The sequence below is a fragment of the Streptomyces sp. NPDC059989 genome, assembly GCF_042736975.1.
In the GTDB taxonomy this organism is placed as follows: domain Bacteria; phylum Actinomycetota; class Actinomycetes; order Streptomycetales; family Streptomycetaceae; genus Streptomyces.
Genome location: NZ_JBHWUO010000006.1, coordinates 1 through 57,671, shown reverse-complemented (window position 1 = coordinate 57,671; position 57,671 = coordinate 1). Strand labels below are relative to the sequence as shown.

46 protein-coding genes, 1 tRNA gene and 3 pseudogenes (1 of these 50 running past the window's edge) are annotated in these 57,671 nt (G+C 70.8%); 24 read left to right on the top strand and 26 right to left on the bottom strand.

Features of this window, described 5'->3' with window-relative positions:
- Positions 1-322, bottom strand: the 5' portion of a protein-coding gene (locus ACFWBN_RS07450; RefSeq protein WP_385172024.1) for a toxin-antitoxin system, toxin component. The gene continues 266 nt to the left of window position 1, outside the view; 322 of the gene's 588 nt are visible here — the first part of the coding sequence; the start codon lies at positions 320-322; its stop codon lies off the left edge, out of view.
- Positions 319-1,317 carry a hypothetical protein gene (locus ACFWBN_RS07445; protein WP_385172022.1) on the bottom strand — a complete coding sequence of 333 codons (999 nt, stop codon included), beginning with the start codon at positions 1,315-1,317 and terminating at the stop codon, positions 319-321. The genes ACFWBN_RS07450 and ACFWBN_RS07445 overlap by 4 nt, the downstream gene beginning before the upstream one ends.
- Before the next feature lie 294 nt (positions 1,318-1,611).
- On the opposite strand from ACFWBN_RS07445, the gene ACFWBN_RS07440 reads away from it, so the two are divergent.
- Positions 1,612-2,028: a hypothetical protein gene (locus ACFWBN_RS07440; RefSeq protein ID WP_385172019.1), complete on the top strand. Its 417-nt coding sequence runs from the start codon at positions 1,612-1,614 to the stop codon at positions 2,026-2,028.
- Here ACFWBN_RS07440 and ACFWBN_RS07435 read toward each other — a convergent pair.
- Together ACFWBN_RS07435 and ACFWBN_RS07430 are read right to left on the bottom strand one after the other, a co-directional pair.
- Positions 2,014-2,808, bottom strand: coding sequence for a helix-turn-helix domain-containing protein (locus ACFWBN_RS07435; RefSeq protein ID WP_385172016.1), 795 nt, complete (start codon positions 2,806-2,808; stop codon positions 2,014-2,016). The two genes, ACFWBN_RS07440 and ACFWBN_RS07435, sit on opposite strands and share 15 nt — an antisense overlap.
- 24 nt (positions 2,809-2,832) lie before the next feature.
- Positions 2,833-4,656 carry an FAD-dependent oxidoreductase gene (locus tag ACFWBN_RS07430; RefSeq protein WP_385172014.1) on the bottom strand — a complete coding sequence of 608 codons (1,824 nt, stop codon included), beginning with the start codon at positions 4,654-4,656 and terminating at the stop codon, positions 2,833-2,835.
- A gap of 180 nt (positions 4,657-4,836) precedes the next feature.
- Between ACFWBN_RS07430 and ACFWBN_RS07425 the strand changes: the two genes are divergently transcribed.
- The gene (locus ACFWBN_RS07425) at positions 4,837-5,142 is read left to right on the top strand and encodes a 4a-hydroxytetrahydrobiopterin dehydratase (RefSeq protein WP_385172011.1); all 306 of its coding nucleotides are present in this window, start codon (positions 4,837-4,839) and stop codon (positions 5,140-5,142) included.
- Positions 5,143-5,171: 29 nt separating this feature from the next.
- Positions 5,172-5,963 carry a class I SAM-dependent methyltransferase gene (locus ACFWBN_RS07420; protein ID WP_385172395.1) on the top strand — a complete coding sequence of 264 codons (792 nt, stop codon included), beginning with the start codon at positions 5,172-5,174 and terminating at the stop codon, positions 5,961-5,963.
- On the opposite strand, the gene ACFWBN_RS07415 is transcribed toward ACFWBN_RS07420, so the two are convergent.
- From ACFWBN_RS07415 to ACFWBN_RS07385, 7 genes are all read right to left on the bottom strand, one after another.
- Positions 5,960-6,385, bottom strand: a complete 426-nt coding sequence (locus ACFWBN_RS07415; protein ID WP_385172008.1) for an RICIN domain-containing protein — start codon at positions 6,383-6,385, stop codon at positions 5,960-5,962. The two genes, ACFWBN_RS07420 and ACFWBN_RS07415, sit on opposite strands and share 4 nt — an antisense overlap.
- Before the next feature lie 31 nt (positions 6,386-6,416).
- Complete coding sequence (locus tag ACFWBN_RS07410) at positions 6,417-7,265, bottom strand: aldo/keto reductase (RefSeq protein ID WP_385172006.1); 849 nt, start codon at positions 7,263-7,265, stop codon at positions 6,417-6,419.
- Positions 7,266-7,447: 182 nt separating this feature from the next.
- The gene (locus ACFWBN_RS07405) at positions 7,448-8,224 is read right to left on the bottom strand and encodes an ABC transporter ATP-binding protein (protein WP_385172003.1); all 777 of its coding nucleotides are present in this window, start codon (positions 8,222-8,224) and stop codon (positions 7,448-7,450) included.
- Positions 8,221-10,983: an ATP-binding cassette domain-containing protein gene (locus ACFWBN_RS07400; protein ID WP_385172000.1), complete on the bottom strand. Its 2,763-nt coding sequence runs from the start codon at positions 10,981-10,983 to the stop codon at positions 8,221-8,223. Before ACFWBN_RS07400 ends, ACFWBN_RS07405 begins: the two co-directional genes overlap by 4 nt.
- Positions 10,984-10,998: 15 nt before the next feature.
- Entirely contained in the window at positions 10,999-12,261 is a 1,263-nt protein-coding gene (locus ACFWBN_RS07395) for an ABC transporter substrate-binding protein (protein ID WP_385171998.1), read from the bottom strand.
- Positions 12,262-12,376: 115 nt separating this feature from the next.
- A complete protein-coding gene (locus ACFWBN_RS07390; RefSeq protein WP_385171995.1) occupies positions 12,377-14,200 on the bottom strand; it encodes an AMP-dependent synthetase/ligase in 1,824 nt (607 codons plus the stop codon).
- Between the two features lie 336 nt (positions 14,201-14,536).
- Positions 14,537-15,388, bottom strand: coding sequence for a LysR substrate-binding domain-containing protein (locus ACFWBN_RS07385; protein WP_385171993.1), 852 nt, complete (start codon positions 15,386-15,388; stop codon positions 14,537-14,539).
- Between the two features lie 150 nt (positions 15,389-15,538).
- On the opposite strand from ACFWBN_RS07385, the gene ACFWBN_RS07380 reads away from it, so the two are divergent.
- Both ACFWBN_RS07380 and ACFWBN_RS07375 read left to right on the top strand, forming a co-directional pair.
- Positions 15,539-16,591, top strand: a complete 1,053-nt coding sequence (locus tag ACFWBN_RS07380; protein WP_385171990.1) for a bile acid:sodium symporter family protein — start codon at positions 15,539-15,541, stop codon at positions 16,589-16,591.
- Positions 16,592-16,600: 9 nt separating this feature from the next.
- Positions 16,601-17,035 (top strand): (2Fe-2S) ferredoxin domain-containing protein, encoded by a 435-nt coding sequence (locus ACFWBN_RS07375; RefSeq protein ID WP_385171987.1) that lies wholly within the window; start codon positions 16,601-16,603, stop codon positions 17,033-17,035.
- A gap of 14 nt (positions 17,036-17,049) precedes the next feature.
- Here the strand turns inward: ACFWBN_RS07375 and fdhD are convergent, their stop codons facing one another.
- The gene (fdhD, locus tag ACFWBN_RS07370; protein ID WP_385171984.1) at positions 17,050-17,877 is read right to left on the bottom strand and encodes a formate dehydrogenase accessory sulfurtransferase FdhD; all 828 of its coding nucleotides are present in this window, start codon (positions 17,875-17,877) and stop codon (positions 17,050-17,052) included.
- A gap of 200 nt (positions 17,878-18,077) precedes the next feature.
- On the opposite strand from fdhD, the gene ACFWBN_RS07365 reads away from it, so the two are divergent.
- Both ACFWBN_RS07365 and ACFWBN_RS07360 read left to right on the top strand, forming a co-directional pair.
- Positions 18,078-19,019 carry a beta-ketoacyl-ACP synthase III gene (locus tag ACFWBN_RS07365; protein WP_385171982.1) on the top strand — a complete coding sequence of 314 codons (942 nt, stop codon included), beginning with the start codon at positions 18,078-18,080 and terminating at the stop codon, positions 19,017-19,019.
- A gap of 203 nt (positions 19,020-19,222) precedes the next feature.
- Positions 19,223-19,307 (top strand) — tRNA-Leu (locus ACFWBN_RS07360).
- A 422-nt stretch (positions 19,308-19,729) separates the two neighbouring features.
- Here ACFWBN_RS07360 and ACFWBN_RS07355 read toward each other — a convergent pair.
- Positions 19,730-20,449 (bottom strand): annotated as a pseudogene (locus tag ACFWBN_RS07355) (IclR family transcriptional regulator C-terminal domain-containing protein); the annotation flags it as partial.
- Between the two features lie 833 nt (positions 20,450-21,282).
- Entirely contained in the window at positions 21,283-21,921 is a 639-nt protein-coding gene (locus tag ACFWBN_RS07350; protein WP_385171979.1) for a sigma-70 family RNA polymerase sigma factor, read from the bottom strand.
- Between the two features lie 366 nt (positions 21,922-22,287).
- Between ACFWBN_RS07350 and metG the strand changes: the two genes are divergently transcribed.
- The 3 genes from metG (at position 22,288) to ACFWBN_RS07335 (ending at position 25,693) form a co-directional block, all read left to right on the top strand.
- Entirely contained in the window at positions 22,288-24,003 is a 1,716-nt protein-coding gene (gene metG / locus ACFWBN_RS07345) for a methionine--tRNA ligase (RefSeq protein WP_385171976.1), read from the top strand.
- Between the two features lie 171 nt (positions 24,004-24,174).
- The gene (locus ACFWBN_RS07340; protein ID WP_385171974.1) at positions 24,175-25,410 is read left to right on the top strand and encodes a glycosyltransferase 87 family protein; all 1,236 of its coding nucleotides are present in this window, start codon (positions 24,175-24,177) and stop codon (positions 25,408-25,410) included.
- Positions 25,411-25,600: 190 nt separating this feature from the next.
- A complete protein-coding gene (locus tag ACFWBN_RS07335; RefSeq protein WP_385171971.1) occupies positions 25,601-25,693 on the top strand; it encodes a cold-shock protein in 93 nt (30 codons plus the stop codon).
- Positions 25,694-25,754: 61 nt separating this feature from the next.
- Here ACFWBN_RS07335 and ACFWBN_RS07330 read toward each other — a convergent pair whose 3' ends face one another.
- The 3 genes and pseudogenes from ACFWBN_RS07330 to ACFWBN_RS07320 all read right to left on the bottom strand — a co-directional run.
- A complete protein-coding gene (locus tag ACFWBN_RS07330; protein WP_385171969.1) occupies positions 25,755-26,480 on the bottom strand; it encodes a peptidylprolyl isomerase in 726 nt (241 codons plus the stop codon).
- A 220-nt stretch (positions 26,481-26,700) separates the two neighbouring features.
- Positions 26,701-26,901 carry a heavy metal-binding domain-containing protein gene (locus ACFWBN_RS07325; protein WP_385171966.1) on the bottom strand — a complete coding sequence of 67 codons (201 nt, stop codon included), beginning with the start codon at positions 26,899-26,901 and terminating at the stop codon, positions 26,701-26,703.
- 971 nt (positions 26,902-27,872) lie between these two features.
- A pseudogene (locus ACFWBN_RS07320) lies at positions 27,873-27,983 on the bottom strand (2-phospho-L-lactate transferase); the annotation flags it as partial.
- Between the two features lie 353 nt (positions 27,984-28,336).
- Here ACFWBN_RS07320 and ACFWBN_RS07315 point away from each other — a divergent pair.
- The 5 genes and pseudogenes from ACFWBN_RS07315 (at position 28,337) to ACFWBN_RS07295 (ending at position 31,911) form a co-directional block, all read left to right on the top strand.
- Complete coding sequence (locus ACFWBN_RS07315; RefSeq protein ID WP_385171964.1) at positions 28,337-28,780, top strand: hypothetical protein; 444 nt, start codon at positions 28,337-28,339, stop codon at positions 28,778-28,780.
- Positions 28,780-30,141, top strand: coding sequence for a hypothetical protein (locus ACFWBN_RS07310; RefSeq protein ID WP_385171961.1), 1,362 nt, complete (start codon positions 28,780-28,782; stop codon positions 30,139-30,141). Before ACFWBN_RS07315 ends, ACFWBN_RS07310 begins: the two co-directional genes overlap by 1 nt.
- Before the next feature lie 105 nt (positions 30,142-30,246).
- Complete coding sequence (locus ACFWBN_RS07305; RefSeq protein WP_385171958.1) at positions 30,247-30,612, top strand: hypothetical protein; 366 nt, start codon at positions 30,247-30,249, stop codon at positions 30,610-30,612.
- Positions 30,613-30,881: 269 nt separating this feature from the next.
- Positions 30,882-31,247: a hypothetical protein gene (locus ACFWBN_RS07300; protein WP_385171955.1), complete on the top strand. Its 366-nt coding sequence runs from the start codon at positions 30,882-30,884 to the stop codon at positions 31,245-31,247.
- A pseudogene (locus tag ACFWBN_RS07295) lies at positions 31,244-31,911 on the top strand (nucleotidyl transferase AbiEii/AbiGii toxin family protein). The gene ACFWBN_RS07300 and the pseudogene ACFWBN_RS07295 overlap by 4 nt, the downstream one beginning before the upstream one ends.
- A 356-nt stretch (positions 31,912-32,267) precedes the next feature.
- On the opposite strand, the gene ACFWBN_RS07290 reads toward ACFWBN_RS07295, so the two are convergent.
- Positions 32,268-32,858 carry a hypothetical protein gene (locus ACFWBN_RS07290; RefSeq protein WP_385171953.1) on the bottom strand — a complete coding sequence of 197 codons (591 nt, stop codon included), beginning with the start codon at positions 32,856-32,858 and terminating at the stop codon, positions 32,268-32,270.
- 227 nt (positions 32,859-33,085) lie between these two features.
- A complete protein-coding gene (locus ACFWBN_RS07285; RefSeq protein WP_385171951.1) occupies positions 33,086-39,214 on the bottom strand; it encodes an RHS repeat-associated core domain-containing protein in 6,129 nt (2,042 codons plus the stop codon).
- A gap of 590 nt (positions 39,215-39,804) precedes the next feature.
- Between ACFWBN_RS07285 and ACFWBN_RS07280 the strand changes: the two genes are divergently transcribed.
- The gene (locus ACFWBN_RS07280; protein WP_385171948.1) at positions 39,805-43,893 is read left to right on the top strand and encodes a ricin-type beta-trefoil lectin domain protein; all 4,089 of its coding nucleotides are present in this window, start codon (positions 39,805-39,807) and stop codon (positions 43,891-43,893) included.
- 528 nt (positions 43,894-44,421) lie between these two features.
- On the opposite strand, the gene ACFWBN_RS07275 is transcribed toward ACFWBN_RS07280, so the two are convergent.
- On the bottom strand, positions 44,422-44,802 hold the full coding sequence (locus ACFWBN_RS07275; protein WP_385171945.1) for a hypothetical protein: 381 nt from the start codon (positions 44,800-44,802) through the stop codon (positions 44,422-44,424).
- Positions 44,803-45,108: 306 nt separating this feature from the next.
- Between ACFWBN_RS07275 and ACFWBN_RS07270 the strand changes: the two genes are divergently transcribed.
- Positions 45,109-46,230: a hypothetical protein gene (locus ACFWBN_RS07270; protein WP_385171943.1), complete on the top strand. Its 1,122-nt coding sequence runs from the start codon at positions 45,109-45,111 to the stop codon at positions 46,228-46,230.
- A 49-nt stretch (positions 46,231-46,279) separates the two neighbouring features.
- Here the strand turns inward: ACFWBN_RS07270 and ACFWBN_RS07265 are convergent, their stop codons facing one another.
- Complete coding sequence (locus ACFWBN_RS07265) at positions 46,280-46,474, bottom strand: hypothetical protein (protein WP_385171940.1); 195 nt, start codon at positions 46,472-46,474, stop codon at positions 46,280-46,282.
- Positions 46,475-47,197: 723 nt separating this feature from the next.
- Between ACFWBN_RS07265 and ACFWBN_RS07260 the strand changes: the two genes are divergently transcribed.
- From ACFWBN_RS07260 to ACFWBN_RS07240, 5 genes are all read left to right on the top strand, one after another.
- On the top strand, positions 47,198-47,812 hold the full coding sequence (locus ACFWBN_RS07260; protein ID WP_385171937.1) for a TetR/AcrR family transcriptional regulator: 615 nt from the start codon (positions 47,198-47,200) through the stop codon (positions 47,810-47,812).
- The gene (locus ACFWBN_RS07255; RefSeq protein ID WP_385171934.1) at positions 47,809-48,720 is read left to right on the top strand and encodes an SDR family oxidoreductase; all 912 of its coding nucleotides are present in this window, start codon (positions 47,809-47,811) and stop codon (positions 48,718-48,720) included. The genes ACFWBN_RS07260 and ACFWBN_RS07255 overlap by 4 nt, the downstream gene beginning before the upstream one ends.
- 821 nt (positions 48,721-49,541) lie before the next feature.
- Positions 49,542-50,690 (top strand): DUF475 domain-containing protein, encoded by a 1,149-nt coding sequence (locus tag ACFWBN_RS07250; RefSeq protein WP_385171931.1) that lies wholly within the window; start codon positions 49,542-49,544, stop codon positions 50,688-50,690.
- A gap of 346 nt (positions 50,691-51,036) precedes the next feature.
- On the top strand, positions 51,037-51,639 hold the full coding sequence (locus tag ACFWBN_RS07245) for a hypothetical protein (protein WP_385171929.1): 603 nt from the start codon (positions 51,037-51,039) through the stop codon (positions 51,637-51,639).
- 114 nt (positions 51,640-51,753) lie between these two features.
- On the top strand, positions 51,754-52,092 hold the full coding sequence (locus ACFWBN_RS07240; protein ID WP_385171926.1) for a hypothetical protein: 339 nt from the start codon (positions 51,754-51,756) through the stop codon (positions 52,090-52,092).
- A 101-nt stretch (positions 52,093-52,193) separates the two neighbouring features.
- On the opposite strand, the gene ACFWBN_RS07235 is transcribed toward ACFWBN_RS07240, so the two are convergent.
- Positions 52,194-52,745, bottom strand: a complete 552-nt coding sequence (locus ACFWBN_RS07235; RefSeq protein WP_385171923.1) for a hypothetical protein — start codon at positions 52,743-52,745, stop codon at positions 52,194-52,196.
- A gap of 233 nt (positions 52,746-52,978) precedes the next feature.
- Between ACFWBN_RS07235 and ACFWBN_RS07230 the strand changes: the two genes are divergently transcribed.
- Entirely contained in the window at positions 52,979-53,515 is a 537-nt protein-coding gene (locus ACFWBN_RS07230; protein WP_385171920.1) for a hypothetical protein, read from the top strand.
- A 25-nt stretch (positions 53,516-53,540) separates the two neighbouring features.
- Here ACFWBN_RS07230 and ACFWBN_RS07225 read toward each other — a convergent pair whose 3' ends face one another.
- The gene (locus tag ACFWBN_RS07225; protein ID WP_385172393.1) at positions 53,541-54,689 is read right to left on the bottom strand and encodes an RNA polymerase sigma factor; all 1,149 of its coding nucleotides are present in this window, start codon (positions 54,687-54,689) and stop codon (positions 53,541-53,543) included.
- A gap of 8 nt (positions 54,690-54,697) precedes the next feature.
- A complete protein-coding gene (locus ACFWBN_RS07220; protein WP_385171917.1) occupies positions 54,698-55,105 on the bottom strand; it encodes a YciI family protein in 408 nt (135 codons plus the stop codon).
- 115 nt (positions 55,106-55,220) lie between these two features.
- Here ACFWBN_RS07220 and ACFWBN_RS07215 point away from each other — a divergent pair, with 115 nt between their 5' ends.
- The gene (locus ACFWBN_RS07215; RefSeq protein WP_385171914.1) at positions 55,221-55,592 is read left to right on the top strand and encodes a hypothetical protein; all 372 of its coding nucleotides are present in this window, start codon (positions 55,221-55,223) and stop codon (positions 55,590-55,592) included.
- Here ACFWBN_RS07215 and ACFWBN_RS07210 read toward each other — a convergent pair.
- Positions 55,589-56,245: a response regulator gene (locus ACFWBN_RS07210; protein WP_385171910.1), complete on the bottom strand. Its 657-nt coding sequence runs from the start codon at positions 56,243-56,245 to the stop codon at positions 55,589-55,591. The two genes, ACFWBN_RS07215 and ACFWBN_RS07210, sit on opposite strands and share 4 nt — an antisense overlap.
- Positions 56,233-57,564, bottom strand: coding sequence for a sensor histidine kinase (locus ACFWBN_RS07205; RefSeq protein ID WP_385171907.1), 1,332 nt, complete (start codon positions 57,562-57,564; stop codon positions 56,233-56,235). The genes ACFWBN_RS07210 and ACFWBN_RS07205 overlap by 13 nt, the downstream gene beginning before the upstream one ends.
- Between the last annotated feature and the right edge of the window lie 107 nt (positions 57,565-57,671).

Sequence of the window (57,671 nt, the reverse complement as noted above, 5' to 3'; positions counted from 1 at the left end):
TGCCGTACCCGTGGTCGAGGCTGATGCAGGTGCCCTCGTCCACGTGCCACAACTCGTGGCAGGCGATGACGAGCTGGTGCTCGGGGCGGGTGCGCTCCTCGATGACGAGCAGATCGTGCTCGTCCAGCTCCAGCCACAGCCCGCTGGCCGTGTCGGCAGGGAAGGAGGCGAAGTGGAAATCGACCTTCCGGTCGCCGCCGCGCCGGCGGCCGTACGCCGCGCAGAGACTGCCGATGATCGAGGCGACTTCGGCGGGCGGCGTCAGGCGCGCGTCCGCCAGCAGGTCGTCGGCGAGCCTGCGCATCGCCCGTGTGGTCCTCATGGTGCTTCTCCCTCGCGGCCGAGCTGGCCTTCCCGTGCCAGCAGGTCGTCCAGGTGGTCGGCGAGCGACTTCCATCCCCGCGGGGAGAGCCTGCCGGCCCGCGTGACGATGCTGCGGACGTCGTGCGCCCGCAGGACGGCCAGCATCGGATTCTCCTCCTCCCGCTCGGCGGACTCCAGTTCGTACTCGATCCCGGTGAGCGCGGTGGCGAGCGCCTCGGTGTCGTCGGCCAGCAGGAAGCCGCCCTCGACCCCGTAGAAGCGCTGGATCCCGGCGGCCGCCGCGAGGTTGGGCAGTCCTTCGCCCTGGGCGAGCCGGGTCAGCGACTGCCCGGACGCGTCGAAGGACTTGGCGATGGCCGCCAGGGAGTGGGGCTGCCCGTCCTCCCGCAGCCGGGTGCGGCGCAGGTGCTCGAACCGCTGGTGCACCTGTTCCTTCAGGGGCAGTCGGGGCGGTCTGCCGTCGAGGGTGAGCCGGATGGCCTTCGGGGTCATGCCGGTGCGGTACGAGAGGTGCTCCAGGCCGTCCGGCCCGTCCGGGGCGGTGGCGCCGGTGCCGGTCGCCGCCGACAGGGCGAGGGCCCGTTCCACCGCGCTCTTGGAGTCGGCCAGCAGGAAGCCGGCGTGGACCCCGAAGAAGCGCTGCACGCCCGCCGCGTGGCCGAGCCGGGGCAGCCCGGTGCCCGCGTTGAGGGGGCCGAGGGAGGCGCCGGGCGCGTCGAAGTCGTCGGCGATGGCGGCGAGGGGCCACTCCCGGCCGTGCTTGTCGCGGCGGGTGGCGCGCAGCCGCAGGAAGCGCTGGTGCACGCGCCGTTCCAGCGGAACCTCGGCGGCCGTGCCCGCGACCACCCGGTGGACGCGGTCGGGTTCGACCCCGGACAGGTGGCTCAGCCGGTCCACGGACAGCACCTCGGCCGGATCCCGGCCGCACCGCTCCGACAGCTCCCCGACGCGACGCCAGAGCGCGGCGAGGTCGGGTCGGGCGTCGGCTCGCACCGGCTGATTCTCCGTAAGTCGACAGGGCGTTCGAGTGATTCGGGCTGCGTGAAGCCTAGCTCCCCGCCCCTCGCCGGAACAGGGGAACCCCCACCTTTCCTGCCGTCCAGCTCAAAAAAGGTTGGCATGGCGCCGACCGCACCGGGCGGGCGCGCCGGCCGGCATGACCTGGGAGGTAATCGACCGGGCCGAGGGCGGACGGCACAGTGGAGCCATCGGGCCCCGAGACCGCGCACTCGGCCTCGGGACCCGTACCCCACCAGTGCGTTCGAACTCGACGGAGGCTGATCACCCATGTCCGCAACCCTGCTCGGCACCCTCGCCCGCACCACGGAGCCGCAGACCGTGCTGCGCCGCTTCCTCGCCCTCGACGCCGTCGTGACCGGCTCCAACGGCCTCGCCTACGTGGCCTTCTCCGCCCCGCTCGGCCGCTTGCTGGGGGTCGGGGAGGGGCTGCTGGCGGCGCTCGGCGTCCTGCTCGCCGTGTACGGGGCGGGAGTCGGCCTGCTCGCCTCCCGGCGCCGGCCGCCCGCCTTCGCGGTGAAGGCGGTCGTCGAGACCAACTACGCCTGGGCCGCGCTGAGCCTGGTCTCCCTCTTCGCCTGGTTCTCGCCGACCGTCGCCGGGACCGTGTGGATCCCGGCGCAGGCCCTCACCGTCGCCGGCTTCGCCGTGGCGCAGCAGCTCGCGCTGCGCTCAGCCGTCCAGTGAGCGGAGGTACTTCACCGTCGCCGGGTCGGCCGGGAGCAGCGTTTCGATGGCCAGCTCGGCGACGGTCACGTCCATCGGCGTGTTGAAGGTGGAGATGGACGACACGAAGGACAGCGCGTGCCCGTCGTGTTCGATCACCAGCGGCAGCGCGAAGTACGGAACGGGCTCGCCCGGTTCGCCGTCTCCCGGGCGCTCGGGAACCGGATACGCGGACACCTCCTCGTACAGCGCGCGCAGCGGCTCGGACCGGGCCAGCGCGATCTGCCGCTGCATCTGCGAGAGCAAGTGCCCCCGCCACTCGGCGATGTTGAGGATCCTGGGGGCCAGGCCCTCCGGGTGCAGGGTGATCCGCATCGCGTTGAGCGGCGGGACCAGCAGGTGCCCGGGCAGACCGTCCAGCAGCATCAGGATGCCCCGGTTCGCGGCGATCACGTTGTAGGTCGCGTCCACGACGAGTGCCGGGTACGGCTCGTAGCCCGACAGCAGCCGCTCCAGGCCTTCGCGCAGCGTTCCCATCGACGGGTCGTCGAGGGGGGTGTGCGCGAACCGGGGAGCGTAACCGGCCGACAGCAGCAGCGAGTTCCGCTCCCGCACCGGCACGTCGAGGTGTTCGGCGAGCTTCAGCACCATCTCCTCGCTCGGCCGGGACCGGCCCGTCTCGATGAAGCTGATGTGCCGGGAAGAGGAATCGGCGCGGCCCGCCAGCTCCAGCTGGCTGATGCCGCGCCGCTCCCGCCAGGTGCGGAGCAGGGAGCCCACGGTCGGGCCGGCGGTCGTCATGCGCACGACGTTAGTCGAAACGGGTCATCCCAGGTCGAACACGTTCCGCAGGCCGAGACGGTAGCGCCACAGGTCGTGCCGCTTCGCGGACTCGACCTCCGGCGCCCGGTAGAGCGGCCGGATCGTGCACCGGGCGGCCGGCGAACCGTCCCGGTCGAGCAGGGAGTTGACGGCCGCCCGGGCGGAGGCGTTGGCCCCCTCCATCGTCGCCAGGTCGATGTCGACCGCCACGTAGTCCCCGCTGAGGAAGAAGTTGGGGATGCGGGTGCCCGCGCTCGGCCGGTTGTGGAAGGTGCCGGTCGGGTGGATCAGCAGCTCGTCCTGGTTGGTGGGGTTGGGGGTGCCGAGCCCGTCCACGCCGGGGTCCAGGAACCAGGAATGCAGGGCCGAGTCGCTCAGCAGGGTCTTCCCCGTGTCGTTGAGGGAGGCCTTCAGCTGCGCCCACACCTCCCGCGCCACCTCCTCGCGGGTGCACTGCTTGGCCGTCTTCCCGTACAGGATCCCGGGCTTGTCCCACTCCGAGATGTCCACCGACAGGCAGTCGACGGCCGAGCCGTCCCCGTAGTCGGCGGGGAAGTTCCGCGACGGCCAGTGCTCGGCCTGCTGGATCGCCGTCAACGACCAGGGCGAGTCGATGCAGTTGAGGTGACCGTGGACCAGCGGGGCCCGCTCGGTGAGGTAGAACTGGATCCCGGTCATCCAGTCGGTCTCCAGCTTGTCGCAGCGCCCCAGCATCGGGTCGGCGGCCCGCAGCCCCGCGCTCCAGGTGCGGCGGGCGTGCTCCACCGGCAGCGCCGAGACGTAGTGGTCGGCGGTGACCGTCTGCCGGGCGCCGGCCGGGTCCAGGACGACGACCCCGCTCACCCGGCCGTTGCCGTACTGCACCTCCCGTACCGTCCAGCCGATCCTGAACTCCACGCCGAGCGAGCGCAGATGGGCCTCCCACGGGTCGATCCACGCCTCGTTGGTCGGCAGGTTGAGGATCCGGTCCGGCGGGCCGTCCGCGCCGCGGCCCAGCAGGTTGAAGACGAAGGCCTCGCCGAGGGTGCCGACCGTACGGGTGGAGGCCTCCTCGGCCTTGGTCGCCACGATGTTGCGGGTGACGCCGATGGCCAGGATCCGCTGGTACTCGCTCGACATCTGCGCCGCCCGGGTGAACTCCCACCACGGGGTCCGCTCCCAGACCTCGTTGCGCCGCTCGTCGCAGCTGGTCAGGAAGACGAGCGCCCGGTCGACGAAGTACGCCGTCTCGTGGAGCGGGAGCCGGACCAGCGACTGGAGGATCCCGGTGAGGGCGCGGCGCAGCTCGTCCGGCGTCAGCTCGGCGGGGGAGTGGTCGGGCCAGGGGATGGGCGCGCGCAGGTCCTCGCGGCCGGCCGCCCGGGCGAACATCATCTCGCGCGGGGCGACGAGGTTGTCCCACACGCCGTTCGTGTTCCCGGGGAACGGGATGCGCCGCATGGTGTCGGGGAGGTTGTGGTAGATGCCGGGGATGAAGCGGAACCCGTGCTCGGCGGGCAGCGGACGGCGGCCGCCGCGCGCGCTGCCGGGTACGTCCATGCTGCGGGCCTTGCCGCCGAGCGCCCGGCGCTCGTACACGGTGACGGCGTAGCCGCGCTCGGCGAGTTCGTGGGCCGCGGTCAGGCCGGCCACCCCGCCGCCGAGGACCGCGACACGGCGGCCGCCCGCCGGGGCCGCGCCGGCCGGGGTGCCCGCGGCGGTCGCCGCGGCGGCCGCGGGGGCGACCGCTCCGGTGGCCGTCAGCGCCCCCGCGGTGGCCGCCGCGCCCGCGCCCGCGATGAACGTACGCCGGGAACTGCCGGTGCCCGCCGCTCCGGTGCGTGTCATTCCGTACCCCCTGGTTCCTGGTTACCGCTGGTAACAGTCACGTCCGGCGCAGGAGCATAAGGGGGGTGGGGCGGGCACGGAAGGCTGGACAAGCACCCGGGCGCACTATGGCGCGAAAGGCTCGCTCCGGCGCGCACTGTGCGAACCTTGACTCCACGTCACGGGAAAAGGAGCCGGTCCATGCCGAGTGAGCCGTTGTCGCAGAAGGAGATCGAGGACCGGTTGCGGGAACTCCCCGGCTGGGCCTTCGAGAACGACCGGATCTTCCGTACCTACCGGCTGGGCACGCACTTCGCGGCGAGCGCCCTGGTCGCCCACATCGCCTCCGTCCAGCAGGAGTTGAACCACCACTCCGACCTGACGCTCGGCTACAACACGGTCCTGCTGTCGGTGAACAGCCACGACGCCGGAGGCGTGGTCACCGAGAAGGACTTCGCCCTCGCCGAACGGGTCGAATCGCTCGCCCCTGCCCACGGCGCGAGCTGATGACCACCCACATACCGCATCAAAAACCCCTGCTCGACTACGACGCGGAGGCCGAGTCCTACGACGCCGGCCGCGGCGGCACCCCGCGCGCCGAGGCCGCCGCCGCGGCGGTCCTCGGCCTGCTCCCGCCCCACACGGGCACCCTGCTCGACCTCGGCTGCGGCACGGGCATCGTCACCACCCGGCTGGCCCGCCCCGGACTGCGCGTCCTGGGCGCGGACGCCTCGCGCGGCATGGCCTCCATGGCCCTGCGGCGCGGCGTCCCCGTGGCCCTCGCGGACGCGGCCCGGCTGCCGGTGCGGTCGGGCTCGCTCGACGCGGTCAGCGCGGTGTGGCTGCTGCACCTGCTGCGCGAACCGGGCCTGGTGCCCGCGGTGATCGCCGAGGCCGGGCGGGTGCTGCGGCCCGGCGGGGTCTTCGTCACCACCGTGGACAAGGACTCCGCCCACGACGTCGGCAGCGACATCGACGCCCTATTCGCCGCGCACCTGACCCCGACCCCCTCGGACGCCTCCGGGGAGGTCGAGGCCCACGCGGCCCGGGCCGGCCTGCGCCCGGCCGGCGAGGCCCGCTTCACGGGCCACGGCCAGGGCCGCAGCCCGCACGGCGCCGCCCGGGCCCTGCTCGCGGGGCAGTACGCCTCGCGGATCATCCCGCGCGGCATCACCGCGGCGGAGCTGGCGGCCCGGCTGGAGCTGCTGCCCGACCAGGACGTCCCGCGCGCGGAGCCGACGTACCGACTGCGCGCCTTCGTACGGATCCAGGGCCCGGCCCCAGCCGGTGCGCCGACGGGCAAGGCTCACCGGGTCGCGGCGCGTTAGACCGGTTCCAGCCGCCACCACTGGGAGGGCGAGTCGGTGTCCTCGCCCTGCCGGGCCCGGCCCTGCGCGTCGGTCTCCAGCAGCAGGTCGCTGATGCACGCGACCAGCGAGACCACCCCCGGATCCTCCATGTGCTCCGCCACGAGCCACTCCTGCGCGCCGAAGGCGTTGGCCCGCCACACCTGCACCCGGGCGCCGCTGTCCAGCGAGGCGTTCGCGACGTCCAGGCGCCGGCCGTTGTCCTCGCTCACCACATGGAAGATCCCGCCGCCGCTGTGCACCGGCGAGATCCGCCAGCGGCGGGCCGCCACCGGCGCGGGCGGCCCGTCGGGGCCCACCCGCACCCGGGAGGCGCCCTCCAGCTGGAGCACCAGCCCGCTGTCCACGTTGCGGATCCGGTAGATGCCGTCGGGAAGGTTCACGCGCTCCTCGGATTCATGTGATTCATGGGGTTCAGATGTCGAAGACGGCCGGGTCCGGCCCGATCCGGCGGGCCGCCCCGCCCGCGCCCAGGGCGTCCAGGACGGCCATGTCGGCGGCGTCCAGCTCGAAGCCGAACACGTCGAGATTCTCCCTGATGCGTGCCGGGGTCACGGACTTGGGGATCGCGATGTTCCCCAGCTGCAGGTGCCAGCGCAGCACCACCTGCGCGGCGCTGCGGCCGTGCCGGGCGGCGATCGCGGCCACCTCCGGGAGCGCCAGCAGCCCCTTGCCCTGGCCCAGCGGGGACCAGGCCTCGGTGGCGATCCCGCGCTCGGCGTGCAGGGCGCGCAGCTCGGCCTGCGGGAACAGCGGGTGCAGCTCGATCTGGTTGACGGCCGGGACCAGCGGGCTCTCGGCGGCGAGCCGGTCCAGGTCCGCCGGACGGAAGTTCGACACGCCGACCGCCTTGGCGCGGCCGCTCGCGGCGATCTCCTCGAAGGTCTTCCAGATGGAGAGGAAGTCGTCGCGCATCGGGCGCGGCCAGTGGATCAGGTACAGGTCGAGGTGGTCGAGGCCCAGCCTCGCGAGCGAGTCGTCGAAGGCGCGCAGCACCGCGTCCCGGCTCCACTTCCGCGCAGGCCCGTTCCACAGCTTGGTGGTGACGAACAGCTCCTCGCGCGCGATCCCGGAGGCGGCGATGCCCTTGCCGGTGCCGTCCTCGTTGCCGTACACGGACGCGGTGTCGATGCTGCGGTAGCCCGCCTCCAGCGCGGTCTCCACGGCCCGCTCGGCCTCCGCGTCCGGAACCTGCCAGACGCCGTAGCCGAGCCGGGGCATGTGCGTGCCGTTGTTGAGCGTGACGGTGGGGACCTGGTTCACGTCTGGTCGTTCCCTCGGATCGTGGTGGGGCACGTACGAGGGGGCACAACCGGCCCCCCGTACGAGGTATTCCCCGCATCCTCCCGCGATCGCCGGCCGATTCGTACGCGACCCGACGCGACCCGTACGCGCCCCGTCCGCGCCCCGTCCGCGCCCCCCCGCACGCCGTCCGTCCACGTCCCTCAGGTGGTCCCGAGATACGCCTCCCGCACCAGCGGGTTCGCCCGCACCTCCGCGGCGGTGCCCTCGGCGAGCACCGTTCCGAGGTCCAGGACGACCACCCGCGTGCAGAGGTCCATCACGAAGGCCACGTTGTGCTCCACCAGCAGCACCGCGCAGCCCTCCTCCTCTGCCAGCCTCCGGACCACCGCGGCGAGCTGCCCGCGCTCCGGCGCCGACATGCCGGACGCCGGTTCGTCCAGCAGCAGCACCCGCGGCGGATCGGCCACCGCGCGGGCCAGTTCCACCATCCGGCCCTGACCGACCGGCAGCCCGCCCGCGTACGCAGGCCCCAGCGCGCCGATCCCGCAGTCGGCCAGCACCTGCTCACCGCGCTCCCGGCGCGCCCGCTCCCGGGCCCGGCGCGCCGGGAAGGCCAGCAGATCGGCGGCGAGCCCGCCTCCGCCGCCCCGCCACTCCTGCGCCACCAGCACGTTGTCGGCCACGCTCAGCTGGCCGAACAGCTGCTGGCGCTGAAAGGTCCGGCGCATCCCGTGCCGGGCCCGCCAGACGGGGGAGCGGCGGGTGATGTCCGCGCCGTCCAGCAGCATCCGCCCCCGGTCGGGACGCCGGATCCCGGACAGGACGTCGAACAGCGTGGTCTTCCCGGCCCCGTTCGGCCCGATCAGCCCGCACACCTCACCCGCCCGGATCCCGAGGTCCACCCCGGCCAGCGCCCGCACACCGCCGAACCGGACGCTGACGCCGCTCGCCTCCAGTACGTACCCGCTGCCGCTCATGTCGCCATCCCCAGATAGGCCTCGGTGAGCCGGTCCGCCTCCACCTCGGCCCGCGGGCCACACCAGGAGACCCGGCCCTGGGAGAGGTACGCGACGGTGTCGGCGATGCCGAGGATCTCCGCCGCCTTCTCCTCCACCAGCAGCAGCGCGGTCCCGGCGTCGCGGAGTTCGGTGAGCAGCGCGTACACCTCCTCCACCACGCGCGGGGCGAGCCCGAGCGAGGGCTCGTCGGCGATCAGCACCTCCGGTGGCCGCTGGAGCAGCGGGGCCAGCGCCAGCATCTGCTGCTCCCCGCCGGACAGCGCCCCGGCGGCCACCCCGCGCCGCTCCCCGAGTCGGGGGAACCGGTCGTAGACGGCGGCCCGGGCGTCGGGCTCCCGGAGGTAGAGCGCCAGGTTCTCCTCGATGGTGAGCGCCGGGAAGATGCCGCGCCCTTCGGGGGCGAGCAGCACCCCGGCCCGGGACCGGCGCACGGGCCCGTCCCGGGTGGCGTCGCGCCCGCGTATCCGTACCTCCCCGCCGGTGACGGGCAGCAGCCCGGCGGCGACCCGGCACGCGGTGCTCTTGCCGGCGCCGTTGGGTCCGAGCACGGCGAGGATCTCCCCCCGCCGGACGGCGAGATCGACCCCGTGGAGCACGAGCCCCCCGTCGTACCCGGCCGTTATGCCGCGCAGCTCCAGGGCCGGCCGTGCGGGATCGGGCCCGAACGCCTGCGAGGCTGAGGAATGCCGCTGCACGGCAATTTCAGCCCGCCCGGCGTTTGAGGGCACGGGCGCGGAGCGCACGTACGGGGTCTGGGGCGGAGCCCCAGTTTCGGGAAGGGGCGGGGTGGGGGAAAGCCCCGCAGGGCCCGCCGCCCGCCGCTTCGCCCACCGCACCGGGATCGCGGCGCAATACCCGTCCGGATCATTGGCCAAGGCCAACCCCGCCAAGCCGAACAGGATCACCGGCAGGTGCGCAGACGATGTCACATAGTCCGCCAGCACCCGAGGGGCAACGGCAAACACCAGCCCCGCCACCACCGCATACTGCGGCCTGCGAACCCCCGCCGCCACCACGACCGCCAGCCACACCAACCCCGTCATCGCCGTGAAGTCCGTCGCCGTGATCCGGGTGTTGTACGAGGCGTACATCACGCCCCCGAACCCGGCCAGCCCGGCCGACAGCGTGAACAGCAGCAGCTTCGTCCGCAGGACCGACACCCCCGACGCCATCGCCGCCGCCGGCGCCGACCGCACGGCCAGCATCGCCCGCCCCGACGGGGAGTTCCGCAGCGCGCTCAGCCCGGCGGCGCACACCGCGGCCAGGACGACCAGCGCCACCCCCAGCGCCCGGTCGTCGGACAGGTCCACCGGCCCGAACACCGGCCGCGGGATCGACCATCCGGCGTCCCCGTTCCGCAGCCGGCGCAGCTGGAACAGCACCTGGTCGGCCAGGAACGCCAGCGCCAGCGTGGCCAGCGCCAGGGACCGGCCGCCCAGCCGCAGCGCCGGCAGCGCGACCAGCGCCCCCAGCAGGGCGGCCACGCACGTCCCGACCGCCAGCGCCGCCACGAACGGCCAGCCCCGGCTCATCAGCAGCCCGGCCACCAGCGCGGCCCCCGTCACGAAGGTGCCCTGGGCCAGCGACACCATCGCCCCCAGCCCCGTCACCACCGTGAAGGACATGAACACCAGCGAGATGGCCAGGCCCTGCGCCAGCAGCCCGCTCCAGAAGGGGGTCGTCACGGTGTAGAAGGCGACGCACAGCACCACCCCGCCCGCCGCCCACACCCCCCACCGCCGCGCCCACGGTGCCCCGGCCAGATGGTCCACCGGCGGGATGTCCACGGCCGCGACCCCCGCCGTCCGGACCCGGCGCGTCAGCACGAGCAGGCCCCCGAACAGGATCAGGAACGGCACCGCCGTACGGAAGCCCGTGATGCCTTCGGCGAAGGACGCGTAGCCGGCGACCAGGTTCTGCAGCACCCCGAGCCCCAGTCCGCCCGCGAAGGCGAGCGGCACGGACGCGAACCGTCCGATGACCGCCGCCGTCGCCGAGACGAACAGGAAGAGGGTGAAGTCGTGCGCCGACAGGCCCAGCAGCGGGGTCGCGAGCACACCCGCCAGCCCGGCCAGCCCCGAAGCGATCATCCACGCCACCGAGGACAGCCGGTCCGCGCTGATCCCGCGCAGCTCGGTGAGCGAGCGGTTGTCGACGGCGGCCCGCAGCTGCAGCCCGAGCCGCGTGTGCCGCATCAGCACCCATAGGGCCACCGCCACCACCGCCGTCACCACCCACGTGATCAGCTGGTCGGAGTCGATGCCGACGCCCTCGGCGAGCTGCCAGGACCGGGCCGGGCTCGGCCCCACCCCCGGCAGCCCGAACTGGTTCTCCGCGGGCTTGAGCGGTGCGCCCGCGTCCACCAGCAGCTCCACCGCCCACAGCCCGGCGGCGGGCAGCGCCACCAGCAGCCCGATGGTCGCCACGATCTGCGCGGTCTCGCCGACCTTGGCGAGCCGCCGGAACATCAGCCGGTCCAGCCCCCAGCCGAGTCCGGGGGCCAGTACGAGCACCACCAGCAGGGCCGCCGGGACGGCCGGCCAGCCCAGGCCCGAGTGCAGTTCGTAGAAGGTGAGCGCGCACAGGTAGGCGGTGGCCCCGTGCGCGAAGTTGAACAGCCCGGACGCCGAGTACGACAGCACCAGCCCGGTGGCGAGCAGTGCGTACAGTGCGCCGGAGACCAGACCGCTCAGTACGAAGACGAGCAGATCCCCCATCCCGTCACCCCACCCCTACTTGAAGGGGATGGGCTCGTAGCACTTGAACGGGACGGAGACCTCGTACGCGCCGTTCTTCAGCTGTACGAGCGCCCCGCAGCCGAAGCTGTCCTTCTGCCCCTTGGGCTCCGCCCGGTCACCGACGAGCGTGCCGGTGTCGGAGAAGCTCTGCGCGGCTGCCTGGAAGGACTCGACGGTCAGGTCCTTGCCCGCCTTCTGCGCGATGGACACGAACAGGTCGGCGGACATGTACCCGGTCAACATGTGCATGTTCAGCGGGACGTCCTGGCCGCCCGCGGCCGCCTTGATGTCGGCCTTGAACTGCGCCATCTTCGGATCCGCCGACTCGAAGGGCTGGAACTGCAGCAGTACGTGCACCCCGTCGAGCGCCTGCTTGGTGGCGTCCTTGGCGAGCAGTCCGGGGTCGTAGTCGGTCGGGTCGGAGAGCAGTCCCTTGTATCCGCTGCGCTTGAGAGCGGTGAACAGCCCGATGTTGTTGGGGGTCTGCATGACGGAGACGACGGCGTCCGGCGCCTTGCCGCCGTTGCTCTCCAGGATGTCCTTCACGTACGCGGACCAGTCGCTCGGCACGGCGGTGCCGGGCACGGAGGCCTTGGCGTAGGAGACCGTGAACCCGGCGCTGGCGAAGCCCTGCTGGAAGGTGCGGATGCCGAACTTCCCGGCGTCGCTGTCGTTCGCGATGATCGCGACGGACTTGCCCTGGGCCCCGCCGAGGACCTTGCCGATGCCCTCGGGCCAGGTCTGGTTGAGGGTGCCGCCGGGGGTGGGGACCAGACAGCCGTTGAAGCCGTAGATGTACTTGGGCCCGCAGAAGGAGGGCAGGGTGCCCCAGCCGAAGGTGGGGACCTTCTCCTGCTCCAGGAAGTCGGCGCCCGAGAAGGTCACCGAGCTCATGGGGGAGACCGCGAAGACCTTGTCCTGCTGGACGAGTTTGCGGGCGGCCGCCATGTTCTTCCCGGGGTCCTGGCCGTCGTCCTCCGCGCCGAGGTAGTCGATCTTGCGACCGTGGATGCCCCCCTCGGCGTTGGCTCTGAGGTACCGGGCCTTGGCGCCGAGATCGGTGTCCTTCTTGCTGTAGCCGCTGGCGCTCGTCATGGAGACGATCCCGCCGACCTTGATGGAGTCGGCGGTCACCCCACGGGAGTCGCCGGCCGGGCCGGGCTTTCCGGGGTCGCTCTGGTTGGAGGCGGAGTTGCAGGCGGAGACGAGCGCGAGGGCCGCCGCCGCGGCGGCCAGGGTGCGGATCGGTCGCAACATGTCGGGGATCCCCTCCGGTCGGAATCCCCGCATTCTGTGCGTGACCTGACGGATCGTCAATATCAACGGCGCAGTGAAGTGACGATCCGTCAGGTACCTGCTGCCGGGACCGCTCTCACGACTCGTAGAGGGCCGCGACCTCCCTCGCGTACACCTTCTCGATCGCCCGGCGCTTGAGCTTCAGGGAGGGCGTCAGCAGCCCCCGCTCCTCCGTGAACTGCTCGCCGAGCACCCGGAAGGTACGGATCGCCTCCGCCTGCGAGACCAGGGTGTTGGCGGCCACCACCGCCCGCCGGACCTCCGCCGTCAGGTCCGGGTCGTGCACCAGATCGGCCGCCTTGAGCTGCGGGCGGCCGCGCATCGACAGCCAATGCGCGACCCCGTCCATGTCCAGGGTGAGCAGGGCCGCTATGTACGGCCGGTCGTTGCCCACCAGTACGCACTGCGACACCAGCGGATGCGAGCGCACCCGCTCCTCCAGCGCGGTCGGCGCGACGCTCTTGCCGTTGGAGGTCACCAGGATCTCCTTCTTGCGCCCGGTGATGGTGAGGTAGCCGTCCTCGTCCAGCCGCCCCAGGTCCCCGGTCGCCAGCCAGCCGCCGCGCAGCACCGCCTCCGTGCCGCGCGGGTCGTTGAGGTATCCCGAGAAGATGTGGCCGCCGTGCAGCCAGACCTCCCCGTCCTCCGCGATGTGCACCGTGCCGCCCGGGATCGGCCGGCCGACCGTGCCGTACTTCGTCGCCCCCGGCGGGTTCGCGGTGGCCGCCGCGCACGACTCCGTCAGGCCGTACCCCTCGAAGATGGTGATCCCGGCGCCGTCGAAGAACAGCCCGAGGCGGCGCGACATCGCGGACCCGCCCGACATGGCGTGCCGCACCCTGCCGCCCATGGCCTCGCGGACCTTCCCGTAGACGAGCTTCTCGAAGATCTGGTGCTCCATCCGCAGCCCGGCCGAGGGGCCCGGCCCGATGCCGAAGGCCTTCTGCTCGCGCGCCTCCGCGTACCGGACGGCCGCCTCCACCGCCCGGTCGAAGGGTCCCGTACGCCCCTCGGCCTCGGCCTTGCGGCGGGCGGCGGCGAAGACCTTCTCGAAGACGTACGGGACCCCGAGCACGAAGGTCGGCCGGAACGCGGCGAGGTCCGGCAGCAACTCGGCCGCCGCCAGTACGGGTTGGTGCCCGAGCTTGACCCGCGCCCGGACGGCGGCCACCTCCACCATCCGCCCGAACACGTGGGCCAGCGGCAGGAAGAGCAGGGTCGAGGGCTGCTCGCCGGGGCCGGCCTGGAAGACCGACTCCCAGCGGCTCACCATGGTGTCGGCCTCGAACATGAAATTGGCGTGGGTGAGCACGCAGCCCTTGGGGCGGCCGGTGGTCCCGGAGGTGTAGATGACGGTGGCGGTCGCATCGGGGGTCACGGCGCCGCGGTGCCGGTGCACGACGTCCTCGGCGACGCCCTGCCCGTCGGTGACGAGCCCCTCCACGGCGCCGGCGTCGAGCTGCCACAGCAGGCGCAGGTGGGGGAGCCGGTCGATGACCGAGCCCACCGTCATGGCCTGGTCCTCGTTCTCGACGACGCAGGCCGTGCACTCGGAGTCGTACAGGATCCAGTGCACCTGGTCGGCGGAGGAGGTCGGATAGACGGGGACGGGCTGGGCGCCGATCGCCCACAGGGCGAAGTCGAAGAGGGTCCATTCGTACCGGGTACGGGACATGACGGCGACCCGGTCCCCGAACCGGACCCCCTGGGCGAGCAGCCCCTTGGCGAGCGCGAGCACCTCGGCGGCCAGCTGCCCGGAGGTCACGTCCCGCCAGACCCCGCCGGTCTTCCGGCCGAGCACCACCCGGCCGGGATCCTCCTGGGCGTGCCGGAATACGACATCGGCCAGCCCGCCGACGGGCAGGCCCGTGACGACGGGTGGGACGGTGATCTCGCGCAAGGCCCCGCTCCTCTCCGCGCGCCGCGGCGAACGTACCGCCCAGTCTGGCGGAGGTTGATCACTCTGCGGATACCTCCACAAGACCTCCCCAGCGACGCGGTTGTGCCGCTGCGCGGGGCCCTCCCCACCCCGCCCCTTCCCGAAACTGGGGGCGCCGCCCCCGTACCCCCGCGCCTCAAACGCCGGCGGGGCTGGAAATCCAGCCCGCCCGGCGTTTGAGGGCACGGGCGCGAAGCGCACGTATGGGGGTCTGGGGGCGGAGCCCCAGTTTCGGGAAGGGGCGGGGTGGGGGAGAAGGCCCCGCGCAGCGGTGGCCCCCATCCGCGGCCCGGCCGGTCAGGCCGGCCGGCTGAGGCGGTCGCCCCCGGCGAGAACGGCGGCGGCCAAAGCCTCGGCGGCAGCCGTCGGCCGGCGGCCCTGGAGGAGGGCGAACTCCACAGGGCCCAGCTCCGGGAGCCCTCCCACCCGCACCAAGCCCGGCGGGATCAGGCCGCGCGTGTGTGCCATGACGCCCAGGCCGGCCCGCGCCGCCGCGATCAGCCCGCTCAGGCTCCCGCTCGTGCACGCGATCCGCCACGCACGCCCCTCCCGCTCCAGCACCTCCAGCGCCCGCGCCCGCGTGATCCCCGGCGGCGGGAAGACGATCAGCGGAACCGGCCGATCCGGGTCCACCCGCAGCCCCTCCGCCCCGATCCACACCATCCGGTCCCGCCAGACCAGCCGCCCCCGCTCGTCCTCCGGACCCCTCCGCTTCGCCAGCACCAGGTCGAGCCGCCCCGCGTCCAGCCGCTCGTGCAGCGTCCCCGACAGCTCCACCGACAGCTCCAGGTCCACCTCGGGATGCTCGTGCCGGAAGCCCTCCAGGATCTCCGGCAGCCGCGTCAGCACGAAGTCCTCCGAGGCCCCGAACCGCAGTCGCCCCCGCAGCCGCGTCCCCGCGAAGAAGGCCGCCGCCCGCTCGTGCGCCTCCAGGATCGTCCGCGCGAAGCCCAGCAGCGCCTCGCCGTCCTCCGTCAGCTCCACGCTGTGCGTGTCGCGGACGAACAGCGGCCGCCCCGTCGCCTCCTCCAGCCGCCGCACGTGCTGGCTGACCGTGGACTGCCGGACGCCGAGCCGTCCCGCGGCCTGGGTGAAGCTCAGCGTCTGGGCCACCGTGAGGAACGTACGCAGCTGGACAGGTTCGTACATACCGCCCATGCTAGCCGCGCTCATCGCGATCCGTGATGACAGTGAGTGCGGTGTACAGGTTTCCCGATCACCACCCCACCCCCGACGATGAAGACGAAGGGGATACCCGCCCCGACCGCACACCCCCGACAGCAAGTGAGCCCCCCGCACATGCGCCGCCCGCACCTCCCCGCCTGGCTGCCCCTGGACCCGTACATCCTGGCCCTGCTCGGCACCGTCGGCCTCGCCGCCCTGCTCCCTGCCCGGGGCCCGGCCGCCACCGTCGCCGACGGCGCGTCCACCGCGGCCGTGGCCCTGCTCTTCTTCCTCTACGGCGCCCGGCTCTCCACCCGCGAGGCCCTCGACGGCCTGCGCCACTGGCGGCTGCACCTCACCGTGCTCGCCTGCACCTTCCTGCTCTTCCCCCTCCTCGGCCTCGCCGCCCGCGGCCTCGTCCCCAGCCTCCTGACACAGCCCCTCTACAGCGGCCTGCTCTTCCTCTGCCTGGTCCCCTCGACCGTCCAGTCCTCCATCGCCTTCACCTCGATCGCCCGCGGCAACGTCCCCGCCGCGATCTGCGCCGGCTCCTTCTCCAGCCTGGCCGGCATCGTCCTCACCCCGCTCCTCGCCGCGGGCCTGATCGGCGGCAGCGCGGGCGGCTTCTCCCTGGACTCCCTCGTCAAGATCGTCCTCCAGCTGCTCCTGCCCTTCCTCCTCGGACAGGCCCTGCGCCGCTGGGTCGGCGGCTTCCTCGTCCGTCACAAGAAGGTCCTCGGCTACGTCGACCGCGGCTCGATCCTGCTCGTCGTCTACGCCGCCTTCAGCGCGGGCATGGCCGCCGGCATCTGGCACCAGGTCAGCGTCCCGCGCCTCGGCGCGCTGATGCTGGTGGAGGGCGTACTCCTCGCCGTGATGCTCCTGGTCACCTGGTACGGGGCCGGGCGGCTCGGCTTCGACCGCGCCGACCGCATCGCCATCCAGTTCGCCGGGTCGAAGAAGAGCCTCGCCGCCGGACTCCCCATGGCCAGCGTCCTGTTCGGCGCCCAGGCGAGCCTCGCCGTGCTGCCGCTGATGCTCTTCCACCAGATGCAGCTGATGGTCTGTGCGGTCCTCGCCCGCCGCCGCGCCGCCCAGGGCGAGCCGATCGAGTCCGGCGAACCCGCCGCCGACCGTGTGGCGGAGGTCTCCCGCCCGGTCCAACACCCCACTCCCCAGGCCCGGTAACGTGCGGCGGTGACCTGGATACGCCCGCTCGCCGCCCACGCCGAACGCCCCTGCACCCTGGTGGTCTGCCGCGGCTGCTGCTGCGGCGACCCCCGCAAGAACCCCGGCTCCGACCACGCCGGGCAACTCGCCCGCCTCCGCGAGGCCGCCGCGGCCTCCGGCGGCCGCCTGGCCGTCCGTACGAGCGACTGCCTCGGGCCCTGCGCCCAGGCCAACGTCATCGTGGTCCAGCCCACCAGCGAGGCCCGCCGCCGCGGCGCCCGCGCGGCCTGGTTCGGCTGGGCCCTGGACGACACGGCGACCGACGAGATCATCGCCTGGGCGGAGGCCGGAGGCCCCGGCTCCACCCCGATCCCGCCCACCCTCGACCTCCACCGCATCGACCCGCCGGCCCCCAAGGAGCCCCCGGCCTCCACCCGCCGAGGCCGCCGGTCCAAGCGCTAGAAGGCGCGCCGGGGTCAGTAGCCGATCCGTTCCTCGCCCGCGTAGATGTTCATGTTCGGACCGCGGAGGAAGCCGACCAGGGTCAGGCCCGACTCCAGCGCCAGGTCCACCGCGAGCGAGGACGGTGCCGAGACGGCCGCCAGGATCGGGATGCCCGCCATCACGGCCTTCTGGGCGAGTTCGAAGGAGGCCCGGCCGGATACCAGCAGGACCGAGCCGGTCAGCGGGAGGCGGCCGGCCTGGAGGGCGCGGCCGACGATCTTGTCCACCGCGTTGTGCCGGCCCACGTCCTCGCGCAGGTCGACCAGCTCGCCCTCCGCCGTGAACAGCCCGGCCGCGTGCAGCCCGCCCGTACGGTCGAAGACCTTCTGGGCCGCGCGCAGCCGGTCCGGGAGCTCGCCGAGGAGATCCGCGGGGACGCGTACGAGATCGGCGGCGATCCCCGGGAAACGGGTCGCCGTACGGACCGCGTCCAGGCTGGCCTTGCCGCACAGGCCGCAGGAGGAGGTGGTGTAGACGTTCCGCTCCAGCGTGATGTCCGGAACGGGCACTCCGGCGGCCAGCTGTACGTTGACCACGTTGTAGGTATTGGAGCCGTCCTGCGTCGCGCCCTCGCAGTAGGTCACGGCCTGGACGTCCTCGGTACGCCCCAGCACGCCCTCGCTCACCAGGAAGCCCACCGCCAGGGCGAAATCGTCCCCCGGCGTGCGCATCGTGATGGCCAGCGGCTTGCCGTTCAGCCGGATCTCCAGCGGCTCCTCGGCCACCAGCGTGTCCGGACGGACCCCGGCCGTGCCGTTCCGGATCCGGACGACGCGACGGCGTTCGGTGACCCGTCCCATGGTGATCAGCCCACCCCTTCGGTGCTCGTTCCTGTGACAAGCCCATTGTCCCGGTTCCGCTTCGTGGCCCGCCCCGACAGGTGGATCCTCGGGAATCTCCAAATTCCGGGGCCCGAATCCTGTCGGATCACGCGCACCCGTACCCACCGGTAGCAGGCAAAGCTGGGTGATCCTGACTTCTTACGAGGGGAATCCCGCCCATGACCGGTTCACGCGTGGTGGCGCTAGGGCACTACCAGCCCGCGAAAGTGCTCACCAACGAGGACCTCGCGGCCATGGTCGACACCACCGACGAGTGGATCCGCTCCCGGGTCGGCATCAAGACCCGCCACATGGCCGGTCCGGACGAACCGGTCGACGAGCTGGCCTTCCAGGCGGCGGGCAAGGCCCTGGCCGGCGCCGGCCTGACCCCGGACGACATCGACCTCGTCCTGGTCGCCACCTCCACCGCGATCGACCGCTCGCCCAACATGGCGGCCCGCGTCGCCGCCAAGCTGGGCATGGGCGGCGGGCCCGCCGTGATGGACATCAACGTCGTCTGCTCCGGCTTCACGCACGCCCTCGCGACCGCCGACCACGCCATCCGGGCCGGCTCCGCCACCCGCGCCCTGGTCATCGGCGCCGACAAGATGACCGAGATCACCGACTGGACCGACCGCACCACCTGCGTCCTCACCGGAGACGGCGCGGGCGCCGCGGTCGTCGAGGCCTGCGAGGAGCCGGGCATCGGCCCGGTGCTGTGGGGTTCGGTCCCGTCCATGGGCAACGCCGTCCGGATCGAGGGCTCGCCGCCGGTCTTCGCGCAGGAGGGCCAGTCCGTCTACCGCTGGACCACCAGCCAGCTCCCGCCGCTCGCCCGCAAGGTCTGCGAGAAGGCCGGCGTGCGCCCGGAGGAGCTGGCCGCGGTCGTCCTCCACCAGGCGAACCTGCGGATCATCGAGCCGCTCGCCGCCAAGATCGGCGCCGTCAACGCCGTCGTCGCCCGCGACGTCGTCGACTCCGGCAACACCTCGGCCGCCAGCATCCCGATGGCCCTCTCCAAGCTGGTGCAGCGCGGCGAGATCCCCTCCGGCGCCCCCGTCCTGCTCTTCGGCTTCGGCGGCAACCTCTCCTACGCGGGCCAGGTCATCCGCTGCCCGTGATCCGGGCCGGGGCCCCGGTTCCGGGGTCTGCCCCGACCTCGGCGAGACGCCCCGTCTCGATGCGGCCCGATACGGCCGTCGGTGCATGCGTGCAGGTCAGCACGGCGTGGCGGACGGCTGCCGCTCGGATATGTGGTCGGAGCCCCGCCGATCCTTTGCTATTGTTGTCCATGTCGCCGCGGGAAACCGGGGCCGACCACCTAGTCCGGGTGGCGGAATGGCAGACGCGCTAGCTTGAGGTGCTAGTGCCCTTTATCGGGCGTGGGGGTTCAAGTCCCCCCTCGGACACAAGCAAGAACCCCACACATCGTGTGGGGTTCTTCTGTTTTTCCGGTCCGCTCTTCCGGTCCGCTCCCTCACGTGTGCAGGACGACCAGGCCGCCCGGGGTGGTCAGGGTGCCCGGGGTGACCTCGGTGAAGGTGTGGGGGAGGGAGAGGCGCGGGGGGCCGGTGTCCGGGGCGGCGTCGAAGAGGTAGGCCGCCGCCGCGGTGGTGTCGCTGACCAGGTGGGGGCCGCCGGGGGAGGGCGTGGTGCCCGTCAGCGGGGTGCGGAAGAGGCGCCGGAGGTGGCGGAGGGTCTCCGGGGTGACCGGGCCCCGGGTCTGCCGGGACTGCGGGGACGGGGGTTCGGAGGACTGCGGGTCCGGGGACGGGGAGGCGGCGGAGTCCGGGTCCGGGGCGGGCGGGGCGTCCGGGGGGATCGCGCCCGTCAGGAGCAGCGCGAGGAGCACCGGGACGGCCTTGCGGCGCAGGGCCTCGGTGGCCGAGCGCAGGCGGTGGGCATGGGTGGCGGGCAGGGACAGCGCGAGGCTGCCGGCGGCGTCACCGGTCGCGATGGGGACCGCCGAGCAGACGACCCCGGGGGAGTACTCCAGCAGGTCGAAGACGGGCGCGCCGGGGGCGACCGCGTCCAGGGCGGTGAACAGGGCCCGGCTGTCGGTGATGGTCTGCGGCGTGAGCCGGGCCGGCCGGTACCGGGCCACGTGGTCGGCGCGGCGGTCGTGGTCCAGCTGGGTCAGCAGGCACTTGCCGACCGCGCTGGCGTGCGCGGCCGCCCGGAAGTCCACCCACTCCTGCACCGGCGGGGCCGCGGGCCCGTCCGCCATCTGCGTGATCCGGACCTCCCCCTCGGCGTACCGGCTCAGGTACACCGCGGCGCCCGCGCTGTCCCGGGCCAGGGCCAGGGTGCGCTGGAGCTGGCCCGCCAGGCCGTGGCCGCCGGGGGCCGCGAGCCGGTCCAGGGCCGGCCCGCGCGCGTAGACCCCCGCGCCCGCGCGGTACGCGTACTCCTCCTCGCACAGCATCGACAGCAGCGGCCCGAGCTCCGCCTCGGTCAGGCCCGCCTTCCGCGCGAGCCGGGGCGCGCGCACCCCGAGGGGGTGCTGCTCCAGGACCCGTACGACGGCCAGCGCGCGGCGGGCCTCCGCCATGGCCTCGCCGGTCCCGGCCTGGACGACGGTCTCGCGGGCCGCCGCCGTCAGTGCGGGGTGGCGCAGCGGTCCGGTCGCCGGCCGGGGCGGGGGCGGGGGTGTGGAGGCCGCTGCCTCAGCGGTGGCCGTGACGGTCACGGTGGCCGCCGGCGGCGGCCGGAAGGCGGCCAGCACCCTGGGCAATCCGGGCCTCGGCAGCGGCACCGGGCCCAGATCGGGATCGTCCAGCTGGTCGACGTAGCGCAGGACGGTCGCCTGCGCGCACAGCCGCACGTCCCGCAGGTCCCTCCTGCCGCTCGGCCGGAACCCGCGGCGGCCCAGCTCGCGCGCCCAGAGCCGCGCGTCGTGGTGCTCACCGCGCCGGGAGTGGTCGAGGAAGAGGCAGTAGGCGGCCGGGGCGGTCCGCGACCGCCCGGAGCCGGCGGCGAACTGCCACCAGAAGCGGGCGCCTTCGCGCAGCCCGGCCAGGTGGAGCAGACAGCCGAAGACGACCGCGCCGGCCAGGTCCGTGTGCGCGCTGGCGAGGAAGGCGGTGAGCTGGGCCTCGGCCTTCGGCGCGCACACGGCGGCCAGGCAGGCGGCCTTGAGGTCGCGGCGGGCCCGTTCGGCATCGAGCGGGCAGTCCCGTACGGGGTCGCTCCAGCCGTAGGCGGACCGGCGCCGGGCGCGGTGTCCGGGGACCGGGGTGTGCGGGGTCGCGCGCAGCAGCCGGGCCTCGGCCGCGCCGAGGTCGTAGTGGCGGTAGCGGTCGCGGACGCCCGCCCGGGCGAGGAACTCGGCCAGGGAGCGGGGGGTTTCGTCGCCGTCCGTCGGCTGGCGCCGTTCGTAGGGCCTCATGATTCGGCTGATTCCGCTGATTCGGCTGATTCGGGGGATGGCGCGGACGTGTCGAGCAGGCGGGCCAGCCGCCGGTGGGCCTGGCCGAGGTACGAGCGGACCGTGGCCTCGTCGACGCCCATCACGGCGGCGGCCTCACCGGGGGTGCACTGGAGCCCGTACCGCAGGAGCACGGCGTCGCGCTGCCGCTCGGCGAGCCGGGAGACGGCGGAGTAGAAGCGGATGGTGTCGGTCAGCACCTCGTACTGGTCGGCGTGCGCCTCCTTGAGCGCGGCCTCGAACGCGCTGATGTCCATCGGCTCGGGGTGCTGCTGCCAGGGGTGGCGCCGGTGCTGCCGGTCGATGATGGAGTGCTTGAGCACGGTCCACGCGTAGGCGTCCAGCCGGTCCATGTGCAGCATCTTGAGCCACTCGCCCATGATCGAGTCGAAGGTGGCGTCCACCGCCTCCTCGGCCGCCGCGTCGGAGCCCAGCTGCAGATACGCGAAGCGCATGTACGCGGGCCGCCGATTGGCGTGGAAGGCCCAGTACGACAGGCGCGCCGTCGGATCCCACTGGCTCATGGGCGTCGGCCGCCGGCGTCGGCTCGGCAGTCCCACGGCCCCACCGGACTCCTCCGGTCCGCCATCGCTCACCGTTCCACCTCATCCCCTGTGCCCTGAACAGCAAATCAGCGCGGGCGCACCCGGAGGGCGCAGAGAAGAAAGCTGGAGGGATAACGGTCGCTGATGATCGGCCCGTGATCGATCTTGATCGGGCCGGGCTTCAGCGGGCACGTATGCATATGCCCCCAGGTCCCGGCGGCGCCGAGGGCCACCGTCCGCCTGTAGCATGAGCCCCATCGCGAGGGCCGTGACGGAGAGGTCACTGCCCTCGCTTTTGCGTTATGTCCACCCATGAACAAATGCGGCGCGGGGCCTTTCGGCGGTTCGATACGATGAACCGCGTTCACAATCCGTCACGCCACGTTGCACCGCACATGAGAAATGGAGCATCCGAGGATGGCTCGACACCTGATCACCAGCGCGCTTCCGTACATCAACGGGATCAAGCACCTGGGCAACATGGTCGGGTCGATGCTTCCGGCGGATGTGTACTCCCGGTACCTCCGCCAGCGCGGCCACGACGTCCTGTACATCTGCGCCACCGACGAGCACGGCACCCCCGCCGAACTCGCCGCCAAGGAGGCCGGTATCTCGGTCGCCGAGTTCTGCGCGCAGGCCCACGACGCCCAGAAGGCGGTCTACGACGGCTTCGAGCTGTCCTTCGACTACTTCGGCCGCAGCTCCTCCGCGCAGAACCGCGAGATCACGCAGCACTTCGCGCGGGGGCTCCAGGAGAACGGCTTCATCGAGGAGCGCGCGATCCGGCAGGTCTACTCGCCGGTCGACGGCCGCTTCCTGCCGGACCGCTACGTCGAGGGCACCTGTCCGCACTGCGGCTACGACAAGGCCCGCGGCGACCAGTGCGAGAACTGCACCCGCGTCCTGGACCCCACGGACCTGATCGAGCCCCGCTCGGCCATCTCCGGCTCCACCGAGCTGGAGGTCCGCGAGACCAAGCACCTCTTCCTCCTGCAGTCCAAGCTCCAGCACGAGGTCGAGGCCTGGGTCGCCGAGCACGAGGAGGAGTGGCCGCAGCTGGCGTCCTCCATCGCCCGCAAGTGGCTCACCGAGGGCCTGCACGACCGCGCCATCACCCGCGACCTCGACTGGGGCGTCCCGGTCCCGGCCGACACCTGGCCGGAGCTCGCCGCCGAGGGCAAGGTCTTCTACGTCTGGTTCGACGCCCCGATCGAGTACATCGGGTCCACCAAGGAGTGGTCGGACCTGGACCCGGCGAACCGCGACTACAAGTCGTGGTGGTACGAGGCCGAGGACGTCCGCTACACGCAATTCATGGCCAAGGACAACGTCCCGTTCCACACGGTGATGTTCCCCGCCACCGAGCTGGCCACCCGCGAGCCGTGGAAGAAGGTCGACTACGTCAAGGCCTTCAACTGGCTGACGTACTACGGCGGCAAGTTCTCCACCTCGCAGAAGCGCGGCGTCTTCACCGACCAGGCGCTGGAGATCCTCCCGGCCGACTTCTGGCGCTACTTCCTCATCGCCAACGCGCCCGAGTCCGACGACTCGTCCTTCACGTGGGAGCACTTCACCACCACGGTCAACAAGGACCTCGGCGGCACCCTCGGCAACTTCGTCAACCGCGTACTGACCTTCTCCCGCAAGAAGTTCGGCGACGAGGTCCCCGCCGGCAGCCCCGCCGGCGAGGTCGAGGCCAAGCTGGGCGAGCAGATCGCCGAGCTCCTCGCCGAGTACGAGGGCCACATGGACGCCCTCCAGTACCGCAAGGCCGCGGCCGCGCTGCGCGCCCTGTGGTCGGCCGGCAACTCCTACCTGGACGAGAAGGCCCCCTGGCTGGAGGTCAAGACCGACCTGGAGGGCGCGGCGCTCACCCTGCGCACCGCGATGAACCTCATCCACCTCTACTCGGTGGTCTCCGAGCCGTTCATCCCGGCCTCGGCGCGCGCCATGCGCTCGTCGTTCGAGCTCGCCGACGACACGACGACGTGGATCACCCCGGAGCAGGCCAGGTCCCTGGACGCGGTCCCGGCCGGTACCCCGTTCACCGTGCCGCCGGTGCTCTTCGCGCGGGTCACCGAGGAGGACCTGGAGTCCTACCGCGAGCGTTTCGGCGGTTCGCCGGAGGCCTGAGCCTTCGAGTGACCAACGCGTGAGGGGCGCGACCTTTCGGGGTCGCGCCCCTCACGCGTACCCGCGGTGGTGGTGGCGGTGGCGGCGGTGGCGGTGGTAGGGAAAACCCCACCGTGAAGTGTCCGCCTGGGTGTGCAGACCGGGTGGGGGCCGCGCGGCTGCAATGGCCGTATGCCTTCTTCCCGTACAACGGCACGCGCCGCCGCCCGCACCCCGATGACCACGCCATGGGTGGCAGGCTGGCTGCTCGCGGCGGCCTGGGCCCTCTCCTTCCCGCTGTTCTCCTCGCTGGGCCCGCACCGGCTGTGGGGCTGGTGCGCGGCCGCCGGATACCTGGCGGCCGCCGCGGCCACCGCCCTCGGCCGGCGCCGGGCGGCGCTCTGCGCGGCCCTGTCGGGGGCGGTCGCCGTACCGCTGCTGTACCTGGTGCTGACGGGGCAGGGGCAGTCCGAGGTCGGCGTGATCGAACGGTCCGGGCGGCTCCTGCTCCAGACCGGACGGCTCTACGTCGACCAGCCGGCCGGGGTCGGGGAGTACACCCCGTACCTCCCGGGCATGGCCCTGCTCGGCGCGCCGCGCGCCCTGCTGGGCGGCGGTGACGGCTGGGCGGTGCGGCTGCTCGGCGACGCCCGGATCTGGTGCGCGGCCGCCCTGTTCGGCGGCATGTGGGCCGGGCGCCGGCTGCTGGGCGGCGCCCCTTCGCCGCTGCTGCCCGTGCTGGTGGCCTCGCCGGTGGTGGCGCTGCCCCTGGCGGTGAGCGGGGTGGACCTGCCGCTCGCCGGGCTGTGCTGCCTGGCGCTCGCCGCAGCCGCGGCCGGGCGGCCGGTCCTGGCCGGGGCGGTGCTCGCCGGAGCGTGCGCCCTGAAGTGGACGGCGCTGCCCGCGGTGGCGGTGGCGGTCGCCCTGCTCGCGGCCTGCCGGGGCGGGCGGGCGGCGGTGCGCTGCGGGCTGGTGGCGGCCGGCGGCACGGCCCTGCTGGTGCTGCCGAGCGCACTGCTCCAGCCGGGCGAGCTGTGGCGCCAGGTGTTCGCGTTCCCCACCGGCCGGGCGGAGGTCCCGACCCCGGCGAGCAGCCCGCTGCCGGGCCGGCTGCTGGCCGAACTGGGCTCCTGGGGCTGGTACCTGACGGTGGCCCTGCTGGCGGTGGCCGGCTTGGCGGTGGCGCTCTCCCTGCTGGTCCGGCCGCCGCGCACGGTGGTGGCCGCGGCCGACCGCCTCGCGATCGGCCTCACGGCGGCCTTCCTCCTGGCCCCGGCCGGCCGCTTCGGCTACCTGGCCCTCCCGGTACTCCTGGCGGCCTGGGCCCGCTCGGCGTCCCCCCGCCGCGGCACCTCGCGCATCGTGACCGGCTCGGGGGGTGTCCGCAAAGTCGGTTGGGGAGCCATGGCCGCAGGCAGGCGAGGGTGACCAGGGCTGCGTAGTGGCGCGCCTGTTCGTCGTCCAGGCAGCCCATGAGCAGCGGCCCACCAGGAGCCCCTCCCCGGAGGGACTTCTTCGGCTTGCGGGCCGTGTTCGCTCGTAGCGGCAAGCCGCATGAACTCAACACCTGGACGGCAAGATCAGCTTGGCGGCACGAGGTCGCCACGACTCCCCTGGGGTGGACATGAGCAACCGGCAGACCGGAACCGTGAAGTGGTTCAACGACGAGAAGGGCTTCGGCTCTGAGCGCGACAGCTTGGCCGGCCACTGAGCCCTTCGCATGGCCATCGTCGCGCTCAGCCGTTCACGACCTTTGGTGGCCGCCGCGTGGCCTACCTGCCTGCGATCGTCACGTCCTGGATGGTGACCTTCTTCTTGGGGGCCCCGTCGCCTTCGCCGTTGGCGTTGTCGGATCCGGCTTTCGCGACCTGTTCCAGTACGTCCATGCCCCCGGTGATCTTGCCGAAGACGGTGTAGTTCGGGGGCAGCTCGGAGTCGCCGTAGACCATGAAGAACTGGCTCCCGTTGGTGTCGGGTCCCGCGTTGGCCATGGCGAGGGTGCCCTTGCCGTACTCGGCCGTCTGCGCGCCGGACTTGGCTGTCGGCAGGTTCTCCGTCCCGTACCTGTAGGCCGGCCCACCGGCGCCGGTGCCGGTGGGATCTCCGCACTGCAGGACCTTCAGGGCCCCGGTGGTGAGGCGGTGGCAGTTCGTGTTGTCGAAGAAGTCCTTCCCGGCCAGGTAGGCGAAGGAGTCGACGGTGCAGGGGGCCTTCTTCCCGTCCAGGGAGAGGGTGATGTCGCCCAGGTTGGTCTTGAGCGTGGCCTCCACCGTGCTCGTGTACGGGGGATCGACGGGGGGTGTCCCCACGTTCTTGGCCCCCTGCTCTGTGTTGTCCAGGAATTGGCACTTCCCGGGCTCTGCAGTGGGGATGGGGGTGGCATGCGGCGGCTGGGAGGCCGCGGGCAGGAGTCGGGGCGCGGCCTGCCCGTAGGTCATGGCGGCGAGTCCGGCAGCGAGCGCGGCGCCGACCGTCACGCGCAGAGCGGTGTGGAGCATGGGAGTCCGTTCATGGGTGCATACAGGGGAAACTCGATCTTGATAGCGGGCCCTGCTGCTCCCCATGGCGAAACACCGCAGAAGTCGTCCCAACGGGTGGTACTCGTTCCCGCCCTGACAGTGCGCACGCCCCATGGCCAAGGGATTGGGGATGCCCCCGGCGCCAGGGGCACGCCGTTCTCGTCCGGCCCTGCTCCCCGCATCAGCGGGCCGCTCTGGCCTATCCGTACGAGATTGCGGTGCCGTAGGCCACCAGGTACCAGGAGCCGGCGTCCGACCCCTTCTGCATGGCCGTCAGGCGTGCACCGATGACCTCGTTGGCCCCGACGTTGGCCGCGTTCACACTCAGAGATGAGAACGCCTCGCCGGGGAAGACCTGTTGGTCGCCCCAAACCACCCAGCTGGTGAAAGGGCGGTCCATCAGCTGAGGGTTGTCGACGGTGAGGACCGGGACCGGAAACGGAAGTTGTCTCGCCATGAACATGGCATGGTGTCAGGGTCCGACCCGTTCGGCAACGGGCAGTTCAGGCCGTGTAACTGGCCGGTAGGGCACCCCGGAGTACCTCCACGAACATGCGCTCCCAGCCGCCATTCCGGCGATGCGGCCGGTCACAGGAAGGCGGGCTGCCAATGAACATTCTCACGGCGCGCGGTTCAGACGGTCGGCCCCTCTTGATGCTCCGGCCTGGTCAGTGGCGGGAGCGATTCCCAGAAACTAGCCAAGGCCCGTTCGGCCCTACAACGTTCTTGATCAGAATCTGAGCTTGCCGTTTGTCGTCCCCACAGCGCGAAAACGCCGATCGAGTTCGAGTCGCCGCAGTGACCAAGCCCTCCGCCATCACGGCACTCGCCAAGCCCGGCAGGAGCCAAAACATGGGCACTTCTGTGCGCAAATTCGTCACGGCCACCACCGAGTCGGCCGTGTTCGCCGGCGGGCTGATCGGGCTGATCGGGCTGTCGGCGACGCCCGCGTCCGCAGGTGAGGTCTGTGACGACGTCTACAAGCGCAAGTACACGGAGATCTCGTCCACGTGGCACAAGGTGGTCGCGTCGGGAGTCGTCGACAACCGCCGCGGCGATGCTTCCGTGCGCGAGAGCGTCGCCGCGAGTACCAGGTGTACGTCACGCACCAGTTCCGGAGCTGCCACGTCTCCAACTACTGGGCGAAGGTCACGGTGGCGGACTCGTACACCGAGACCTGGAACAGCTGAGCCGTCGCTCGAGCGCGGGCCATGAACGCGCTCGAGCCTGATCAGCGTTTTCGCGCGGTTCGGCGGACGCGTAGACGGCCTTCGCCTGATTCTTTGCTCCGTCACGGAGTGGATCAGGCGAAGGCCGTCTGCACGTCCGCCACCGGGGCGCGTCTGACTCCGATCGCTGTGCCACCGGGCAAATGACCCGGCGCTCGCCGGTGCCGGCCCCGGTGATCGCGTGGGTCTCGACCCGATCGTCGGTCATGGGCAGCAGCCGTACCCCGGGCTGCCGGCGGTCGCAGTGGACCTCGGCGCATCAGCGCGCTGGATGGTGTTGGGCCGTGGGCCGCGATCCAGGCCCGGCATCCCGAACTCCCGCACGTGCTCTTTGTGTCCGGAGCCGGAATCCCCTGGCGCGGTACCGAGCAGCCGCGCCGCAGCAAGGACGCGCCCCGCCGCCGGCAGCTCGTGACCCGCGGGCATCACTGGGCAGACCGTGGGGCCGTGGCCGAGGGCCGACTGGCGGAGCTGGTGCGGTGTAGTGGGAATGGGGGCGGCCCTGGGCGGCGAACCGGGTCGTCCGGCATCCGGGCCATCGACGGAAGTGATCTCCTGTCAGAAAAGGCAGCAGCGTGGGCAGTCGGGGTGTGCCAGGCTGGGGAAATGATGTTCGAGTTCGAAGAGGAATGGGCGCAGGCGAAGGGAGAGGCAGCCATGCGCCTCGCCTCCGCCGGGCCGTCGCCGACACCGACCCCCCAACCCAGTCCCTCCGCGTCCCCGGCGCCCGCCCCGGGCAACCCCGACCTCGGCCTCGCCGACGGCCCCGTACGTTCCAAGGCGTCCGGGATCCGTACGGCGAACGCCGAGGCCCGGGGCAAGTCCACGCTCGACGACGCCGAGGCCGTGGGCCGCAGCCACGCCGGGTGGGTGGCCGGGTCCGCCAGCAACGACTGCGTGGGTGCCTGGCAGCGCAGGCTCAGGGAGCTCGCGGACCTGGTCGACGACGCGGCCGACGCCCTGACCACGGGCACCAACGCCATCACCACCGAGGACCGGGCGATAGCCGACGCTCTGCGCGCGGCCGGCGGCGTACTGGAGGAAGCCTGATGGTCTCCGTACCCGAGCTGAAGCAGGCCGACCCGCAGAAGTGGCGTACCGCGGCGGACGACGCGGTCGCCGTGGCGAAGCAGTGCGACGGCCTCGCCTCGTACGCGCGCCAGGACGTTGCCCGCACGGTCGACCGGTGCTGGGTCGGTGAGGCCGGACGTGCCGCCACGGAACGGTTCGTGAAGCACGCCGACGACTACGAGACGTCCGCGCTGGCCCTGCGTGCGATGGCCAAGGCCTACGACGACCTGGCCGAGGCGATCGAGGGGGCGCAGCGGGACCTGAACAGCGCCCTGGACTACGCCCGCACCCGCGACCTGAAGGTCGACGACAGCGGCCGGGTCCAGCTGTCCCACCCCGTCATGGTGCCGCAGGGCAGTACCGAGCACCTCGAACCGGTCCGCCACGCACAGGGCATCATCGCCGACGCCCTGCGGAAGGCGACCCAGGCCGACATGGACACGGCACGCGCCCTTCGCACGATCGAGGGCCTCACCGCCGTCTCCGACCCGAAGCTGGCCAAGGAGGCCCTGATCCCCGGGTCCCCGCTCGCGGTCGCCCTGGCCTTGTCGGGCGGCGTCGACGGCCTGCACCCGATCAACGTCTCCCCGGCCCAGTTCGCCGCACTGAACCGGGCCGCAGCCGAGACCGGCATCAGCCGCAAGCTGCTGCTGGCGATCCTGTGGCAGGAACAGCAGTGGTACCAGAACTTCAGCCCCGGCCTGACCGGCCCCCTGGCCCAGGCCGGACGCATCTTCAACTGGTCGTTGCAGCAGTCGCTCAAGCCCGACAAGTCCCTCGGCATCACCCACATGAAGCCGGACACCGCGCGGCAGGTGATGGAGAACAACCGGGAGGCGTTCACCCTCCCGGACGGCACCTTCCTCGGGCATCTCGACGACGCCCAGCTCACCAAGTACATCGAGGAGAACCCCGACGAGAACATCCGCATGAGCGCCTACCACCTCAAGGGCATACAGGAGGAGCCCTACGGAGCGAGGACCGACAAGCAGCTCTTCACCCTCTACGCCGCGGACACGCCGGGGGTGCGGGAACTGAACGAGCAGTACGGCGACGAGTCGGGCAACCGGGCCAACGACATCAGGACCCGGGGCGAGAACTGGGACAAGGTGGAGCCGCACCTGGACGATGCGATGGCCTGGTACGCACTCACCGATGAGCAGAGGGCCACCGCCGTGCGGCAGCTCGAGTCGCAGACCCCGGCCGGACACCACGTCTCCGTCGACCCGATCTACCATGAGGGCGGCGGGCCGCACACCGGAACGGGCACCGGTCCCGCGGAACCCGGCACGCCCTCGCCCAGCCCGGGTCCGGCGCCCCGGCCGCCGAGGAGCAACTGACCCATGCGCACAGCGAAGTTCGCCCCAGTGCTGCTGGGGATGCTACTGACACTGAGCGCCTGCGGCCTCGTCGACAGGGACCGAGGACGCCCTCCGCTGACACCGATGCCGTCCAACGTGCCGACCGGTCCCGAGTACGCGTCCGCCGACGATGTGATCGCCGCCTTGGCCAAGGGCGGCTTCGACTGCAAGGTGCCCGTGCGCAACGACTACCCGTACGGGTCGAACGCCGTCTGCGAGGTGCAACACCGCGGAACCACGGTCTACAACGACATCTCCGTCCTGAGCACGGCCCGCTTCAGCAGGGACGAGGTCGGCGACTCCATCGCGTCGCGGCGCAGCGGTCCGTACCGGCAGACCATCGTCGCCGCCGGCAACTGGTACATCTGGGTCCGGCCCGGCGACTACGCCTACGACATGGCCGCGGCACTTCCGGGTTCCGTGGTCCTGGAACCGCTCGTGGAGAAGTAGATATCCCGGGTCGGCGCATCGGCTGCCCCCTGAGCATCCGCGGGGACGACCTCGTTCTGGGCCTTGGCTCCTCCTGATACGGAACCCGTCGGCCGAGGACGATGCATGGAGCGCCCTCGGCAGCCAGGACGACCTCCGGGCCGGCTCGTCCGACTCCGCCGCCAGGCGTAGCCCTGATGGGCCAGGTACGGGATGCCTGGCGTAGCCGATGGGGTTGTGTGTCGTGCCTGCGGTACCGGAGACGGGCGGGACGCGGGATAGTCGGGTCCATGGTCACGCTCTCGTCCACCGGTCCGGCGCCCTCGGCAGCCGAGGTGCTGCACGCCCGGTACGCGGGCCGGCTGCCTGCCTCGCTGGAGAAGCTCGCAGGTCCGAAGCACGGGGTGGTCGAGCTGCCCCTGCACGTCGCCTGGTCCGGACTGCGCGCCTACGACCTGGACCGCCCGCGCCTTCGCATGGGCCTGTACCGCACGGTCCTGGCCGAGGGCCGGCACGAGGACCTCGTGACCCTGCTGAACGCCGAACTCCTCCTGGCGCAGTGGCCCGTCCTGCGCACCCTGGTCAGCAGGCACGTGCGGCAGGTCTGGGAGGAAGCCTTCCCCGAGCTGGCGACCGCGGGGTCCGCCGCCGCGTGAAGCTGAGCGACCTGCACCGGCGGCTCCTGGCCGCCGTCATCGACATCGGCTCCCCCTACCCCCTCGTCATTACCGGCGGGTACGCCGTCCAGGCCCACGGCCTCGTCGAGCGCCTGAGCCAGGACCTCGACTCGACGTCGCGACCGAGAACCCGGCTCCGATGGCGGATATCGTCTCCAGCCTGGAACAGGGCCTGACCTCGCGCGGCTGGCGGGTGCGCGTGATCGACGTGGACGCGCTCTCGGCCCGCCTGATGGCCGCCGACCCTGTCACAGGCGAGGAGTGCGAGGTCGATGTCCTCAAGGAACACTTCTGGACGCCGCCCGCCCAGACCGAGTACGGACCGGTCCTCGCCTTCGACTCCGTCATCGGCACCAAGGTCCGCGCCCTGGCCGACCGCGGCGCCGTCCGCGACCTCATCGACGTCCATGCCGCCTCTCACCACCGCACCACCAACGAGCTGGAACGGCTCGGCAGGCGGCACGGCCGCGACGAGTTCCGCCTCCACGACCTACGCGACCGCCTCGCAGGCGCGGACTGGGCCGACGACGACGAGTTCGCCGCGTACGGTCTCACCCAGGAAGAGACGGCCGAGCTGCGCGCCTGGGCACAGCACTGGGTGAGCGACCTCGACCAGCGCCTCCACGACCACGACGAGGCCTGATGGCAGAGCGTCCGGCGCGGGCCGCCTTGACAGTCCCCAGTAGGGCCTAACGCCCGGCGAACTATCGCAGCATGTCACGAAGCGCTTGGCTTCAAGGACTCGTCCGACCGCGGGTGGGCCTGGATGAGCGAGAGGCCGATGCGGCGCCGCTCGCGGTCCACGTTATGGGGGACGACGAACATCTCGTCCCCCATAACGATCACACCTTCCGTGCTCTGCGCCTCGCGGTCGATGCGCCGAACGGGACCAGCCTGGTTCACGCGAGCAGGCGATGTGGATATGTCTGGGTTCCACCCGCACGAGAACACGCAGGAGCCACCCAGCGATACTCTCGTCACCAGCACCGCTTCCATCATTCAGAAAGCTGCGAGAAATGGGTTCTCGAGGAAAGAATCGAGATCAGCGATCTCAATAAGCGCCACGGCGGCAAAGGTCCTGATGTCGTCGTCCTGCATCTCCCACACCAAGCCCCTCTTCTCAGCCAGGAGGATCCCAGGGCCACCCTCCGCCCTGATGTGATGGTATCTTCCTCGAAAATCGATCGAGTGCGCACTCGCCGAGGAAAGCTTGACGAATCTATGTCGTCGCATTACGGACCGAATTCCGGAAATGTGAACGGTGTCTCCGGCGATACGTCCCGCCACCCCTGATCTCACCTGCAGCCTCATCGCATGACCTGGCGGCGCAACCCCATACATCTCGGCCAGGTGTTCTCCATTGAGCGTAACTTTCCAGTCCTCAAGAATGCCCCCGACCGCAGACGTAACAGATGGCGCCCGCGAACGACACCTCCGAAGGGAGAGAACACCAAGCGGACTGGCGACTGTTAGACACTCCGTTCCGTCGGAGATGGGCCCAACCCACTTAATGCGAGATACGAGAAGCTTGGGGTCGAACTGAACTCTCATTGATACCCTCCCGTCAAATGGCCCGAACTTTCCAGGCATGTTCAGTGCTCAAGGACTCCGTCGATGGCCGGAGGGCCCAGAGGCGACTCCCGAGGTACCCTCGCAGCAAGAGGCGTCCACGTGGGGTGTCAACTCTACCTAGGGGTGGGTCCGGTGGGTCCGGAGATCCCGGTCGATCACACCAGGATCTCCGGACCATCGGAAGATTCCATTAGCTAGGCCACGTCACCGCGAAGTAGGTGACCCCGCTTGGCGACATGCAGCCGCTACAGCCGCTCGCGCGCCTTTTTGATAGCGTAGCCCAAAGGTCCAGCCTTCATGATCTCCCGGAAAGCTCCTTGGAAGCCCCCTGATACAGAATTCTTTGCGAGATAATTCACCGCCTCAGGCCCAGTCGTCTCATGCCCATACGCCTTATCGATCGCCAGGAATGTCGGCGTCCCTATGAGGGCTCCGGTTACAGCGCCAGCGATGACGACACAAGCGAGTCCGACAGTACCTACGCAGGCCGCTGCAGCGGCCAATCCAGCCAGCATTCCGACGCCTATGCCAGCAGCAAGCTGAGTAAGCTTCCTGTTGCTTGTCCAGTAATCCCATTTCTTCTCGATTGAGCTAGAAGCCGACTTCCAGGCATCACTTGCACCACCCTTGAGGGAGTCCCAGAGAGTCTTCTTCTCGGGCTTCTTCTCTGTCTTCTTAGAGGTCGACCAGTAGTTGCGGGACGGCTTGCAGTCGGGGTCGTGGCGACATGTGTTCCTGTTTCGGGTCTTCTGCTCCACGTATTCGCGAGCGAGCGTGCCACCGTTGGCGGAGACTTCCCTCTCGTAGTTGTTGCCGTAGCCCGTGGGCTTGGTCCCGCCGTTGCTGCAGGTGTACATGCCGCTGCGGCACTCTTCGAGGGCTTCGCCGGTCGGGTCCCACTCGGTAAGGGGGCTGTTGTTGGCGTACTGGTAGCCGTTGTGCTGGCGGGGGTCGTCCACCACCATCAGCGGGTCAACGGATATGAAGCGGCCGCTAATCGGGTCGTATTCTCGGGCGCCGAGGTGGGTGAGGTCGGTGGTCTTGTCCTGGGTTCCGCCGACGAAGCCTCGCTCTCCCGGCCACGCGGTCGGCTGGGCTCCACGGTACTCACCGAAGGGCTTGGTCGCGCGGCGCTGAACTTCGAGGGTTGCAGCGTCGACGGCCGTGGTGCCGGTGTTGTGGTGGTCGGCCGCGACGTAGGAGACCTTGCCGTCGGAGGTGCGGACGATGGTGGTGCCGCCGGGTGTCGAGTAGTAGCGCGTTCCGGCCACAGTGTTGGCGGCTGTGTTGAGGGTGAGTTCAGTCGAACCCATGTAGAGGGTGGTTTTGCCGGGGTCCTTGCGGAGCAGGCGGTTGCCCGACGCGTCGTAGACGTAGGTGGAGGTGCCGGCGCCGGTGGTGGCCGAGGCGAGTTTGCCCTCGGCCGTCCAGGTCAGGGTCTGGGTGGTTCCGGCGGCGTCAGGACGGGTCAGCGTGTTCCCGGCCGCGTCGTAGGTGGTGGCGCTGGTGACGGACGGGCCGGTGCCGGTGGTCCTGGTCGTGGAAGTCGGAGCGTGCGGCCGCGGGGATCCCTGGGCCGGGTAGGTGTGGGTGGTGGTGACGGTCTTGGCCGCGTCTCCTGCGGGGTCGTGGTCGGTGGAGGAGGTGCGGTTGCCGGTCACGTCATAGGTGAAGGACTGGCGGTAGGGAGCCGAGCCGCCGATGTTGCCGGGCTGGGGCGTCGTATTGATGCAGCCGCCGATGCCGGGGACGGAGGGGCCGGGCTGGGTGGTGGTGGTGCCGGTGTCGGTCCAGGCTTCCGTGAGGCGGCGCAGGTAGTCGTAGGTGAAGCACTGGGTGTCGCGGGTCGCGTCCTGGGTGCTGCTGACCGAGGTGACGTCGCCTGCCGGGGTGTAGGTGTAGTTGGTGATGTCGACCGCGGTGGCTGCGTCCTGCTTCTTGAACTCGGTGCTCAGGAGCCGGCCGGTGGCCGGGTCGTGGATGTTCGTGAAGCTCGCCTGCCTGGGATCATCGCCGAAGGTGGTGCGCTGCACCCGGCCTAACTCGTCGTAGTCGGTGAAGTTGACGTAGGCGACGTTGTCCGAGCCGTAGGAGACGGCCAGGCCGTTGTTGTTGCGCCCGGTGGTGAGCCTCTCGGAGGGCAGACCGCCCGCGGCCGGCAAGGTGGTGCGGCGCTCGAGGCCGGTGATGGGGTCGTACGTGGTGGAGGCGGTGTAGGTGCCGCTGAGGGCTCCTTCGCCGTCGGGTACGGTCAGCTTGGTGCCGGTGGGCCGGTAGCCGATGTCGTAGCCGGTGGTCTCCTGCCGCCAGGGCTTGCCGTCCACCCAGCTGGTGGAGGCGGTGGGCTGGCTGGGAAGCAGGGTGTCGTACTCGTACGTGGCCAGCTTGGGGCCGTCGGCCGCGTTGAGGTTGCGGGAGGTCGGACGGCCCAGGATGTCGTAGCTGGTGAAGGTCACGGTGCCTCGGGCGTCCACGGCGGAGACGGGACGGTCGGCGGCGTCGTACGTGGCCGTCGACGTGCCCTTGTCCGGGTCCACCGAGCGGATCTGGCGGCCGTGGAGGTCGTAGTCGTACGTCCAGATATTTCCGGCGGGGTCGGTGATCCGGGTCAGCTTGTCGTCGACGTTATAGGCGTAACGGGTGGGGTCGTAGTCGCCCTCGGGCTTGCCGCTCTTGTAGTTGCGGCGCTCGACCGTGCGTCCACGGGCGTCGGTGACGACGCTGCTGGCGGCGTCGCCCTTCGGCGGGGTGGTGTCGGTGCGGTCCGCGCCCGGGTAGGCGGTGATACTGCGCCACTGCTCCTTCGCCTTGGAGGAGAAGGTCTTGGCAACCGGGCGACCGAGTCCGTCGTAAACGGTGCCGCTCTGTGCGGGAACCATGTTTTCATCGGCGATGAAGCGGGTCTTCACCGGATCGGATTCGGCATTTGTGTAGGACTCGTTGGTCTTGAAGGCGCGGCCGAGACTGTCATAGAAGGTGTCGGCGATCAGACGGCTGCTCGCCGCGCTGTTCTGGGGAACCGACTGCACCTGGACTTGCTGGCCGAGCGCGTCGAGGATGCTGATCGAGGTCGCGTAGGACTGGTCGGACCGGAGTGTCTGGGTGGTGACGGAGCTCGTGCCAGTGTTGGCGAGGTCGTAGACGAAGACCTTGCTGGCGCTCAGGCTGCGTGCGCGGCCGGGCAGCCAGACGGCGGTCGTGCGGCCCAGTGCGTCGTATGTCGCCTCGGTGATGCGGTTGTTCTGGTCCTCCGTTTTGACCGGCACTCCACGCAGGGGGTGCAGGCTGGTCGTGGTCGTCCAGTTCTTGGCGTTGGTGCCCTTGATGGTGGTCGCGCGGGCCGGTGCGGCCGGCTCGTACACCGTCGTCGTCTTCGCGCCCCCTGCGTCCGTGGCTGTGGCGACGCGGCCGTAGGCGTCGGAGGTCGTGGCCGAGTTGACCGAATACTTCGGCTGGCCTGCCTCGAAGCGGTCCAGTTCCTCCGTGCTCGTGACCTCGCCGGGGCCGTTCAGCGTGCCGTGGGGCTGGCCGTCGTAGAAGGTGCGATCACGGCCGAGGGTGTTCGCCTCGGTCGCGGTGGCGGCGCAGTCACTGCTCTGGATCTCGACTGTCTCGGAGACTCGGTCGATCATCCAGGCGGCGGTGTTCCGGGCGTAGGAGGTGACGCTGCAGATATCGGGAAGGCCGTCGGCCTGGTCTCGGGTCCACTCCGGCAGGCCGTAGGCGCCGTCGTACTTGGCGGTCTTCGACGTGGTCTGCCAGGTCTTGTCGACGCGTAGCTTCTTCTCCTTCGAGGAGCCGTCCCGGTGCATCTGGGCCGTGAGAGCCGGAAGCTTCGTGCCGCGGCTGTGGGTGGAGGTGGCCGCGGAGAGCCAGGGCTCGGACTGGGACACGGAGACGAGCTCGCCACCGTCCGAGGCGAAGGTCTGGGTCTCGCGAACGGTGCCGGCGAGCGCGTTGCCGTCCTTGACCGTGTTTCCCGCGAGGCCGGTGAAGGTGGCGGTGCGCTTGCTGCCGTCGGCCTTGACGTCGCCGTCCATGCCGCGGAGGTAGAACGTCGCGGCCTTGGTGACGGTGTCGGGGGCGGTGCCGGCGCGGGTGATGACCTGTTCGTACCCGCGGAACTGGTTCCAGGTGCGGCGCTTGTCCTCCGTCAGTTCTTCGTCGTCGCGGTGCCAGGCCGCGCCGCCGACGTACTCGTAACGCGTCTCCTGAGGGCGGGAGCCGCCGAAGGGGTCAAGTTCGGTAACGCGCGTGACGACGTACTTGTGGAACCAGTCCAGGGTCGGGTCGAGCGGGCTCTTGTCGTCCGGGTTCCAGTAGGCCGGGTAGCAGCGCGTGGTGTTGGCGTCCTTCGATGACGGGAGTCCGGCGCCCGGTGCACAGTCCGGATCCGCGTATCCGATGTCAGTGACCTGGCCCGTTTCGGAGGTGATGCCGACTATGCGGCGCCGGTTCATTGCGGGCTTGTTGTCGGCGCTGGAGTCGACGCGGTTGTTCCTCAGCTGGCCGGTGAAGGTGACGGGCTTGGTGTCGAGTGTGGTCGCGCCGTCGTGGCCGGTGTGCAGGAGGGATGCCAGCCACAGAGCGGGCGCGGTGTGGTCCTCCGGGTTGGGGAACTCGTGCCGGAGCTCGTAGGAGTCGACGTTGTCATAGCCACCAGCGGTGTTGAGGACCTGCGTGGTGATCTTGGTGAGGCGCTTGGTGGTCCAGAAGGTGGCGGAGTAGTTCTCGCAGGTGCCCGTGGCCGCGCAGTTCTGGTCGAAGGGGACGTCCGGCCACCGGGTGGCGTTGGCTTTGGTCAGTTTGGCCGGGGCGCAGTCGAAGACATCCTTCTCCGGGAGACAGCGCTCAGAGGCAGTGAACAGGACCTGTGCCGTCGGCTTGACCGTGTCCGCGTCGGACAGCTTCGACCCATAGGTGATCTTGGAGAGGTTGCCGCCGCGGATGTACGGGGTGAGGGTGCCGTTTGGGGTCTCGGCGGACACACCACGCTTGTAGTGGTTGCTCTCCGTGTCGTACCAGTGTGTGGTCACGCCGCCGCGCGGATCGACGATGAAGTCGAGGTTCCAGCGCCATGCCTGCTGGCACCACGACGCGGCGAACGTCGACTTGTTGCACTCCTCGCCAGCGTTGTTTCCGTAGACCGGAGTGGTCCAGGCGGAGTTGGTGGCTGGGGCGGTGGAACTGCCGGGCTTGCGGCCGACGCCGAAGTAGTACTGGATGCCGTCGGGAGTGGTGACCTTCCAGTACTCGCCGTTGTTGTCCCCGTTGCTCGCGCCGGTCAGCCGCTCGACCTTCGAGGCGTCGTCATTCTCCAGTCGCCAGGTACCGGTCGCGTCGTCCCGCACAAGCGTCGACGATTTGCCGTTCAGCGAGATTGTGGCGTTGTGGCCGGCCAGACACTGTTCGCTGGATTCGGCCTGGCCATCCTTGGAACAGGGCTTGAAACTGCGCTCAACGAAGCCGGGTGAGTAGTCCCAGCCCTCGCCGATCCATGAGGCCTGGTTGTTGGTGGCGGCGGTGCGCCCGTCGACCGATTGAGAGCTGTAGTCGAGGGAGATTCTCGGCTTGGAACCGCCCAGCCCCTCAGGAACGTTGATCGGGTACGACCAGGAGAAGCCACCAGCGTTACCGCCGCTGGTCCACTTGCCCGAGGGCGCCAGGCTGGTGGCGGTGAAGGTGCCCGCAGGGCCGCCTGGGGCGGCCGATGCGGCGATCACCGTCGCCCCAGCCGGGGCGGCATCCGCCGTACCGCCAGCACGTATGCCTTCAGTCGCGGATCCGCCCTTGAGGGTGACCTCCGCGCTGAGCAGTCCGGCTCGATCGCCGTCCTTGGAGGTCACCACAGGCTTCTGGGTACGGCACTCCGCGCGCTCGGGAGTGGTCAGCGCGCACTCGGGGAGGGCGACCAGGTGGGCTCGGGAGAGCCAGTCACCGCCGAAGGCGCCCGCGATGTGCGAGACGTCCACGGAAACCTTGACCGGGCCCTTGCCCGCACCCTCGGCGGGGCGGACGGCGAGCAGCAGGCCCTGGACGCCGGCCTTCTCGGCGGCCGCACGGTCCATGAGTTGCACGGCGGCCTTGCCGGTTCGAGGTGCGTCCTTCCCTGTCGCGGGGTGAACCCAGACGGGGGCTGCGCCCACGCGGCTCGGATCGGCAACGGGTGCCGCCGGGACACCTGAGGGTGCGGGCGCAGTGAAGAGCGAGCCGTGTGGGGCCGCGGGTGGCGTGGCGGTCAGATCCACCTCCGCCTGCGCGGCCGGCGGCCAGTACACGTCCTTCGGATGCCAGGCGGCAGCCCCGTCGCCCTTCGGAGTCTTCGGATCCGCTTTCGGAGCGTTTTTCCCGGATACCGATTCGGTTTTCTTCACCTTTCCCGGTGACCAGCGGCGGGAATCATTCGGGCTCCCCTGCGCAGCCTGAGCCGCCCCCGAGCCGACGAGCAGTGAAAGCGTGACTAAAAGCGGAATTAAGACGCTCCGGTGGATCACCGAGCGATTTCTCAACGTGCGAAGTCCAGCTGGTGCCGACACGGCATGCCCCCCACGGTCGCCGAGTGGATCAATTGGCTTGGGAGCCTAGCCTGTCGCTAAACTGCAAAATATAGAGCAAGCCGGACAAGACGTGCCCCCGGAGGCTCCTCCACTCCGGAAAGATGCCCAAAAATGCACCGTCGCGCGGCGTGTTGGCCAAATCCCGCCAGCCAATTGATCACGATTATGCGAATAAGTTCCAGTGAATATAGAGTTCCGTATCTACGGCCGCAGCAGGCTCCGTCAGAGAGGCTGTTAGCGTTCACGCCCAGTTGTCAGTCACCAATCACACTGGGGGGTTTGCCGTGGGGGGCATACCAAGAGAACCGCGGCCGGCCGGGCGGCCGTTCGCGGTCGCAGGGCTGGTCGCATTAGCTCTGTCCGTTGCATCTGTCGGCGCGGCGCCAGCCGCATCGGCGACCTCGGCAGTGGACAAGCCGAGCACACAGAACGCTAAGACGCCGCCGGAGCGGCCGACCACCGAGCGGGAGCGGGCGGAAGACGCCGCGCTAGCCGAGGCCAAGCGCACCGGGAAGCCCGTGCCCGTACCGGTCGCGACGACCGAGACCGACACGGTGGTGGCCAATCCGAACGGCACCCTGGGTCTGAGCCGCAGCGTCACACCCGTGCGCACCAAGATCGACGGCAAGTGGACCGACCTGGACGCCGCCCTCGTCAAGGCGGCCGATGGCACACTCCGCCCGAAGGCGGCAGCGAACGGCCTCTCCCTGTCCGGCGGCGGCACCGCGCCACTCGCCACGCTGGACCAGGACGGCAAGCAGCTCGTGCTCAACTGGCCGGAGCCGCTACCGACGCCCGCGGTGGAGGGCGCCAGTGCCCTCTACCGCGAGGTGGTCCCCGGCACCGACCTCAAGGTCACTGCCGACGAGGGCGGCGGGATCTCCCAGATACTCGTCGTGAAGTCCGCCGAGGCCGCCAACCACCCGAAGCTCGCCAAGCTGACCACGGGCCTTAAAGGTCAGGGCGTCACAGTCTCCGCCGACGGCAACGGCAATCTGAAGGCCGCCGATGCCTCGGGCCGTACCGTCTTCCACGCTCCGACCCCGACCATGTGGGACTCCACGGCTCCCGTTCATGCTCCCCTCGCCAAGGCATCGAGCGTCGGCGTGTTCTCCCAGGCCGCCACCAGCCCCGGGAGTACGGACGATCAGCCGGCCAAGTCCGCCTCGGGCAGTGACGGCCCGGGCGACTCCGCCAAGGTCACCCGGCTCCAGACCGATCTCGGCAAGGACTCCCTCGCCCTGACCCCGGACCAGGCCTTCCTGCGCGACCCCTCCACCGCCTACCCGGTCTACATCGACCCGGCCTGGCAGCCCACCAGCCGCGGCACCCAACACTGGGCCTGGGTCCAGGAGGCCTACCCCTCCACCGTCAGCTACGACGACTACGGCAACACCTACGACCCGGGCGTCGGCTACCAGCGCTGGCGGACCAGAACGGGGCTCGAGCGCTACTACATTCAGCTCGACACCAGGGACCTGCGCGACAAGAGCATCAAGAAGGCCTCCTTCTTCGCGACCCAGTCGTACGCCGCCGACGCCGGCTGCGGCAACACGTACAACGTGGACCTGCACTCCACCGGAGACCTGCTCTCCGACATCACCTGGGGCACCCAGCCCCGCGACTGGGAGATCCTGCGCACGACCGCCCTCAACAGCGCGGGCGGCCCCGGTTGCCCCGGCTCCACCACACGCGGCGAGTGGGACGTTCGCGACCACCTCGCCGCGAACGAGTGGCGCGGCAGCATCACCTACGGCCTCTTCGCCTCCAACGAGGCCAAGAGCAGCGGCAACAACTCCTTCAAGCGGTTTACCCGCGACAAGAACAACCTGCCGTTTCTCTACATCGAGTACAACCGGCCCCCGTACAACCCGTGGGACCTCGGCATGCTTCCCGCACCGAAGAACCCGAACGGCAACGGCTGTGGCTGGATCGGCGCCACCAGTTACGGCGGATTCAACATCAGCGCCTGGATAGGCGACCCGGAGAACCAGCCCAACGACGCCCATTTCCTCGTCTACGACACCGCCGGTGACGTCCTCGCCTACGACAGCGGATGGCGCGATCAGGCCAATGGCACTCACCTTGCCGCCGCTTATCCCGAGAACCTCCTGGACGGCCACACTTACTACTGGCGGGTCCAGGGAGGCGACGGCGACATGGCATCCGCCTGGGTCACCGGATGCACCTTCTCCATGGACACACAGCCGCCATCCGTGCCGATAGTGACCTCCGCGGAGTACCCGCCGTCCGGCACCCTGCCGGGCTCCACCAAGCACATAGGCCAGCCTGGCTCCTTCACGGTGAAGTCCACCGATGCCCCCAGCGGTGTCCTGTACTACGAGTGGGCCTTTAACTCTGCCATCCCTGTGGGCGGCGCCAACCGCCTCGACCCCGCCGCCGATGGCACCGCTGCCATCCCCCTCACCCCCACGACCTGGGGCACCAATATCCTGCGCGTCCAGTCCGTAGACCGCGCCGGCAACCGCTCGCAGCAGCAGACGTACACCTTCTACGTGCCGGACGACCCGGCGGCGAAGACGACACTCGGTGACATCACCGGCGACGAGCGCGTCGACTTCACCGCACCCACGGACAATGGCGACCTCGTCGTCTACCCGACCGCCACCGACCCGGCAGCCGCCGGCGTGATCGCCTCCAACGTCGCCAACAGCCCCGGCGGCAAGGGTTGGGGCAACGGCACCCTGATAACCCACCGCGGGGGCAACGGGATCCGTATCGACGACCTGTGGGCCTACCGCGACGGACAGCTCAAGCTCTACCGCAACTCCCTCACCCAGGGCGGCCTGGAAGCCAACGGAGGCCTCTACTACCACGCCTCCAAAGCCCTGACGGTCCAGCGGCCCTACGCGGACGACTGCACCGTCGCCGCCACTGGCCAGCCCTGCGGAACCGAGTACGCCGAGAACTGGACTCGGGTCAAGCAGATCCTTGCCGTTGGTGATGCCCTGCCAGAGGCCGGTGTCACACCTCGCAATGATCTGCTCACCGTAGAGAACGACGGCACGAAGAACTCACTGGTGCTCTTCCAGGGCACCGGCACCACAGGCGACCTGCGGGATCCGATCGTGCTCGTCCTCAGCCCCTCAGGCTGGGACAACCTCACCCTCATCGCCCCCGGCGACGCCACCGGCGACGGCCTCCCCGACCTGTGGGCCCGCGACAACACCACCGGCGACGTCTACCAGTACGCCAACGTCGCCGGGAACCCCGCGGCTCTCGGCGACCACACCAAGCGCACCAAGATCGGCTCCGGCGTCACGGCAGCCACCCACCCGGTCGTCGGCTCCTCCGGCGACACCAGCGCCGACGGCCTCCCCGACCTCTGGGCCCTGGACAACCTCCACCGGCTCCGCACCTGGAACGGCACGGCCACATCCGGCAAGGTCACCGGCTTTGCCGCCGGGCACACGATGGGCGACGCCCGCATCTCCACCTCCCAGTGGAAGCTGAACGAAGCCCAGGGAACCACCGCCGTCGATCTGCGCGGCCGAAACAACGGGACGCTCAGCGCCACAGGCGCCACCAGCGTGGACGACACAGTTGCCGGCACGGCCACCAAGGTCGTCGACCTCAACGGCGCATCCGGCACGGTGACCGCCGCCGGCCCCGGCGTCGACACCACCCGCAGCTTCACCATCTCCACCTGGGCCAAGTCCAGGGAGCGCTCCGTCGTCCTCAGCCAAGACGGACAACACACCAGCGGCTTCATCCTCTGGCACGACCAGGACGGCACCTGGCGCTTCGGAATGTCCAAGAAGGACGACGACACCTGGGACTATGACCAGACCACCACCATGAACGACGCCGCCAGGGTCCAGACGGACGTGTGGACCCAGCTCACCGCCACCTACGACGACCAGACCGGCCTGATTGCCCTGTACGTCAACGGCACCCTCGCCGGTACCGGCCACCACGCCAAGGCCAACACCTGGAACGCCACCGGCCCCCTGGTCATCGGCCGATTCAAGTACCAGAGCAAGCCGGCCTCCTACTTCAACGGCCGGATCAGCAACCTCGCCGTGTACAACCACTCCACCGTCCCCTCCGCAACCCGCACCACCCTGGTCTCGGCGCTCAGCAGCACCAAGTGCGCGGACGACAACTTCGGGCACACGGCCGAGGGCACCCGCATCCAGATCTGGGACTGCAGCACCGACCCAGGCGCCTCGCAGCTGTTCGAGATCCGTGAGAACGGCGAACTGCGTGTGGTGGGCATGTGCGTGGATGCCACGCGCAACGGCACCGCAAACGGCACCCTGGTCCAACTCTGGACCTGCAACGGCGGCGGCGCCCAGCAATGGCTCCCCACCGCCACCAGCGGGTTCTACAACCCGCAGGCCGGCCGCTGCCTGGACCTGCCGTACGGCCGCACCGACAACGGCAATCAACTCGAGCTGTTCGACTGCGGCGGCGGCAACAATCAACGCTGGCTCGCCTCCGGCCTCGCCTCACCCCTGGGAGCCAACGGCTGACGGCTGAGTACCGGCCCGTCTCCACGGCAACCCCGGAGGAGACGGGCCGTCGGTCGACAAGTGTTCGGCTGCGCATCGCCCCGTGCGGAGATCCGCTGCTTCCTGACCGTCACCGCCCCGGAAGCAATGGGCGAAATCACTGAGGGGTCCCGTCCGATTCTTCGATCGGACGGGACCCCTCGCGTGTCTCCTCAGGACGTCAGGACGTGAAGTACCCGCTCAGATCCGCGATCACGTCGACCGAGCCTGTCGCCCAGCTCTTCGTCGCCAGGCAGTTCCGAGAGGATCTCTCTGGCGTAGAGGAGCCCCATCCCGTCGGATCGGAGGAGGCGTTGGGGGTGGCAGGCGCGTGCCTGCTGCTCGCCAATGGCGGCTTGTCTGAACGGGAGGGTTCCCACGGCGCCCTGGTCGCCTTCGTGGCTTGGATGCTGCGCGAGGGCCGGCAGACCGGGAACGGCTATGCTCCGAGCTCCGCCGAGACCCACCTCGCCGCGGTCGTCACCGGCCTGCGCGAGCGCGGGGTCGCCGTCAGTCCGCTGCCCTGCCTTGCGCCGGGGCCCGAGCGCGCTGTCGGCGCCGGTACAGCGCCGTATGGTCCGCCGCGTACGTGCCGTCCGGCAGGAGTCCGTCGGTCAGCTCGAACCGCTCGGGGCCGGCGGGACCGGTCCACGTAACCACCGTCCCGGCCGGCCTGTTGCTGGGCAGGTGGGCGGGCTGGCCGTCGGCGGCCCTGGCGCCGAGCAGGGTGTAGGTGCGTACGGCCCCCGCCGCCGGCGGCACGTCGGTACCGGACTGCCGCCGGCGGAGCCAGCGCCACAGGAAACCGGCTGCCAGGAGGGTGAGGCTGGCGAGCACCCCCGCAATCCAGTTGGTGAGCACGTCGTACATCTCGTCTTGTCCTTCTTCCACGTTGCCGATGAGGGGCGGACCATGGCGAGCCCTCGGAGCTGACCGCCGGACGGCACGGTGCGGGACCGCGGGGTTAGCCCCGCAAGGCCCGCTCCGCGCGGAAACTGTGCTCCACCCCTTCGCGGGGGAACTCCCCGGCTCAACAGCAGCGGCCGGCGCAGCACGGACGCGGTGTTAGGTCTGGCTCTTGATAAGTTGCCTGATCTGCGAGCGGTTCGCGGCCCGCCACGGTGCCACACGGCTCGCCGCGGCCGGGAGCGGAGGTGGCGCGTTCCTCGATGCCTCAGTTTGTCAGTCGGAGGACATTTGTTCGTTTTCGTGTGTGCGGGGTGCGGCGCTGAGCTGACCATTCCGCTGTCCCAGGTCGCCCTGCCGGTCCAGGCCCATCAGAAGTACGGGAACGGGACTCAGCTCCCGGTGCTCATGGAGTCAGGCACGTGCGCCGTGGATCCGGAGCCTTGGGGGCCGCCGTGGCGGAAGTGGGAGGAGATCCATCCGGACGAGGCGGCCGCCCGCGGTGTCTACGCGCCGGTCTACGCCCTGTCCGACGGCGCGCCCGGCGCGATCGTCATCGCGCCCGGCGACGCACACGGCACCGTACTGATCCCGGAAAATCGCGGAGGCGGCTACTGCTGCGGCCTCGACGGGGCCGCCGGCCCCAACGTGGCCTGCATGGCGTGTGCCCTGCCCGTGGCGAGCCGGATCGACGACTGCTCGCTCTGGCAGGCGATGTGGCTCGCCCCGGGCGCCGTACGTCGCCTCCCCGTCGACGGCGCCGGCGCCGCGTCGCTTTCCTGGGCGGAGCTGATGGCGGAGGGCAAGGGCACACCCCCGTTCGAGCCGATCGCCGCGTGGGGGTCGCGGCTGGGAGTTGGCCACTGGTCGAACCACCGGTGGTCGTGGAGCCCGCAGTGGGAGGCGGCGGCCGGCCGGGCACTCGCCCACCTGCTGGTCGCCTCGGAGGGTCGGCCCGTGGCGGTCCCGGACGGCTTGACCTCGGAGGTGTTCCGGCGCGCGCTCGACGCCCTGCTGTCCGCGGGGCCGCCGGAGCGGCGCGCCGTCCTGGCCGGACCGGGACGGCCGGTTCCGCACGGGGATGCCGACATCCTCCTCGTGCCGTCCCATCCGCAGACGGGGGAGGTCTGGGGCGCGGCTGACCCGGCGGCGTACCTGGTGCCGCTGCCGTTCGGGGTGTGGCTGCGGCTGGCCTTCCCCGAGACGGACCCGCCCGTCCCCACGTCGGGCGGCCTCCCCGACGGTGTCCTCCGCGACGACTTCGACCCACCCGCGCCGCGCCCCCGCCACCTGTTCCGAGCCGACCCGGAAACCTTCCGGCACACCCTGGTCCGGCTGCCGGAGGTCCGCAGCCCGTGGCTGCTCGAGATCCTCGACAACCTCACGCAGTACATGCGCGCCGGCTACTTCTAGCCCGCAACCCGGTCACCCGGTCACCTGGTCGGTCGAGTGGCTGCGTAGGTCAGCCACGGCCCAGCGCGCGCCGCAGCCTGCTCTTGGCCGGACGCTCGGCAACCGGGGTCTCGACCGTGTGCTCCAACTCGGCGACGGAGATCCGGACATGGGCCGTGGACGTGGTGGGGCTGTTCGAATCGTCAGGCCAGTCGGAGTGACCGACCTTCACGAGCCAGCCCCCCGTCTCCGCGGTCCAGAACACCCGTCGGCCGTACGCCTCGGGCTCCCGGGCCCCGTAACCGGAGTGAGTGCACGTACGGGCCGGCTCGGCGGCCCTCGGCGATGGCTCCGTCCCGACCGTCGGCGACCCGGATCGTACGGACCAACTCGCAGCGGGAATCTCCCCTTACGGGAGCCTCCACCAGAACCCACCAGAACCCACCAGCCCCCGTCGCCACTCATCCCAGCCGCCTCTCGGCGACGGCCTTCATGAACGTGGTAGAGGCTGCCGTCGGGGCGGGGAAGAGGGTGTCGGCAGGGCGCTCTTGACCGTGCTCGCCGACCTCGGCGGCGGTCCTGTGCTGGTCTTCGGGAAACACCTTCACGCCGGCAACCGTCGCAGGTTCAGCCCTTCCGGACAACCTGATACTCCGCCGGCAAGGGATCCCGAATCCCGCTTCAAGTGCCGCCGACAGCCGCCGAATCGCACGGCCGCCTGTTGCCCGCATCCCGCGCGAGGCGCTCTCCTGCGCCGGGGTGGGCGATGCGGCGCGCGGTGAAAACGGTGGCGATCCGGGCCCTCGCCGTGGGCGGGGACCGCGGCCGTCGGCAGGGTGCCGGTTCTTCAGAAGACCTTGGTCCTTTGAGGATCGCCGGGCGCGAACACTCTCCCCCGACTGGCTGCGAGCGGTACCGGAACTCGCCAAGGGCGACCCCCGCGTGATTTAATAAACGAACGAGCATTTATTAATGGAGGGTGGCGGTGATGGGACGTCCCCGAGGGGTCGAGGATGCGGTGATCCTGCGTGCGGCGGCGCAGGTCATGGGTCGGGTGGGTCCTGCGGGTCTCACGTTGGCCGCCGTGGCGCGCGAGGTGGGGTTGGTGCCGGCGACCCTGGTGCAGCGATTCGGTTCCAAGCACGGTCTCCTGCTGGCACTCGCCGACCTGTCCGAGAGGGACGCGGGCGAGATGGCCGGGCGAGTGCGTCAGTCGCACGACTCGGCGCTCGGGGCCTTGGCGGCGCTGACGGTGGAGTCGGCGGCTGCGATGGCCACGCCGGAGAGCTTCGCCAATCATCTGGCGTTCTTGTGCATGGATCTCGGCGATCCGCAGCTGTACGAGCGTGCGCTGGCCATTCACCGCACCCAGAAGCGCGCGATCGAGGAACTGCTGACGGAGGCGGCCGGTACGGGCGAGCTCCGCGCCGGAACCGATGCCGCGGCGTTGGCCCGCACCGTACAGGCGGTCATCGCCGGTGCGGGCCTGACGTGGGCACTCGAACGCGAAGGCACCCTTGAACAGCGGCTCCGGCACGAGCTCGACGTCGCGCTGTCCCCTCACCTTCCGCCCCGAAACAGCCACGACCTGGAGGAATCATGACGAGCGACGTACGCCCGCTGGCCGGCAAGGTGGCCCTGGTCGCCGGCGGTACCCGGGGCGGCGGACGGGGCATCGCCGTCGAACTCGGCGCCGCCGGCGCGACGGTGTACGTCACCGGCCGCAGCAGCACCGGCGGGCGCTCCGACCTGGGCCGCCCGGAAACCATCGAGCAGACCGCCGAGAAGGTCACCGCCGCGGGCGGCCTGGGCATTCCCGTCCGAACCGACCACAGTCGTCCCGACGAGGTCCAGGCCCTCGTCGGGAAGATCAGCGCCGAACAGGACGGACAGCTCGACATCCTGGTCAACTCCGTATGGGGCGGAGACCCGCTGACCGACTGGGAACACCCGTTGTGGGAGCAGGACCTGGACACCGGCCTACGACTGCTGCGGCAGGCGGTGGAGACCCACGTCATCACGAGCCGGTTCGCGCTTCCCCTCATGGTCGCCCGCAAGAGCGGCCTGGTCGTGGAGGTCACCGATGGCAACACCTCCCGCTACCGCGGCACGTTCTTCTACGACCTGGCGAAGTCGGCGGTCATCCGCCTCGCCGTCGCGCAGGCCGCCGAGCTCAAGCCCCATGGCGTCGCGGCGGTGGCCATCACACCCGGCTTCCTGCGCTCGGAGGCACTGCTGGAACACTTCGGTGTCACGGAGGCCAACTGGCGCGAAGGCGCGGCCCAGGACCCGAACTTCGCCCACTCCGAGACCCCGGCCTACCTCGGCCGGGCCGTCGCCGCGCTGGCCGCCGATCCGGACGTCATGGCCAAGTCCGGACGGGCCCTGGCCACCTGGGGCCTGTACCAGGAGTACGGCTTCACCGACGCCGACGGCACGCAACCGGACTTCGCCGCCCACTGGGCCGAGAACCTCCAAGAGCAGTACGGCCCCCTCGGAGACCCGCTGTAACCCTGGCCGGCGAGGGGCAGCGGCCGGATGCCGCCCAGGCCGTAGCGCTCTACCAGCGGCTCGGATTTCAGGTTCCGCCGCCCAGCGTGCCGGCGCCGGCGCCCCGTGAGGGTGCCGCGCCGGAGCCGTTCGGGGCAGCGAACACGCACGCCGACCTGTCCCGGAGCTTCGTCGAGTTGGTGACCCCGGTGAAGCCCGGGAACATGGCGGGCCTGCCACCTGACGCGCGGATCGTTCCGCTCCAGGCGCCGCCGGAGCAGATCCCCCTGGTCCTCTCGCGGATCGAGGCGACCAGCGCCCGGCTTGGCGGATGGCGTGATCGTTTCGAAGGGCTCCACATCCTGATGTTCTCCTCGCCGGACGCCGACGGCGCACGGACAACTCCCCCTGGTTCGCGAGCGGTACGAGTGGTATCTGGGCCGGCCGATCTCCGCAGAGGGGCCGGTCACCCTCCTGACCGAGGCGGACCTCCCGGATCTGCTGCCGGGTGAGGCTCCGCCCGCGCTCCCGGCGCTTGTCGCCTGCACAGTTGCCGTCCCTGACATTGCTCTGGTGCGTGCGCTGCTTGCGGAGAACGCACTGCCCGTACGCGAGACGGCCCGAGGGGAACTCTTCGTTCCGGCCAAAGCGGCCCTCGGTTCAGCCCTGATCTTCCGGGAGATCTGAGTGCTTGATGAAGGGCCTCGGAAGCCCAGGTCGGAGGAGGTTCCGGAACGGGCCATCCGTCCGGTTCAAGCGCTGTGCCTCTAGACTTCAGGGTCAACGTTTCGCAAAGCCATGTACGGGGCGGGGGAGCCCCGTACACGACGATTGGGTAGCCAGTGCTTCTGAAAACGTTCGGCTGGTCGTTCGCGGTCACCGCGGTCGGCCTGATCGCGGCGGTGTTATACGGGGGGTGGGCCGGCTTCGGGATCGTGGCGATCCTGTCCATCCTCGAAATCTCGGTGTCCTTCGACAACGCCGTGGTCAACGCCGGGATCCTGAAGAAGATGAATGCCTTCTGGCAGAAGATCTTCCTCACCGTCGGTGTCCTGATCGCGGTCTTCGGGATGCGCCTGGTCTTCCCCGTCGTGATCGTCGCCGTCAGTGCCAAGATCGGTCCGATCGAAGCGGTACGGCTCGCGCTGGACGACAAGGACAAGTACCAGCAGCTGGTGACCGACGCCCACCCGTCGATCGCCGCCTTCGGCGGCATGTTCCTCCTGATGATCTTCCTCGACTTCATCTTCGAGGACCGCGACATCAAGTGGCTCGCGTGGCTGGAGCGCCCGCTCGCCAAGCTCGGCAAGATCAACATGCTCTCCGTCTGCATCGCGCTGATCGTGCTGCTCGCCTCCGCGATGACCTTCGCCACCAACGCCCACCAGTACGGCGGCATCCACGCGGACAAGGCGGAAACCGTCCTGATCGCCGGCATCGCGGGCTTGATCACCTACCTGGTCGTCGGCGGTCTCTCCGGATACTTCGAGAACAAGCTCGAGGAAGAGGAGGAGCGCGAGCACGAGGCCGAGGAAGCGGCCAGGACGAGCGGCACGAAGGTCCCGGCGGTCGTGGTGGCCGGCAAGGCCGCGTTCTTCCTGTTCCTCTACCTGGAGGTCCTGGACGCGTCCTTCTCCTTCGACGGCGTCATCGCCGCCTTCGCGATCACCAACGACATCGTCCTGATGTCGCTCGGCCTCGGCATCGGCGCGATGTACGTCCGCTCGCTCACGGTCTACCTGGTCCGCCAGGGCACCCTCGACGACTACGTCTACCTGGAGCACGGCGCGCACTACGCCATCGGCGCGCTCGCGGTGATCCTGCTCATCACCATCCAGCACGAGATCCACGAGGTCATCACGGGCCTCGTCGGCGTCGTCCTGATCGCCTGGTCCTTCATCTCCTCGGTCCGGCGCAACCGCAGGCTGGCGGCGGCCGAGGCGAAGGGCACGGGGTCCGACGAGAGGGTCGAGGTCTCCTCCGGCGTCTGAGCCGCCGGGCTGCCTGCGCGGACGGAGTGTGCGGGAGCGTGCCCACGGCCGGGCGACCGACCGCCTCGCCGCCGACCGCCTACGCGTTCGTCAGTCCCTGTCCGAGATCCCGAGGAGCGGAGGTCTTGGCAGAGACGTCGGTGTGATGGAGCGCCTTGGGCGGGCCGGCGGCGAGGAAGGCCGTGTGGGCGGGGCAGCACACACCGGACACACCGCTTCCTCACCGCGTTTGGCCCGAGTCTGCATTGGCCGTCCCGACCACCGAGGCCAGGGTGCAGCCCACTGACCGTGATGGTCTTGGCTGGGTGAGGATGCGAGTCCGGAGGAGGGCGAACGAGGCTCCGCCGTGAACTCGACCGTCGCGGTCGCGGTCGCGACACGACCGGACCTCAGGAGCGGGGCCCTGCCGGCAGATCAGTCCGCGCGTTCCAGCCCGAGGGCGCTACCCACCGGGTTCGCTCGCCACATCGCGCTGACCTGCGGCAGCGATGCGATGAGCGTGGCGATCCGGGCCAGCGCTGCGGCCCGTTCAGGACCGATGGGATCGAAGTCAAAGCCGATGCTGTTGGTCCAGGCCACATCGCCCAGGTCGGCCCAGGTCGGCCCAGGCCGGAGCGTCGGCGAAGAACAGCTCGAGCTCTACGTGCCAGAGCTGCGGCTGCCAGTACTCGTCATCCTGGTCACCCTCGTCGCTCACCGCGAACTGCCTGGTGAAGACCAGTGCGGGGCGGTCATCGTTCCCACTCCACCGACCCCACTGCACGATGAACCCGTCGCCATCGTCCTCCGCGGGCTCAATCCCACCGATCTGCTCCTGGACGAACTCCTGAAACGCGGACCAGGCCCGCGCAACGTCGTCGACCGCATCCGGGTCGAGTCCATGACGTCGAAGGATCAGGGCGAACAGCTGAGGACTGTTCCTCCAGTGCGTGGCCATGCCGGATGCTAACCGATCGTCGCGGGCGCCAGGACGGCACGTAGGCGGCGCTGCCTGTCCCTGCAACCGTGTGTTGAGCTGCCACGTCCAGAGGGCATGAGGGAAAACACTCCAGGGCGGACCGGTATGAAGCCGGAGAACGAGCGCCAGGCCAGATACTTCTTCGCCGGCCTCGGTGCAGTGACCGGGCTGGCTGTCTGGGTACCACGCGCCGCGTTCAGTATCGACGGGGGATTCGAGGGCCACGCTCGCGATCTGAGCGTGGTCTTCGTCGACCTGCCGCTCATCTTGCTCGGCGGCGTGCTGGTGCCGCTCATCTCCTGGGCCTTGGCCATCAGGCGGGTGCCGCCTTGGGCTGGGGCGGTCGCGGCCTTGGCCGCGCTTGCGCTCGCGGGGTGGGGTCTTACCGAGTGGTGGACCCCTCGGCAGCATCCGGACCCCGGCTACGACATACCCGGGATGTGACAGCGTCCACTGGTCGCCACACCCCCGCCGGGCTCGGCGTCGAGGCGAGCAGAGAGCGAGCCGCACCTCGCCGTACGGGCGCACGCCCCGGAACAGCGGGGTCAGGCTACGTCGGTCGGCCGGGAGGTGGGGACGTCCGTGGGTTCGGCGGGAACGCGCGGGTGGACTGCGGCGAGGCGGCGGGCTTCGGCCGTGACCTCAGCATCGATCCGAGCCAGTGCTTCGTCGCCGTCGTCGCCGTCGCCGCCGTATTCGAGGAAGGCGTACTCGTCATCGAGTTCGGCGAGCCGTACTGTCAGGGGCAGCTCATACCCGTAGCGCTGGTTGATCCGGAAAGTGAGCTCCCAAGGTTTCAGCTCACCGGCCAGCATGCGTCGTGCGAGCGCTCGCGCGACGGCTTCTTGGCCGGCCTCGCCGGCGGCCGGATGGAGAACGAGGCCGAGCTCATCGAGTGCTCCGGGGAGCAAGTCGTACACGTCATAGTCCGCCTCGGCGCGGGTGCAGGCTGCCAGCACCCGAAGTCCGGGGCTGTCCAGGCCGGCGACGAGCGCGTCACAGGCCGCGCTGACGACATCGCTTGCGGGGATCTCGCCCACGCTCCAGAGAATGGCGCGGTCCTGTAGTTCGCTGGCTGCTGCTTCGGTCGACGGCATGTACCCATGTTCGCTTCAATCTCGGATCCCGGTCGAACAGGTTTGACTGGTGCTTCTGCTCGGCAGCTTTCACGGTGTTGTTGCGGGGAGCGCCACGCGTCGGGCTTCGGACCGCTCTGAGTTACAGCAGCCGGCGCAAGGGCGGCCATCGGGATTTGGCAGACCCCGCGTGGTCGGCAGCCCTACCGTACGGACATACGGCGCTGCATGCGGCAGTCATCAAGGAGGATCCAGTGTCATCGTCCTGCGACCCCGAGTACGCTCCTGCCGGCGATGTGGGTGGGGCGCTCATGGTGATCGATTCCCGGCTCAAAGCGATCTACGACGGCAAGGTCGACCCCGATCCCGAGCAGCGGCTGCTGATGGACCAGTACCTCGCGTCCTTGGGGCCCGGGGGAGCGCAGGACCTGCTCGACGGCGCCTGCACGCTCATCTACATGTTCATGACGTGGCTGCGGAAGGCGCACGAGGACCACGACAAGGACGTCATCGAGTACGTGGTGCCCAACCTCGTGGCGACGATGCGCACGATGCCCCGGAGCGTCCGCCCCGAGGCCATCCCCACCATGGCCGCCATGGTCATCGCGGCAGGTACCGGCCTGAGCCCCAGCCTGTGGCGCCGGCAGTACGGGGAGTGGACCGACGAGGAGATGAATCCCCTGGAAGCCACCGCCTTCCTGCTCGCGGAGCACATCAACCGGATCACAGGCGACCGCGACTACGCCACACGCATGATCACCAACGCGCTGTCCAGCGCGGAGCAGGACTGACACATGGGAGTCCGAGCGCGACCCTTCAGTGGCTTCGGCGGGCGTTGAGCCGGGCGGCCTGGCGCGTCAGGTGGTCGCGTTCGGGGAGGTTGGGTGCCTTGTGGGCCGCCTCGGCGTACAGCCGTGCCGCCGTCTCCAGGTCGCCGTCGCGCTCGTTGAGGTACGCCGCCACCGCGGTGTGGCGGGGCAGTGAGTCGTCCAGCGCGGCGAGCGCCGCCAGGCCGGCGGGCGGTCCGTCGGCCTCCCCGACGGCGACCGCGCGGTTGAGCCGGACGACCGGGCTGTCGGTCAGGCGCGCGAGCTCGTCGTACCACTCGACGATCTGCACCCAGTCGGTCTCCCCGGCGGTGGGCGCGTCGGCGTGGAGGGCCGCGATGGCGGCCTGGGCCTGGAACTCGCCCAGCCGGTCGCGGGCGAGGGCCGCCTGGAGGATCCCGACGCCCTCGGCGATCAACGCGGTGTCCCACCGGCCGCGGTCCTGCTCGGCGAGCGGCACCAGGCTGCCGTCGGACGCGGTCCGGGCGGCACGGCGGGCGTGGTGGAGCAGCATGAGGGCGAGCAGCCCGGCCACCTCGGGGTGGTCGATGCGGGCAGCGAGCTGCCGGGTGAGGCGGATGGCCTCGGCGGCGAGGTCGACGTCGCCGGAGTAGCCCTCGTTGAAGACGAGGTAGAGGACGCGCAGCACGGTGGCGACGTCGCCGGGCCGGTCGAAGCGACGCACGCCGGAGACGGTCCGTTTGGCCCGGCTGATGCGCTGCGCCATGGTCGCCTCGGGCACCAGGTAGGCCTCGGCGATCTGGCGGGTGGTCAGCCCGCCGACGGCGCGCAGCGTGAGCGCGACCGCCGATGCCGGCGTCAGCGACGGGTGGGCGCACAGGAAGTAGAGCTGGAGCGTGTCGTCCGCCGCGGGCGCGGGGCCGGGCGCCGGCTCCTCCTCGACGCGGTCCTCACGCCGGCGGCGGGCCGCGTCGGCGCGCGTCGCGTCGAGGAACTTGCGCCAGGCCACGGTGACCAGCCAGCCCTTGGCATCCCGCGGCGGGTCGGCCGCCCAGACGCGGAGCGCCTCGACCAGGGCGTCCTGTACGGCGTCCTCGGCCGCCGCGAAGTCGGCTCCGCGGCGGACGAGGATGCCGAGCACGCTCGGCGTGAGGCTCCTGAGCAGGGCCTCGTCCATCGGTGAGGTCATTCCGTGATGGTGGGGTGCGCGCCCAGGAACGGGCGCACCTCGAGCCACTCGTGGATCGGCTTCCCGCCCGCCCCGGGGGCGGCCGACAGCTCTCCGGCCAGCTCGACGGCGCGCTCGTAACTGTCGACGTCGATGATCATCCAGCCGGCGATGAGGTCCTTGGTCTCCGCGAACGGTCCGTCGGTGACCGGCGGGCGCCCCTCGCCGTCGTAGCGGACCCACGCTCCCTCGGGGGCGAGCGCCTGACCGTCGACGAATTCGCCCGTCTTCTCCAGCCGGGCCGCGAAGTCGTTCATGTACTGCACATGCGCCGAGATCTCCTCCGGGCTCCACTGGTCCATCGCGACGTCGTTGACCGGAGCCGGGGCGCCGCGGTAGTGCTTCAGCAGCAGGTACTTCGCCATCGTGGTACTCCTCGGTGCTCGTGCGACCCATTGTGGTCGCGTTCACCCCGGGGACGGAGCCGGACGCGGATTCTCGACATCTCCGTCCTGCAACATCTTTTAGTACGTTCGCCGTATGCACACCACACTGACGGAGCACGCCCGGTGCGTCTGGGGCGACGAGTACGGCCCGAGGCCCCCTTGCGAAGCCCGCGAGCACCACTGGATGTACTTCGTCGAAGAGCTGACCTTCGCCGACGCGGACGCGATCCTCGCCATGCTGCGCGAGTTGTGCCCGCACCTGGTCGACGGCCTCCTGCCGGTGTGGGTCCGCAACCTCGCCTACCGCCTCATCCTGCTCCAGCGGCCCGACGACCCGGCGATGATCCGGGAGGCGGCCCTCAACCTGGAGGCGTACGGCCCGTCCTGGGACGACATCGCCGAGGACCTCCGCGCCCGGGCGGACGCCCTGGACCCGGAGGGCGCCAAGCCCTGGGGGAAGATCTAGTTCTCCCGGCCCCGCAGGTGGGCGAGGACCGCCAGGACCCGGCGGTTGCCGTCCGTGGGGTCCAGGTCGAGCTTCGTGAAGATGCTGGACGCGTGCTTGACCACGGCGGCCTCGGTGATGAACAGCCGGCCCGCCAGGGCCTGGTTGTTGAGGCCCTCGGCCATCAGCGTCAGCACCTCCCGCTCGCGGGGGGTGAGCCGGGCCAGCGGGCGGTCCTCGGACTGCCGGCTGAGCAGGACCCGGACGACCTCCGGGTCGATGACCGTCTGGCCCGCGGCGACGCGCCGCAGGGCGTCCAGGAACTCGGCCACCTCGCCCACCCGGTCCTTGAGGAGGTAGCCCAGCCCGGTCGCCGAGGCGCCGGTGAACAGCTGGGTCGCGTACGCCGTGGCGACGTACTGCGAGAGCACGAGCACCGGCAACGAGGCGTCCCTGGCGCGGAGTTCGAGCGCGGCCCGCAGGCCCTCGTCGCGGAAGCCGGGCGGCATCCGTACATCGGTGACGACGATGTCGGGCCGCTCCGCCTCCACCGCCCGCACCAGCTCCCCGGCGTCGCCGACGGCGGCGAGCACCTGATGGCCGCCGCGGGTCAGCAGTTCCGTCAGACCCGCGCGCAGCAGTACGGAGTCCTCCGCGAGGATCAGCCGGAGCACGGGACCTCCACGCGCAGTTCGGTCGGTCCGCCCACCGGACTGGACACCACCAGCCTGCCCTTCAACATCGCCACCCTGTCCGCGAGACCCGCCAGGCCCGCTCCCGCGCCGGGATCGGCCCCGCCGCGGCCGTCGTCGGTGATGGAGAGAGTGAGCCGGTCACCCTCGACCCTACCCAGGACGGCGACGCGCGAGGCGCCGCTGTGCTTGGCCGCGTTGGCCAGCGCCTCCGTGACGGTGAAGTACGCCGTGATCTCCACGGAGTCGGCCAGCCGCGGCACGCCGTCGAGGTCCACGGTCACCGGGACCGGATGGCGCTGCGCCACCTCGGCCACGGCCGCCGCCAGCCCGTGGTCGGTCAGGACCTGCGGGTGGATTCCCCGTACGAGGTCGCGCAGTTGCTCCAGGGCCACCTTGGCCTCGCCGCGGCCGCGGGCCACGAGAGCGGCGGCCCCGGCGGCCTCCGGGAGGGAGCGCAGCTCCAGCTCGGCGAGGCCCAGGGTCATGCTGAGCGCGACCAGCTGCTGCTGGGCGCCGTCGTGCAGGTCCCGCTCGATGCGCCGGCGTTCGGCCTCGAAGGCGTCGACGAGCCGGACCCGGGATCGGGTGAGCTCCAGGACACGGGCGTCCTCCTCGCGCGGCCCGAGCAGCAGCCGGGCCGTCTTGACCTGGGCCGCGGCGAGCAGGGCGCCCGCGTACGCCGTCGCCACCAGCCCGGCCAGCCCCACCGCCGTGCCGCCGAGCGCCTCCAGGGGACCGGAGACGGCCCTGCCGGGGATCAGCATCACCGGCTCCGGTGCGAGGGCCCACACGACGGCCGGGGAGACGACGAGGATCAGGGAGAACGCGAGCAGCGTGACCACCCCGAACCCGGCGGCCCCGAAGACCGGCCCGAGCAGGGCGGCGTACCCGAACTCCCGCCAGGTGGCCCGCTCGCGCAGCCGCGTCCGCAGCCAGGCCGCGGGGCCGGCCCCGGCGAGCGAGGTGTGCGGATCCGGCACGGGTACGGGCTCCACCCAGCGCAGCCGCCACCGCTCCAGCGCCCCGAGCGGTACCCCGCAGACGGCGGCGCAGAGCAGGAGCAGCAGCCCGATCCCGGCCACGGCCAGTACGACCCCGAGCCCGACGAGGAGTACGAGCGCGACCAGCAGCGGGTACCCGATGAGGAAGCCGCTCGCCAGATATCCCCAACACCGCCAGGGCCACCAGGAGAAGAGGAAGCGGGCCGGTCGCCGCACGGCGGCCCAGACGGCCACGGGCGGCCCGTCGGCCGGATGCGGGAGGGGCTGGGGGTGGGGGACGGGGAGGGAGGCGGACATGTGCCCCCAGTTTAGTGCTGTGGCCGGGAAGGTTTGCCGGGTCGCGGTGTCCGGTGCGGTGCATCGCAAGGCGGAGGACCGCGGCTCGTACTGGACGTACTTGCGTG

Coding starts and splice junctions, on each gene's coding strand:
- ACFWBN_RS07365 (WP_385171982.1), top strand. CDS start 18,078: ATGACCGGTTCACGCGTGGTGGCGCTAGGGCACTACCAGCCCGCGAAA.
- ACFWBN_RS07330 (WP_385171969.1), bottom strand. CDS start 26,480: ATGCTCCACACCGCTCTGCGCGTGACGGTCGGCGCCGCGCTCGCTGCC.
- ACFWBN_RS07385 (WP_385171993.1), bottom strand. CDS start 15,388: ATGTACGAACCTGTCCAGCTGCGTACGTTCCTCACGGTGGCCCAGACG.
- ACFWBN_RS07315 (WP_385171964.1), top strand. CDS start 28,337: ATGATGTTCGAGTTCGAAGAGGAATGGGCGCAGGCGAAGGGAGAGGCA.
- ACFWBN_RS07240 (WP_385171926.1), top strand. CDS start 51,754: ATGAAGCCGGAGAACGAGCGCCAGGCCAGATACTTCTTCGCCGGCCTC.
- fdhD (WP_385171984.1), bottom strand. CDS start 17,877: ATGGGACGGGTCACCGAACGCCGTCGCGTCGTCCGGATCCGGAACGGC.
- ACFWBN_RS07290 (WP_385171953.1), bottom strand. CDS start 32,858: ATGCCTGGAAAGTTCGGGCCATTTGACGGGAGGGTATCAATGAGAGTT.
- ACFWBN_RS07220 (WP_385171917.1), bottom strand. CDS start 55,105: ATGGCGAAGTACCTGCTGCTGAAGCACTACCGCGGCGCCCCGGCTCCG.
- ACFWBN_RS07435 (WP_385172016.1), bottom strand. CDS start 2,808: ATGACGACCGCCGGCCCGACCGTGGGCTCCCTGCTCCGCACCTGGCGG.
- ACFWBN_RS07325 (WP_385171966.1), bottom strand. CDS start 26,901: ATGGACCGCCCTTTCACCAGCTGGGTGGTTTGGGGCGACCAACAGGTC.
- ACFWBN_RS07440 (WP_385172019.1), top strand. CDS start 1,612: ATGTCCGCAACCCTGCTCGGCACCCTCGCCCGCACCACGGAGCCGCAG.
- ACFWBN_RS07215 (WP_385171914.1), top strand. CDS start 55,221: ATGCACACCACACTGACGGAGCACGCCCGGTGCGTCTGGGGCGACGAG.
- ACFWBN_RS07395 (WP_385171998.1), bottom strand. CDS start 12,261: ATGTTGCGACCGATCCGCACCCTGGCCGCCGCGGCGGCGGCCCTCGCG.
- ACFWBN_RS07305 (WP_385171958.1), top strand. CDS start 30,247: ATGCCGTCCAACGTGCCGACCGGTCCCGAGTACGCGTCCGCCGACGAT.
- ACFWBN_RS07255 (WP_385171934.1), top strand. CDS start 47,809: ATGACGAGCGACGTACGCCCGCTGGCCGGCAAGGTGGCCCTGGTCGCC.
- ACFWBN_RS07310 (WP_385171961.1), top strand. CDS start 28,780: ATGGTCTCCGTACCCGAGCTGAAGCAGGCCGACCCGCAGAAGTGGCGT.
- ACFWBN_RS07430 (WP_385172014.1), bottom strand. CDS start 4,656: ATGACACGCACCGGAGCGGCGGGCACCGGCAGTTCCCGGCGTACGTTC.
- ACFWBN_RS07205 (WP_385171907.1), bottom strand. CDS start 57,564: ATGTCCGCCTCCCTCCCCGTCCCCCACCCCCAGCCCCTCCCGCATCCG.
- ACFWBN_RS07425 (WP_385172011.1), top strand. CDS start 4,837: ATGCCGAGTGAGCCGTTGTCGCAGAAGGAGATCGAGGACCGGTTGCGG.
- ACFWBN_RS07340 (WP_385171974.1), top strand. CDS start 24,175: ATGCCTTCTTCCCGTACAACGGCACGCGCCGCCGCCCGCACCCCGATG.
- ACFWBN_RS07235 (WP_385171923.1), bottom strand. CDS start 52,745: ATGCCGTCGACCGAAGCAGCAGCCAGCGAACTACAGGACCGCGCCATT.
- ACFWBN_RS07260 (WP_385171937.1), top strand. CDS start 47,198: ATGGGACGTCCCCGAGGGGTCGAGGATGCGGTGATCCTGCGTGCGGCG.
- ACFWBN_RS07300 (WP_385171955.1), top strand. CDS start 30,882: ATGGTCACGCTCTCGTCCACCGGTCCGGCGCCCTCGGCAGCCGAGGTG.
- ACFWBN_RS07400 (WP_385172000.1), bottom strand. CDS start 10,983: ATGGGGGATCTGCTCGTCTTCGTACTGAGCGGTCTGGTCTCCGGCGCA.
- metG (WP_385171976.1), top strand. CDS start 22,288: ATGGCTCGACACCTGATCACCAGCGCGCTTCCGTACATCAACGGGATC.
- ACFWBN_RS07405 (WP_385172003.1), bottom strand. CDS start 8,224: ATGAGCGGCAGCGGGTACGTACTGGAGGCGAGCGGCGTCAGCGTCCGG.
- ACFWBN_RS07225 (WP_385172393.1), bottom strand. CDS start 54,689: ATGGACGAGGCCCTGCTCAGGAGCCTCACGCCGAGCGTGCTCGGCATC.
- ACFWBN_RS07380 (WP_385171990.1), top strand. CDS start 15,539: ATGCGCCGCCCGCACCTCCCCGCCTGGCTGCCCCTGGACCCGTACATC.